Here is a 44873-nt window from a genome sequence, read left to right as displayed (position 1 = left end):
AATACCGAAGTCATCTGTTGGCATCATAAGTCCCTTTATTTAACTGTCCATTTTATGGGGTATAGTTCACTGTCCCCTTGTCCATATTAAGAAAATCTTAAGATTTATATGAGGTTTTTATTAAGATTTGCTTGATATGATTCTCTTAGAAGGCATAATAAAGGGATGACTGGGATATGAAATGACCTATTTAGGAGTGAACACGTGTGAACATTTTGGTATGTGATGATGATCAGGCTATTGTTGATGCAATCGGCATCTATTTAGAAAACGAAGGCTATACCATCTACAAAACTTATCATGGAGCAGAGGCTTTGGAAGTTATCAAAATTCAAGAGATTCATCTGATTATCATGGACATCATGATGCCAAAGATGGACGGAATCAGCGCAACAATGAAAATTAGGGAGGTCCATAATATCCCATTAATTATGCTATCAGCCAAATCGGAGGATTCGGATAAAATTTTGGGATTAAATTTAGGCGCAGATGATTACATAACCAAGCCATTTAATCCATTGGAGCTGATTGCCAGGGTAAAATCACAGCTGAGGAGATACACCACATTAGGTGCTCTTGAAGCAAAGACCAACGTCTTTCAGACAGGAGGACTGAAGATCGATGATGAAAGCAAAAACGTGACCGTTGATGGTGAAGAGGTCCATTTGACACCCGTACAATATAAGATCCTTAAGCTGTTGACAGCCAATCCTGGCAGAGTCTTCTCCATTGAGGAAATCTATGAAAAGGTGTGGAATGAAACATCCTTCAGTCCTGAAAACACAGTAACCGTTCATATTCGAAAAATTAGAGAGAAAATCGAAATCAATCCGAAAGAGCCCAAATATTTAAAGGTGGTGTGGGGAGTTGGATATAAAGTTGAAAAAATATAGCCATTCTATCATAACAAAAATCATTGTTTTTGCGGTGGCGGTCTTCTGTATTGCGGGGATCATTCGTTCCCTCTCGGAGGTAGAGGTTCTTAATAACGGCTATTTTACCAGCGTGGCGGAAGATCAATATTTAGAGAGCCGGGCCTATATCTACGAAAGTGATAGAGTGATATGGGACCTTTCCCGATTATTGGGCGAGTATAAAAATGAGGAATATATACTAAATGGCGAAACCATTACCGAGGAGGAATGGAGAAGTACGGAAGACATTTTATTTGACGAATATCAAGCTTATTCGCGAGCATATAATCCTAACTTAAGTGTATCAGAGAATTTGGCAGGATTTCAAAAAGAATATGCCGATAAAATATCACAGGCCAGGGACAAGCTAATTAAAGACGATTTGCGAGAGTTTCATTTGCTTGTGCAAAATCTTGAATCCTATGAAGGGCCATTATTTTATGCGACAGATGGGACCAACGTGTTTACCAACACCCATATGGAGAAAAGAAATCAGTTTGAATCCTACCCTGCTTATATGATTTTCGAGGGATACAAGCAAGAGATTTATCCAAAGGAAACAACAGAAAATGACTCCTTCCATCAAACGACAGATGCATTAAATGAACTAGACCCGGAAAACACGGTTATTTATGTAGCCTTTTCTGAAACATTCTTAGATCAAAAAACAAAAGAGTGGCAAGAAAGCAAAGCGGTCGCAACAAAAAACTTATATCAAATCGCTGGATTTTTCATAGGATTTATTCTTTCCTTGATCTATCTGATAATCGCGGTTGGAAGAAAGTCATTTAAGGATCCTGGGCTGCACTTTTATGCAGGAGATAGAATTTATAATGACCTCAATATCGTCATAACAGGTACCCTCATCGTCCTTTATGCTGCTTTAATTGATAGTTTATTTGAGGATATTATAAAAATAATCGCACCGCTCTCTCTTCCTATCATTATCCTAGCCTTATTACTTATATTGACGCTAGTCAAGCATATTAAAAACAGAACCATATTCAAGCATACCTTAATTTATACATTAATCTATAAATTAGTGCAATTTATTGGGGAAGTGTACCGCAGCGGAAGTGTAGGCATGAAAACCGTATTACTTGTCATTGGATATCCAATATTAATCGCTCTCACCTTTTTTATGTTCCCAGTTACGATAGGGATTGCAGCCTGGTTTGCCCTCAAAAAAGTCAAGTCCTTCCAAGCGATACAGGATGGGGTTGAAACCATAAAGGGTGGGAATCTGCACCATCGAATTGAAGTTAATGGAAAAGGTGAATTTGAAAGGCTGGCTGCCAATATCAACAGGATTACAGATGGATTAAATAAGGCAGTCGACAGCGAATTAAAAAGTGAACGGTTAAAAACAGAGCTTATCACAAATGTATCTCATGATATTAGAACACCTTTAACTTCGATTATCACCTATGTCGACCTATTGAAAAAGGAAAAGGATCCCGCTAAGGCGGAAAGCTACATCGAAGTCCTGGATCAGAAATCTAAAAGGCTAAAAACGTTGACCGATGATTTATTTGAAGCAGCAAAGGCATCCAGCGGCACCATTCCGGTTCAGCTTGAGAAAATAGAAATCGTCTCCTTGATGAATCAAGGGCTGGGAGAAGTGAGTGACAAAATCGAAGAACTAGATTTGGATTTTAAGGTGAACTATCCAAAAGAGAAGATTTATCTAACCGCAGATGGCAAATTATTATGGCGGTCCATCGAAAATCTATTATCGAATATCTTTAAATATGCCCTCAATGGTTCAAGGGTCTATATTTCAATCGAAGATACAGGAAGTGACTGCCTGCTTACCTTTAAAAACATCTCAGCCTATGAATTAAATATCTCATCAGACGAACTCATGGAGCGGTTCAAAAGAGGCGATGAATCCAGATCCAGCCAAGGCAGCGGTCTAGGATTATCCATTGCCAAGAGCCTTATCGAAATACAAAAAGGAAGATTTCAAATCCAAATTGACGGTGATTTATTCAAGGCGATGATTTACTTGCCTAAGCATCCTGTGGGGAATTAGTAAGGACAAGGGGACAGGCACTCTGTCCCGCTCAAGTCCAAGGTGGTACTGCACCCCTAAAGTTAGATTAAAAAAATAGCTTTTGGGGTGTTTTTTATATGAGGAATAAATATGGTGATGCTTTGAAGATGAAGGCGGTTCAAGAGTATCAAGAAGGATAACTAAGAATGAGATTGCTGATACGGTAAGAAGAATAGTGTAAAATCAAAATCAGAGGTCGATCCGAGGGTATCTTGAAAAGCGCAAGCAGCGCTACCACTTGAACCCAAAAGAAAAATGAAAGAAGGCAACCTGGCCGGCAAAAGGACAAGGTGCCTGTCCCCCTGTCCGAAAAAAAAAAGACCCCCCAACTTCTGGAAAGTCCCAAATAATTCGCGAGGAATACATTTTTAATTCCTAATTGCTTCACACCCCCTTCCCTTGCAATTATCCTTACAGCTAAAACATAATCCATTAAAAGACAAAAATAATTGTTCCATATCAATTTTATTAGTCGGGGACCAGCTTTTTAATCAGCTGAACTAGGTTGGAAAATAGTTGTCCTGACGCTACATAACGCGAACACGAATACGCTTTCTTTCTTCATTCGTTTTTTATAAAACCACGAGAACTCCAAGCCTTATTTTGTAACGACAGAAACTCCGCCATCAATAATGATATTTTGCCCCGTTACAAAGGTGGATTCATTGGAGAATAACCAGGTTACAACATCTGCCGCTTCAGAGGAAGTTCCCATTCTTCCTAGTGCATTCAAACTGTTGTACTTTTCTTCAAGCAGGTTTGACTGCTCTGCCGTTAAGTTTTCAAATTTCCGTTCCATCATCGGAGTTCTGATTGCACCAGGTGTGATGGCATTGACTCGGATTCCTTTATTCCCATATTCTTGTGACACACCGCGGGTTAATGCCAGTATTCCACTTTTCCCAGCGGCATAGGCTGTCGTGTAAGCTGAACAAATTAAAGCATCCAAGGATGAGGTATTAACTATTGCACCGCCGCCATGTGCTAACATCGCCTGAAGCTCATACTTCATACACAGCCAAACCCCTTTGATTGTGCTCCCCATCATATGATCGAAGTCTTCTTCACTGAATTCATGTGTGAGTGCAGGCGTACCTTCTGCATTTCCGGCATTATTAAAAGCAAAGTCTAACTTTCCAAACGAGCTGACTGTTTCTTTTACCATCTGCTCTACTTCAATTCTTTTGCTGACATCGACTGATAGAAATTTTACATGTGGACTTATTTGGTTCAGTTTCTCCAATGCAGCGTTTCCCCGCTCCCGATTCCGGCCAGCAATTACAACCTTTGCCCCTTCATGAAGCAGCCGCTCGGCAACCGCTAGACCAATACCAGAAGTCCCGCCGGTAATCAGCGCCACTTGATCTTTGAATTTCAATGGGTCCCCTCCTTTATGTAGAGAATGGATTAACTTCTTTTTCGAAAAATGTTTCTCATTATAGTCTATTATCTATCTTCTGAAACTATTTTTAATAATCTCATATATTAGCGACATCTCATGCATTTTTTACACAACTTCTGTTAGTAATTCTAATCGTTATGCTTTTGTTCCATTAAAAAGAACACTATGAGGTATCCCGCTCAAAAGCACGTTATGCTTTTCGGCAAGGCATGATGAATTAGCTAGTCAAAGATAGGCTGCAAAATTTAAACACAAACCATTCTTCACATACATAAGGATAAATGAGTTAAACTTTTTAACAGGAGGATATCGCCATATGTATGAGGATGGTTTGCAGCCTTTTTGTGCACAAACAACTGATAAAGCACCCCTGTTTGTGGCAGAGGCTTACGACAATATAGAAAAGAAAATAAAGCAAATTGGTTTAGAAAGCTATCGTGGAAAATGGGTAATCTTATTTTTTTATGCAAGTGATTTTACATTTGTTTGACCGACAGAGCTGGCAGCGGTCGCTGCTATACATCATCAGCTAAGGTCCTTAAATACAGAGGTGCTTGCCATAAGTACAGACAGTGTATATGCCCATAAAGTTTTTACCGAGACCTCATCTTCTGCTGCTAAGGTGACGTTTCCTCTAGTGAGTGACCGAACGCACCAAATTAGTAAAGCATACAGAGTGCTAAATGAAAAAACAGGGGCTACATTCAGAGCAACCGTCATAGTCGATCCAGAAGGAACCATTGTTTCAAAACTCATCAATCCTCAAGAGGTTGGCAGAAATGTTTACGAAATTCTAAGGATTATCCAAGGAATACAATACAGCAGAAGGACCGGCGAAGGAGTCCCTGCCAATTGGGTCCCAAGTCAACCCGGAATTACACGGGATCCAAAGTACATTGGCAAAATTTAAGGACACGGGGACAGGCACTCTGTCCGGCTGAAGCCCGTGGTTGTACCGCACCCCAAAAGTTAGAGTAAAAAACTAACACTTGGGGTGTTTTTTATTTGAAGAAAAAACTGAATCCTGCTTTAATATCCATGTGGAAACAGACTTTTCGGATGCTTCCGGGAGTATCTGGAAAAGCCTATGCATCGCTATTACTCGAACCCAAAAGAAAAATTTGAAAGAAGGGAACCCGCCCGGCAAAAGGACAAGGTGCCTGTCCCCCTGTCCGGATTGTAATAACAGCCATTGCCCCTTCATAATATTTAGCAACGGTGATATTTTTTTGAATTTTAAAAGGAATGATTATCTTATGGGTGGTAAAAAGAACATACCAGAGTATGAATCAATAGATAAAGCCCTCAAATGGCCAAAATACATACGGATTTTATTATTATTAAGTTTTGCCATCTTTTTTATCGGCGTGTTTTCCTTTTTAGCTCTAATCATTTTGAATATAACGATCGACCCAATCTGGGGCGGGCCGGCAGCTTATTTGTCTGTTAGTATAATAGGATTTGGCATTGGGCTGCTTACGCTGACTTTTTTTCTCGCGGCTGAGGACAGTTTGAAAAGAACACCACTTATGTTTCGTGCGGCTGCTCTCCTGTTTATTTGCGGTCTTATGCTTCCGGCTTTTTTCACAGTTCCTCCAGCTGCAAAAATTATCCTTGATTATGCACAAGGTGATTATGTTGAAACCACAGGCTTCCCGCAAAACATAAAGACCTATACGAACAAGACAAAGACTAAATGGGTCGATCGCTTTGAAATCGATGGGGTTACGATCATAGCTAAGCCAATGGACATTAAGGAAAAAGATTTATCTCAAAATGATGGCGACCAAACATTACGAGTCCGCTATTTTCCTAGGAGTAAATTTGCGATCTTTATAGAAACATCTGGCGGGACTGTTTTTAAAAAGTAATGAATGGAAAAAGCCGACAAATGTCGGCTATCCACTCCCCCTATTCTGTATCATCCGCGGCAATTATTGCACGCCGTAACAGATTTACTGATACTACCCCTCTTTAGAAATCGAAGTATCTGTAATCCTTGTTCTCTCAAGCCAATTAATAAACTTACATCCAGTATGATAGGAGAATTGGAAAATAGGGCTTTGTATAAACGTAAAAATAAATGTAAAAAAGTACACAGGCCCGCCTAATATCCATCCCAGTAAAAGAACTATGCTTTCTGTAATGATTCTAACTGTTGCAATTGATTTTCCTGTTTTATCTGAAATAGACAGCATAAAACCATCTCGTGGTCCGGAACCAATCCTGGCTGAATTAATCAGCCCGCCGCCAATCCCCATAATAGCTATCCCAATCATGATCTTAATGATGTCTAGCCACGAATTTGTCGCATTAAAGGAAAAATCCAGCCATAAAAAGAAGTCTATACAGAATCCCACAATGAAGATGCTCAGAAATGTGCCAAACTTTATATATTGTTTATCAAGTTTCCAAGATACACCAACCAATACGACACCAATAACGATATTCCAGGTCCCTATCGAGAACCCCAATTTATTATGGAGTCCTACGCTTAGAACATCCCAAGGGTGAAGCCCAAGATACTGTAAACTCATCGTTAGCGTAAGCCCATAACTGAATAAAATAAGACTGACAATATAATAAAACCAACGAAAGATATACACTGCGGAATTCCTTCTCTCATGACGTTTATATATTTTTTATTATAACCGCATTTTATAACATTTGTAATATTCAATCAATTTATAGCAAACCAAGGAAAGAACTTGCGACTTTAGACGCAAGTTCTGTTATTTTCGGCTTCATTTTTGAAATAAGCAGTATTAATAAATAAATATGATTAGTGACTACTTTATATACATTGTTAGCTCATCCATGTTTTTCAGGCTGATTTCACGGGTACCGTTTTCGACTTCCTTAATCATGGAGATGATTTTCTTAAGTAATGACATATCAAATCCATTCTTTTCACCTAATATAATTACTGGATTAAATAGTTCAGGTACTTCTGTTTTTCTTTTGCGAACGGCCAAGTCCCTCCAAATTCCTGACCGTGTTTTTGTATAACTTCTTAGCCGCTTAGCCATATCAAAATAGCTTTTCTCAAGAGCTAAATCCTTTTTTTCTGGAAACAATAGTCCTGGAATCCAGTTATCAAATGGTTCTGGTGTAATCCCTTGGTTAGCAGCTACTTGCAAAACCTCTGTTCCAATAGAATTTATAAGTGGATGAAACTTGCGATCCTCGTAAAAATCAGCTATTTCATTGTTCGTTAAAGCGGTTGCTGTCAGGATAGCACCATAAGCAAGTTTACTCCATAAATATCCATATATATTTTGGGTGGCTTTCGCGTCACCCCAGCATTGTAACCTATCTCTTAAATCATTGACTCTTGAACTTACTTTCCCATTGATTTCTCCTAAATATAAACTTCCTGCCCCACCGTACTCAATATTTCCTGGACCAATGTAGTCTGCAAATAAATTAATAAAACAACCGACAGTTCTGGAATTACCTACAACCGATGCAATGATTTCTTCACATAATCCATTTTGAAATGAGACAACAAACGATTTTTCATGCATCAGTTTTTGGAAAGGCTGAATTGCCTCTTTGGTATGTTGAGCTTTTACTGCCAAAAAGACGATATCCACAGATTCTTTTGTATCTAAAAACTCTTCAACAGTATATGCAGGGGCTTTAACTGTGAACTTATTGTCCTTCTTATGGATAGTTAATCCATTCGTATTGATTTCCTTAACATGTTCGATATCCCGATCAACAAAGGTTACATGTTCATCATTCTTTGTTAAATAGGCGCCAATTACACCACCAATTGCGCCTGCACCAATTATTGTAATTGACATTTTACCTCTCTCCTTCAGTATCACGTCCATAAACACCTTGAATTTCTAATTGCAAATTAAATTTTCTTCTCAATTCCTAAATTCCAATTCACTTAAATTGGGGTCTTTTAATCCCTCTCATTTGCAAAATGTAATAGTAACCCTGCCAGTAAAGCTGTACGCTTTGGCATTTGACTAATTACTAAATACTCATGATTTGCATGGGCACCATCCCCGACTGCTCCTAATCCATCTAAGGTAGGTGCAAATGGCGCAGTTAAATTACCATCGCTTACCCCACCGGTCTCTTTTTCGACCAGTTCAAAACCAATTTCATTTTTTGCTATATTCTTAGCCACTTCAAACATGTCAATTACACTGTCAGTTCTCTCAAATGGCATTCGATTTATTTCACCGCTTGTTGATAATTCTATTTTCTCATTCACTGGTTGCAGATCTAAAACTAGCTGATGAATCCTTTTTAATTCCTCTGCTGTTTTTGCACGAACATCTATCTCTGCATCAGCATGTTCGGCAATAACATTAGCTAATGTGCCACCAGTTATTTTACCAACATTGATCGTTGTTCCACTTGAAAAGTCTGTTTGACCATGAAGATTCACAATCTGCTTTGCTAATTCATCAATGGCACTTACACCTTTTTCAGGATCTGCTCCAGCGTGGGATGGTATCCCTTTAACTGACAGATGATAGATACCAACCCCTTTTCTTGCTGTTTTTAAACCTCCATCAATAGCCGGTTCAAGAACAAATACATAATCACTTTTCTTTGCTTCGTTCTCAATAAACTTTTTAGAGCTCGGGTTGCCGATTTCCTCATCCGAATCAAAAAAGAATACTATTTTTTTATTCAACCTAACTCCAGCTTGGTTAAGAGCCTTTAACGCAAATAATCCTTGGATTAATCCTCCTTTCATATCAAAGACACCAGGTCCATATGCACGATCGCCGTCGATACGAAACGGTTTCTTTTCAAGTGTTCCTACAGGCCAAACCGTATCAAAGTGAGCTAAGATAAGAATTTGTCTATCTCCTTCTCCCCATTCACATCGCACATGATTTCCGAATTTTTCTACCTCAATTATTTCGGATTTCCCACCTGTTAATTCCTTAAATGAATTTGATATCCAATCAGCTAATTTATCTAGTTTTTCCTTATCATGAGAAGGAGACTCAAATTCAACAATACTTCTAAGGTACTCCAACATTTCATCGGAATTGCTTTCTATCATTCCCTTAATAGTTTCCATGATTTCCTCCTTGAAAAAAATTAGTTTTTTAGACTTTTAAATACCCTGCCTGCAGAATATCCCCCATCTACTAATAAATTTTGCCCCGTAATATAGGCAGCCTTAGGACTAGAGACAAAATAAACGGCCTCTGCAATTTCTTCGATTTTAGCCGTCCTATTTAATGGACAATAGGAAATTTTCTCTTGATGTTCATTAATCGCCTTTTCATTTGTTAAAGTATTTAAGATGGCCTCGGTTTCTACTAATCCTGGTCCTACAGCATTTACCCGAATGCCACTCGGTGCTAATTCCAGCGCTAAAACTTGTGTAAGCATTTTTACTGCGGCTTTTGAGGCACAATAATGAGCAACCTCCGGCCTAGCAACTTCACTAGCCGTTGATGAAATATTCACTATGCTTGCACCCTTGGCGTTGGATTCAATCATCAACTGACAAACTTTTTGGGTAAGAAAGAAAACTGAAGATACATTAATATCAAAAACTTTATTCCACTCCTGTCTTGAAATTTGCAGAAATGGGGTACTTGGGAAAATTCCTGCGCAATTGACTAATGTAGTTATATAACCAAACTGTTCATTACTCTTATCTACCACTTCCTGAATAAACGATTCAGAAGTCAGATCGCCTGCTGCTAATAAAACAGATATATTGGGATGCATTTCACGTAATTCGTTATAAAAATCTTTCAACTTTTCTTTTTGCAGGTCTATCAGAATGAGTTCACTTCCTTCAGAAGCAAACTTTAAAGCTATCCCTTTTCCAATTCCCGAAGCAGCCCCTGTAACCATTGTTACAGTTTTACTCATATAGACACTCCTTTAATAAAAAATTTCCCCTTACATAAAAAGAGTACATATAAACCTATGTACTCTTTTATTTGCTGCAAGTGTAACCCTATTGGTTTATTATTTCTCTCGCCTGTTGCATTGCCCAAATTATCCTATTTTGCCCTCGTGTCAAGTGGGTTTTCAACACTTTATATTTGTGTGATCCTTCTTCCAATTGGTCAAAACCTGTTGCTGCAGCTATATCTGGCAGTGGCGGAACATTTAAAGCAGGGTCATGTCTAAATTTACCCTTTGTAGTAAAATTAATAGGAATAAGTATTCTAGCAAGCTTTTCAATTTTAGTATTAAAGGATTTAACTTTAGGGTCAGTTATTGACAATTCTTTCAGCTGCTCAGCTTGGTTATAGAATGTTACTAGATCCCTTTCAAGCAATATTGCTTCTTGCAGTGAAAGGCTAAAATCAAAATGCTTCTGAGCTTTTTCTTGATAGGATTGAATCGTTTGCTGAAACTCTTTAGCGGTTTCAACAAAATTAAATGGGTGGATAATCGCATTTGCTGCCCTAAGTACACCGAGTAAATATATTTTAATATCCTTAACTAAAATCTCTAAATCTGCAACATGCATTAAATCTTCTTCTGTATGCCATTCGATATTAGCTCCACAGCCGCCAACGGAATAATACCCTTTTTCTTTTAGCACTTCTTCCGGAATACTGGAAGAAAGCATGAAATATGAGGTGATTCCAATATTATTAAATGAATAATCACCAGCTCTTAAAGGTCTTGATCCTTTACTTTTTTGACCGATTGCATCCTTAATAACGTTTTGGCAAAATTCGTCCGCTTCGCTTGTCCACATCATATAATCGTAAGACGTTGCCCAGCGGCAGCCTGGAGAGTCACAGTTTATTTGGGCAATACAGTTTTTATCAAGGTCTAAGCCAAATCGATCTGCGAACCAAGTTGAACCGCCATATCGTCCAGTTGAGTGACCCGTCCAAATAGCAATTCGTACGCTTCTTTTTAATTCGCCTTGATGTTTCTTTAAGATACGAATCATTTCAAGCAATGCAGCATTACCCGTAGCGTTATCCCCGATTCCTGCATGCCAGGAATCAAGATGTCCATGCAGCAAGACATATTTCTCAGGTTCCTCTGTACCTTCAATAAATACATCCATAACTGGGCAGGTCATCCACCCTTTTTCAAGGTGTGTTTCAAACTCTGCAGTTACAGGCCCTTTCTCTATAATCTGAATTAATTCATTTCCATCATTTTTATTAATGGCTAAGACAGAGATTGAAGGCTCTTTATTCATATTATCTAGGTCAGGTGCACCCCAAATTGGTGTACAGATTCCCTCATGAATATTTTTCCCTGGACTAATAAATACGATGGCCTTTACACCTAATTCAGCAAATTCCTGAACTTTTCCAGGCATCGGAAATCCTTCAGTAAGGATAATTTTCCCATCTAAATCATGTAAATCCCCTTGAAGCTGGGTTCCAAAGATATCATTTATACCCTTTGCATATCCGGTAGAAATATAGATTAACTCCCCTGATACAGAATCATCACCTGTGATGACAGAAAAAGCTGGTGTTTTAACGCGAAACTCTTTTTCTATTGGATTTATTATCTTTAATTTGGCACTTTTGGGCACACTTAAATACAGTTCTGGTTCATGTACGGTATAGCTTACGCCCCATTCTTTTAAATAACTTTCAAGGAACCTGGCAGCTGTTTTCTCATCTTCACTTCCAGACTCCCGAACCAAAGTTAGGAATTTATTTAGTATAGCTTCCGGCACGTTAGTATTAACTTCATCTAACAAAGTTTTTTCCATTTCTTTTACTTCTGTAGACAAATAAATTACCTCCTTATTATTAATCATAAATAATGGATGCAATTTTCATGCCATTTTATAAAAGGAGATAATCTTAATTTTTCTGCTCTTTTTTTATATCTTTTTAGGTTATTAGGTTAGATTAGGTTCCTAAAAAAGGGGATTTTAATTAACTTATGTATGATTTAAGCGTCTCTAGAATAGATACCCCAGAATCTGTAATTCGACTTCCCTGTCCTTTTGTTCCCGCAAAAATTAAACCAAGATCTCTTAAGATTGCCATCCTTTTTCGGATCTGCTGTTCAGATAACGGATATCCATACAATTGAACGTATTCTAATACCCTTCCCCTCCCAATACTTTTCATTTCATCTTTGGCCTTGTTCAGACTTTCGAGGATTATATAATATTCAATAAGCTCCCCTTCCCTTTTTAGCTGATCTAAAAGGTCTTCTTTCATTTCCTTTCTCTCATTTATGTTATTAAATTGTTCTGGTAAATCAGTAATCTTTATTTCTTCGCCTTCCATAACCACTGTCATATATTGAACTACGCTCACAAGTTCACGGATATTACCTGGCCAGCTATAATTCAATAATTTTTTCATTACCATTTCCGATATTTCGGGCTTAATACTTGAATATTGACTGATAAAATGGTCTAAAAGTATGGGGATATCTTCCTTACGTTCTCTAAGTGGAGGAATTCTAAGAGGTAATACAAAAAGTCTATAATATAAGTCTTCGCGAAACTCGCCTTTTTCTACCATTTCTTTAAGGTTTTTGTTTGTAGCTGCAATGACTCTTACGTTGATGGGAATAATATTTCTTCCCCCAACCCGTATAACCTGTTTTTCTTGTAATACCCTCAATAAAAGGGTTTGCAGGCTTATTGGTGCATCTGCAATTTCATCAAGAAATATCGTTCCATTATGCGCCATCTCAAATAGTCCTTGCTTACCTCCCTTGGCTGCTCCTGTAAAGGCACCATCTTCATATCCAAATAATTCACTTTCCGCCAATGATTGAGGTAATCCAGCAAAATTTACCGGAATGAATGGTCCATCACATCGATCTGACATGTCATGAATGGCATGTGCAATTAATTCCTTCCCCGTCCCATTTTCCCCTAGAATTAATACGGTTCGATCTCCCGTAGCCATTTTTTTCATGTTACGGAGTATCCCCTGTATTTTAGAACTAGCACCTAAGATATCTTTGCTTGTATATCTAGAGGAAAATCCAATTTTTTGAAATTCCTTTCGGATATTTTTCTCTAATTTTTGTATACGTGTAATATCTTGAATAGCTGTAACATTACCAATCTTTTTATCTTCTATTACTATTTCACTTTTATTAACAATAAGCTTTTGCTCATTAAAACTTACTATATTTTCTTTTTTACCTGAGTTATTTTCAGCTGTATCAATATAAAGCTTTGGAAATTTTCGGTATAAGTTTTCACCGATAACCGTATCGGCTTTAGGCAAACCAAGTATTTTTTTCGAGGCTTTGTTCATTTTCACTATTTCATCGTCTTTATTTGTTGCAATTAATCCATCAGTAACTGTATCAAAAATAGCCTCAAGCTGATGATTTAATTCGCTGATTTTTAGAAATGAAGAGGACAGTCTGCGGCTTAAAGCAATAATTTCCTGAACGTACCTTGCTGATTGTATATTTGCTTTTTCTATATTCAATTCAAGTCGTATTGAAATTTCAAGAATGGTAGAGTAGTCCAAGGGGCGAATACCTATATCAATAATTCTTTTTATATGTGCGGGTACTATTTCAACTGGCCCAGGGGTTATGGCCGTTTCGATTTCACGATATTCATCTTTAAATCCAGGATAATAGGGAAACATCGAGAATTTAAATCCTAAATTCTTTAATAGCTCTATTGTTTCGTATGTCGTCTCACGAATATTATTGACTACTAAACATTTAGTTGTTGAAGGAAGATTAATCAGCTCTTCCAATTTGCCAATATTGATTGCTCTTCTTGAAATAATTATTTTTTCTGATGGAAAACTGTATTCTTCTAACAGTCCATCAGAGGAAAGAAGGACCAAGTCGACATCGTTTGTTTTTTTACATTCTTGAATGGGAACGATTGTAATTAACTCTTGGAAGAACTTGCGAAGTTGGTCCGTAAAAAGATTACGTGTTCTTTCATCAACTGTTACTAATAATAGTTTAGGCTTTTTCAAACCCTATTCCTCCTAAGTTAACACTTTTAGAATATTATAAATATTATAACAAGTAGGGTCAAGTTCGCCATAATGAAATACACCTAAACTAGACTCTAGATTTTAAAAAAGGCTGGAAGGAACAAAGTCCTTCCAGCCTTTTTCTAGTCATTTACTCTAATAACGATTTTGCCAAAATGGTTTCGTTTCTCTAACTCAACATGGGCATTAGCAATTTCCTCTAACGGAAAAACAGCATGAATGCTTGGTTTAAGTTTTTCCTGCCATACTAAGCTTGTAACCTGTAAGAAATCTTCCCAATTTCCCATTGGGGCTCCCATGATTTTTCGGTGCCACTGATAAATTTCTCTTATACTTATATCAGGGTTGTCACCTGCTGTCGCACCGGAAAGGATCAGCTTGCCATTCATTTCTAGCGACCTTAAGCTATGTCTGATGGTAGGAGCACCCACCGAATCAAAGGCAGCACTTACTCCTCGGCCATTTGTCCACTCTAGTACGGAGGATTCCCAATCACTATTAGAGTCAAGCATCAAATCCGCACCTTTTTCAAGGGCCTTTTTTCTTTTCTCTGCTGTGCTTGCCGTACCGATTACCGTTGCACCGGCAGCCTTAGCAATTTCAACTTGAGCAGACCCGAGACCACCTGAAGCACCTACAACCAGTACGATATCTGAAGACTTTACTTCAGCAACGGTCATTACCCCTCTCCAAGCGGTTGTATAAACAACAGGCACCGATGCGGCAACTATAGATGAGATATGATCAGGAACCTTAATAATGTTTCGCGCAGGAACCACAACATAATCAGCGAGCCCGCCCCAACAATGTTCTCCGATAATTTTATAATCTGGGCACATACTTGGTTCCCCAAGACGACAGTATCTGCATTCATTACACCCAATGGCAGGATCAAGTATAACTCTATCACCTATTGATGGCACACTAGGTATGGCCTCTGAACCTGGACCATACTTGGCTATACGCCCTACAATATCTACTCCTGAAACATGTGGTAACGTGACTAATGGAACTCCTGGTCCGGATAGTCCCTTTCTAGCAAAAATATCCAGACGATTCAATGCTGTTGCCTCTACATTTAATAATACTTCTCCAAATCCTGGCTGGGGTACTGGAATCTCCTCAATTTGAAGAACCTCTGGACCCCCATGTTTTCTTATAACCACTGCCCGCATCTTGTCAGGGATATTCTCCACCCCACTTTTTATGCTTGTCATTTTAAGAGTTCACCCTCTAGTTTACTTTTAAGAAGCTAATAGAAATATAGAAATTTATACTTAACAAGATAACAGATTTAATTATCCCTTTTCACTGCCTGTTTACCTATATAATTTCTTACTAAAACAGCTAAAACCTTGGTAGTTTGAATGAGGTTTTCTATGTCCATAAATTCATCATAGCCATGCAAATTATTATCGTTAGTCCCTGGTCCAAAATTAATCCCTGGAATGCCATTTTTGTTAAACCATCGAGTATCAGCTTGCCCTAACATACCAACAACTGGCAGCCTCTTCCCATTTACTTCTAGATTTGCCTTCTGGATTTCCTCGATCAATGGTGAATCTTCTTCAGTAATCGTTGGGACGGTTTCAAAATCCAGGATTCGTTCAACAAGGATCTTCATGTCAGGATCTTCATTTTCTAATTTTTCGATTTTTGATTTAACTCGATTATAAATTTCATCTAATGAATGTTCAGGGATGACGCGAAAATCAACTTCAATTTCACTTGTGCCTGGTACTACATTAATTTTCGTGCCGCCATTAATTTTCCCTACATTCACGGTTGTGTATTTCATACCATTAATTGCAGAAGACTCTTGTTCCAATTCACTTTGCAGTTCTGCTAAACTTTGAATGACCTTTGCCATTTTTTCTACTGCATTAGTCCCCTTCCATTTAAATGCAGCATGTGCTGGCTTGCCAATAGAGGTAATTTTCAATTGTAAAACACCGGCCATCGCTCTTACGATTTGATTACTATAACCCTCTACAATGACCATATCCCCACTAACAAAATGATTATCTGTTATATAACCTGCTCCAAATTCACCACCCGTTTCTTCATCACATGTCGCAACAATCGAGACCTTCCCAGAAAAGGGAATTCCAGATTTCTTTAAGGCTAAAGCTGCCATAATATAGGCAGCTAAACGACCTTTTGAATCTGTAGCTCCCCTGCCATATATTCTGCCGTCAGCAATTTGTCCTGAAAAAGGTGGATATGTCCATTTTTCGTGATTATCCGCAGGGACTGTATCAATGTGAGCATTTAATAGTAAATGGCGTCCCTCTTCAGTTCCTTCAATTGTAGCAACAACATTCTTACGCTGAGTTGAATATCCTAACTCCTTTGTCTTATCCTCAGGTACATCAATGACTTGAACGTCAAATCCCCAACCTGTTAATTTTTTATCCAAATACGCACAAATTTCATCATAGTTTCCAGGAGGATTTTCTGAAGGAATTTGAACCAATTCCTGCAATAATAAAATTTCCTCATCTTTCAATTGATCTACCACGCTGCAAATATCAATACTCATTATAGAAACCTCCGTCTGGTATACTGATAATTTATTAAAAGAAATCAATGATAATTAAGACTATTTTATCAAAAATTAACCAACATCTTTAAAAAATGGTTTAAGCGAATCTTCGGGAACAGGTTTGGTAAAAAGACTCACAGCAATGAACAATATAATACTTACGATTACACCAGGTATTACTTCATTTAATCCAAATGGTTTTCCGCTTAGATACCAACTCAGTGCCGTAAAAAATCCGCCTAACATCGAAACGATTGCCCCTGCTGCTGTTCCACGTTTCCAGTTCAAACCAAATAATACTGTTGAAAAGAAGAAACTTGCAGTCAATGAAGCTTGGAGCAACACAACAAATTGAACCAGTTCAATTTGTTTCATCGCTAGAAATATAGGAATAATTCCAAGACCCAAAACTGCAATACGGTTTACTCTCATACGCTCCTTATCTGTAGCATTCGGTCTAATCATTGTGGCATAAAAGTCATGGGAGAAGGCTGATGCTGAAACCAGCATTACTCCGGAAACGGTACTCATAACTGCTGCTAAAATAGCGACAATAATTAATGAACCAACTATTGGCGGAAGGATGTTAATTGCCATAATTGTTGATGCAATATCAGGAGTGGACATATAAGGGTACAATGATCTAATAGCCATTCCAGCTGCAGCAACGGAAATTGCTATGATTGCTTGGAAAACAAACGAAAACCCGATTGCCAGTTTAACTGTTTTTTTACTGCGTAAAGTATACATACGAGCTAGTTCATATGGTGCTACACAAATAGAAAGTCCGAAGGCTGCACCCGCCCCTAAAAGATCTTTGAACCCGTGATGCCAAGTAAGCATATTTGGGCTAAAAGACTGTAAAAAATCTCCTACGAACGCTGCCCCTCCTGCTTGACTATATAAAATAGGTATCGCCGCGAAGAAACAGCCAGCCATAATGACAGCCTGAAAAAAGTCACTGTAAGCAGTTGCTCTCATACCACCAAACATTGTATATAATAAGGTGATTCCTATCGTGATTAGGACTCCCCACATAAATGGGATACCAAATAAGGTTTGGAAGACGTTTCCTCCGGCCTGATATTGTGCTGTTAGGTATACGGTGTAAGCAATAAGGATAAGTAAAGCTGAAATTCCACGTGCTGATTTGCTGTTGAATCTTTTTCCAACATAATCGGGAACTGTCAGTCCGTTAAATGACTGAAACTTCGGACCCACAAGTGTCGCCGCAACGATCCATCCAAGCCACATGCCAACCCAAATGAATAACCAGCTTGCACCTGTCAAATAGTGAACTCCTAAAGTACCCACAAAGGTTCCAGCACTCATTTGAGTAGCCGCAAACGCAGCTCCGCCAACTACAGGCCCAATTGAGCGTCCGGCTACTAAGAAGTCTTCACTAGTTTTATTTTTTGTCCAGGACCAAATGGCAATGCCGACAATTACTAAGAAATATAAAACAAGTACCACATAAAATGTAGTGCTAACATCAAACATATTTATCCCTCCACTTCGTCTCTATTCTTTACTCTTAAGAGCCCAAATAAAGTAACCTAAAACCCAGCATATAGAAAAAGCTACAAATATGGTAAACGGTGTCCCTAAATTAAACATTTATATCTCTCCCCACTTTCTGCTTGGATTTACTTTCATTAACGAGCCAGAGAGCAATAGTGCCCAAAATTATAAATAAACCTAATGCTGTGTACATATTGGATTTAGTAAATAAACCAGAGGGAGAATTACTGATTTCAAGATTCACAAAATTCGGTATATTCATCATATACTCTTCTATGGAACCTGATTTCCCGCTATCTATAATTGGGAAGGAGTCATGCAGATATTTTCCATTAGGAATGGTAACCTTAAGGAGCACATCATTACCGTTACCATCACTGCTAACAGATGGAATGATCATCGGTATTTTTAATTTTTCACCTGATTGATTAAATGAAATTTCATAACTAAACTCATTACTAATACCTTCTGGAATTTGAATGAGTAACCTATTTACTGTTTTATCCTCTTTTATTTCAAAATCCAAATTATTTCCATTTGAGATAAATGATAAATCACTTATATCACCCAAGTTTGTAAATATATGTTCAATTGTTCTATTCTCAAAACCTTCGATATTACTTAAAGTAACTGTTTCCGTTACTTGATTTCCTGATTCAGATACTGTAATATCCAAAGTTGCACTTTTTAGAAACGGTTTGGCATCTTCCGCAAATGCAGATGTTGAGCTCATTAATAAAATGAAGATTGTTAATAAAAATAGCCTCTTCTTCATTGCTTTCCTCCCCTTTATTAAAAGTAATAGTGTCACCAACATAATTATTTAAATATTATGTTTAATTCCCTCCTTTCAAACTTCTTTATGATCATTTGTTGAAAGGCTATAGAGTCCTAGAGCTGCTTTCATGGTTTATTTGATTATCAGGAGTATCTTCAAGTTTTCCTAAGGAAATGAAGATCCTAATAATAAATGCAATTAAACATGATAACCAAATCCATTGGAAATGACCGGATAATTCAAACAACAATCCATAAATATATCCCGAAATGGCTGATGCAATCTGTCCAATGGTATTTATGAGGCTTATCACAGATCCTTCATTATCTCTAACAATCTCTGAAGCTAGTGTTAGCACGGGGGCCATTGACCAAGAAATCCCTGTACCAACTAAGAAGGCTACAATATAAATACCAAAGTCCCTAAATACTAATAACCACAGGGAGCTTACAACCATAATGAAAGAACCAATGATTAATGTTGTTTTCCTTTCTCCCATCCAATCAGATACTTTTCCGGATACAGGGCCCATAACAATTTGACTTATCATTGAAATAGCCATAATCATACCAGCTTGTTGTTTTGAAAAACCTAATATTGTTTCTAAATAGGTCGGGAGCCAAACAAGAAAGCCATATAAACCAAACATCCCAAAAAACGAAATTCCTATAAGTTTTATGATGACCATTTTTTTTATTAGCTGAAAAATTGTTTGCCGATTTGAGGACTGTCTATTATTATCCTCGGAAACAATATTATTCTGTTTATTATCTTTAGGTAAAAACCAAAACATGATTAATATAATAACAAGGGTACTTGACGCGATAAAGAAAAGAGTTTGGAAGCTAATATAAGTAGAAAGTATCGGAAAAATTGTTAACGTCAAAAGCATTCCAGCCCCTGCTCCACCTTGCATTATTCCGATACTTAAACCTCTTTTCTTCCTTGGTGTATATGCTGAAAGCAACTTAATGGCTGGTGAAAATAATAGGGCCGACGATGCACCCATAACAAACCTTAGTACAATAGCAAATACTAGTGAATGGGTTAGTGCAAAAAGACACGAAGTAATCAGCATAATAAAAATGCCTATAAAAATGATCCTTTTAGGCGAATAACGATCTGCTAATGTTCCTGCAGGAATTTGAAAAAATGCATATCCCAACAGGAAGGCAGAAACTAAACCGCCTACTTCTGCATAACCGACATGATAAACGTCGCGTAATTCAATTAAAAATGGAACAACATCCATTCTTTGAGTAAAAGCCATGAAATGTATCAATGCTACAAAATAAACAACCATCCATTGATGAAATTTCATGTGAATCTACTCTTCTTGGATTTGATCGAAACAATCTGGCAGACCAAACCCCGGCTGCTGAGCAGGCTGATAGCCATTTGCATTTAATGACGATTTAAATGGATCACCCGAAATATAAAATGGACCAACAAGCTCATGAGCATATCTCCCTGAAGATAACATTGAAAGATGTCCCCCAGCGTGAGTACCTAACATTGTGTCCCATGGACTTATTAATACAAAATCAATACCAGCAGCCTCCGCCAAATTTATTATCTTCATTGCATGGGTTATCCCCGCGCATTTAATAAGTTTAATGCCAAATATATCAACTGCACCTTGTTTTATAAGCTGGAGTGCATTATGAATGGAATGAACACTTTCATCAGCCATGATGGGGACCTTTGTTTGTCTGCGGACTTCAGCAAGCCCATCAACATTCCAGCCGGGGACAGGCTGTTCAACGTATTCAATGGAGTACTCTGACATTCTTTCAATGGTTTGAATCGCTGTCTTAACCGTGTAACCCTGATTGGCATCTATTCGAATGTTAATGTTTTCTCCTATTGCTTTTCTTATTAATTTAATAGATTCAATGTCCTTATCAGGATTTAGGCCAACTTTTACTTTTAATGTTTTAAAGCCTTCTTCAACTTTTTGTACGGCAAGTTCGGCCATCTCTTCTGGAATACCTTCTCCTAGTACATAAGCAAGTGAAATATTTTTTTCCTTTCCACCCACTAATTGATATACTGGGACACTGAGCCTTTTCCCCTTAATATCCCACAATGCCATATCAATAGCAGATTTAGCGCTGGTTGCTGGATCTAAAGCCATGTTCATTTCATTGTGGATCTCTTCCAAAGAGAAAATATTTTTACCAATTATTTTTGGCCCTAAAACATTTTCAATGGCACTTTTCATCATTGTTGTTGTTTCGCCGGTAAAAAAGGGTAATTGAGATGCTTCTCCGATTCCTGTATATCCATCCTCATCTGTAATTCTTACGAATATGTGAGACTGGTAATTAGGAAATTCTCCATATGAGGTTTTAAATTTTTCATGTATAGGAGTGTTAATAATTTTTGCCTCTACTTTACGTATGTTCAATAAAACCCCTCCGTTCTGAACTGCTAAATTTTTTTAGAAATCAACAGTTCCTTAGTAGAATTAACTTTCCCTGATAATAACTTCGGTGGCGTTATATAAGCTTTCTTTGAATGTAATAAATTTGCACCTGCCATAGCTTCGGCAAATTTCAAAGATGCTTTCCCTGGATTTATTACTGGTACTCCTAAATGTGCGGACATCTCTTCAGCGACGTGTAAAAAGCCCATCGACATACAGCCTAAAATAAGAGTATCTGCCCTATCATCCTTAATGGCCTTTTCTCCTTCCTGAATTAATTTATCTAAGGTCTCCTGATAGCTTTCAGCTAAATCTAATACGGGCGTTTCGATTGCACGGACAGAAGCTAATTTTTTTCCAACTCCCGCTCTTTCAACAAGATGAATTAATGGATTTACCATACTATTTGTAACCGTAATGATTGAGAATCTATTTCCACATAATGCTGCAGCCAAGGCAGTTGTTTCTCCAGGCCCAACAATAGCCATTTTTTCTGTGACTTCCCTAACAGCATCTAAGCCGGGATCCCCATAGCATCCTAGTATAGCTGCATCATATCCCTCACGCTCCTTTTGAATCATCAATTCTACCGTTGATGGTATGGAGAGATATTCCTCATATACAGACTCTATCGAGGCTGGTCCTGATTCTGTGTCAACAATATCAACAATAGTATCTGATGATGCATAAGAACGAAGGAGGGAAAGGCGACGGTTCATTTCCGCTTTTCCAGCCTCAGTGCGGCTCATTGGCGAGGGAACAACATAAACAATTTTCAATGTGTTTACCTCCTCTTCTTTTAATAGCTAACCGGAAAAAGCCATACAGGGGATACCACAGCAAAAAAATCTATAAAAATAAGTAATCCCCTATTTGCTTTAAATTTTTAACTCATTAGGCCGGTTAATATAAGGAATTTTTAATTTTCATCTATTGCTTGCTCTATTATTTTTGCAGCCGTTTTTAAAGCATAGTTAACCTCATTACTTTTACGGACAAGTGAGTTATATATAAAATGGTATTGATTTGAATCCTTTTCTGCCTTAATTAATTCTTCGATAGCTGATAATTTAGGAATGACTGGTTGTTTTAACGCTAAATCGTGGTCAAATATATCGCCTTTCACATAATTTAAAGGTACTAAAACACGTGAAATTTCCATTAGGGTTTCATTAATAAATGCAACCTTTTCCTTATCAGAATAATCAATGGTTTTAATTAAATCTTGAAGTTTTATAGCACTCTCTTTTAATTTTGCAACTCTATCAATTGATAAACTTAAATCAAAATGACCATCTGCTTTGGTTTGCCAATCTCTAAGACCAACTTCAATCTCCTCAACACTGGCTAATTGGTTAACTGGAATGATCGGATCGGTTAGTGCTCTATATACAATGGCCAAATATATTTCACAATCCCGTTTTAAATTATCTGGATCAATTTTATCCAAAGTGTCTTCAGTCGTGTGCCACCACCAGCCAAATCCACCAGACCTGCCACCGCCAAAAAGCTGTCCAAATGCCGCTGCAGCCGGTTCGTTTGAAGGTTCCTGTTCTGATAATCCCATAAATAGCGAAGGCGTCCCTGTCCCCCAGAAAGACTGATCTCCCGCACGTCCAAATCGGCCACCTTCAAACTTTTCCCCAGTTAAGGCTCCGATGACATCTTTTGCAAGATCCTTTGTCTCGTTCATACAATTTGCTTCTGTTAGTACGTTTGCATCTTTTGCTCCGACCGAATCAACGTTAACATGAAGTACACAATTTTCAGTTAGGTCTTCCCAATGGGTATCACAATACCATGCTGAACCTGCATATCGTCCATGTGAATGACCGGACCAAAATGCAAAGCGAAGGGAGCGTTTTAACTTCCCCTGATAGTTTGATAGGATTCTGGCAAGTTCCAGCATAACTGCATTGGCCGTTCCATTATCCATTACACCGTAGTACCAAGAATCGATATGTCCACTGAATAGGACAAATTTATCAGGATCTTCACTGCCTTTTATTTCTGCTGTCAGAGTAGGGATCAAGCGGAATCTTGTGTCAACTTCGTTTGATATTTTACAGCCATTTTCTCCGTAAGCAAGTTGATTACGAATAGACTGACCAATTTCATTATTCACTGAAAGTACCGGTATTCCTGGCAGCAGTGATGCCGTTTCTGGAACAGGCGTGCCCCAAACTGGTGATACAATCATTTGATGGGTATGTTTTGCATTAACAAAAATTGCTCCTGCTGCCCCATACGTTTCAGCCTTTTTCACGGTTCCTGGTGTGGCTAATCCATCAATAACGACCACTTTGCCTTTAACATTACTTTCTTGGAATTCCTTGTCTGAACCACTGCCAACATCTATTACTTCTGCCTCCAAATTGTTGACTGGCTTAGACATCGCATGGGTAATACACTCATAGTTTTTACCTGAAATTTGAAGACTAGCATCACCAGGCAGACTGATATAACCATTACTGAACACTAATTCTGTTTGAATGCCAAAGCTTTCTAATTGATCTTTTGCATACTTAAAAGCCCTAAGCTCCTCCTCAGTACCTGAAAGTCTAACTTCCTTAGCAATTTCCTTGGTAAAAGTCATTAATTGTTCCTTTGAAACATTCCCAAGTAGTTCATTTTCAAAGTCTGTAAGGTTTCGAGTAACTTGCATAAATAAAACCCCTTCCTTTTTTTAAGGTTGTTTATTTCCTAGATCAAGTATTACCTGGCTACTGGTCTTAATTCCATTGGTAAAACAACTGATATCTAAATTTTCGTTAGGTGAATGATTATCCTCATCCGCATTGGCATATGGTACTAAAATGGATGGAAGTCCTAAGATTTGTGTAAAAACATAATCTGGATAGGTTGCCCCTATTGCCGGAATGATTAATGGCTTTTTTTGATGTATTTTTTCTACTGAGCCAATTACCTTTTGGACTAAATGATTATCTGGTGAGGTTCGTGATGGTTTAACTTTGCCGTGGCATACCATCTCTACCTGAAGTTGATTTTTTTTAATATGGTTTTCAATTTTATGGTAAATGTCATCGGGGTCCTGGTCTGCTGCAAGACGTAAATCCAATTTTACTTTTGCCACGCTGGGAATTATTGTTTTTGATCCTTCTCCCCCATAACCACTGGTTAGACCGCTAATATTAAAAGTCGGTTGAAAGGTCAAGCGGTTATAATAAGAATAGCCATCTAAATCTAATGTCTTTATTCCTAGAAGACTTGCAATCTCTTGAGCGTTAAATGGTAAGGATTGTAATAATTCTTGTTCATATTTTGTGGGAGATTTTACATCATCGTAAAATCCTTCTATTAATACTTCTCCATTAGAGGAGTACATGGTTGTTAATGCATGAATAAGCTGCCACGCTGGGTTAGGGACTATCCCCCCTTTGTTTCCGGAGTGATGGTCCTTATTAGCTCCTTTCGCTGACAACTCTATATAGAGCATCCCTCTACAGCCTAGTGTTATAATCGGGAGTCCGGAATTATGTAATGGACCATCCGCAGTGTACACAAGGTCTGCTTGAAGAAGATCCCTGTGTTCTTCAACAAAAGGAGCAAAATTTTCACTTAAATTTTCCTCTTCCCCATCAAAAATAAGTTTTACGTTAATTGGAAGCTTACCGTATATTTCTAGGATTGATTTAATTGCGAGAATATGGGCTAAAAGTTGCCCTTTATTATCTCCTGCTCCCCTTGCATAAATTTTCCCATTTCGAATCTCTGGTTCAAACGGATTACTAATCCATTTTTCGTAAGGATCAGGCGGCTGAACATCGTAGTGTCCATAGAAAAGGATTGTAAATTCATTTTCGGGATTAATTATTTCCCCATAAACAATAGGGTGTCCTTTTGTTTCAATCATATTGGATTTAATTCCAGCATCCTCCATGATAGTAACCAGTAACTTTGCACATTCTTCCATCCCAATATTTTGCGAACTTATGCTTGGTTGTTTCAGTAATTTAAATAAGACATCAATATATTTCTCTTGATTATTTTCAATATGGCCTTTTATCAGCTCCATTTTTTCACCACCTTTTTAAAAAGTTCTTTTATTATAAATGCAAGCTTCATGCCAAAATTAATTCCACTTAAATTGGGACTAAAAGAGCCGTTTTTTTAAAAAAATAGGTTGTTTAGGTTGGATTAGGTTCAAAAGTAGTTTTCCTAACGAGCTTAAAGAGAGGTAAACATTCCGCGGATCCCTTATGCACACCCTAAAGCTTATAAAACCTAGCCTGGGTGGCAATTTTAATGGCAAACCCAAAAGGCAAGGAATGAATTATCAGTATTATGGGAAATTAATAAGATGATATGATTCATCCAAATAGTGTGATACGATGTATGGTATCTAAAAGAGGACGTGATAATATGATAAAAATTGAACTGCCAGCAGCAGATATTACAATTACGGAGAGACAGCAGGATCGAAAAGAAGATGAACCAGTAATCAAACCAATCTATGGATTCATCGATTTTCACCTTATTCCACGTGACAAAGGCGGCATCTTCTTATTCTATAACATTAATGATGAGCTTCTCTTTGTTGGGAAAGCACGGAAACTGCGCCAGAGAATTAAAAAGCATTTCGAGGACAATGTGTCACCAATAAAAAATCACCGTGATGAAGTCTATAAAATTGAGGTTTGTATCGTAGACGACGCAATGGATAGGGAAATATACGAAACATATGCCATCAATACACTGCATGCAAAATATAACATAGACAAAGTGTTCTATAAATAAGGTAAAAGGACAAGGGGACAGGCACTCTGTCCGGCCGGCCGGCGGACAAGGTGCCTGTCCCCTATTTATTTAATACCGAATCAATTAATTGATTAAGTTTGTTGATATTTACCTCGTCATTAAAGGAGTCTTTTAAATGATACTTCTGCTTTAGCTTTAGTACCCTTGCAACACTTTGATTAATTCTATCCTCTGATATTTCACCGCGTTCAACTGCCGTCTTTAACTCTGAAATCACCTTAATAACCTTTTCATAATCATGGGCAACCATGATGATATCGCTGCCTGCTTTTACCGACATCACGGCAGCACCGCCTATATCATAGTTTCCTGTAATAGCCTCCATTGTCATATCATCCGTTATGACAACTCCCTCAAAACCCAGTTGGTTTCTTAAGAGCTTTGTAATGATTACTTCAGACATGGAGGATGGGTGTTCGGGATCGATTTTTGGCAGTAATATATGAGCAATCATCACCATTTCTGCCCCTTCATCAATGGCCCGTTTAAACGGAATCAACTCGAGCTTTTCCAGTTCCGCTTGTGTTTTATTCACCACCGGCAACTCCAAATGTGAATCAACAGAGGTATCTCCATGACCAGGGAAGTGTTTAATAGTAGGTATGATATTCTCCGATTGCATCCCTTTCATCGTTTGAATGCCCAGCTTGCTGACAAGATCCGGTTGACTCCCGAATGAGCGATCCCCAATCACAGGATTTTCCGGATTGCTATTTATGTCAAGAACGGGTGCAAAATTAACATTAAAACCATAGGACCGTACTAATTTTCCAAGAACACTGCCTATTTCATAAGAGAAGGAAGGGTTGCTGCTGCTTTTCTCTCCTATTTCTAGGTTAGAAGGAATGTCCATTAAATTTCCTGGCAGCTTAGATATTCTTCCTCCTTCCTGATCAATACCAAAAAACAAAGGAATCTTGCTTATACTTTCTGCTTTGAGGTGATTTATAAAAGCTACCGTTTGGGAAGGACTGGTTAAGTTTTCTTTATTAAAAATCACTCCTCCAACTTTGTATTTATTGATTAAATGCTCATCCTCTAGTTTAGGTTCAGTACCTGAGATGCCGGCAAAAATCATCTGACCCAACTTCTCATCTAGACTCATATTTTCGATTACTTCAGGAATTTTTAAAGAAGAAAGGTCTCGCTGATTTTTTTCGGCTGGTTCCATAGCTACCACTGAAATATGATGTACAGATGGGTTTTGATCATTATCATTAGGTTTATCCAGGATCCATTTTAGCTGGAATTTGGAGTTGACCTGGTAAATTAAAATGATTTGATCGTATTCAGCATCTTGATAATATTTGGTTTCATTCGGATCGCCTAATTCATCGAGAATTTCCTGATAATGAATATCCTGCATGGCATTATCAGACGAACGTAAATCAAATGCAATAGAATCATGAAATCCAACGGTTACACCTTGAGTTGGATAAGCAGCAAAATCACCAACAGATGTCTTGTCAACTTGTTCAGGTTCACCGTACTGTTTTGTGACTTCATCGTATTCAGTTAGACCTGCTACAAAAGGAGAACCGATAACCATACCTTTTTTAGCCAGAGAAAAAATCTTATCAATCGTAGGAACCCCGTCGATGTCTTCATTTTCACCTGATTCAGGAGGATCCTCATTACTGGTCGGTGGCTGATTCATTTGATCCGAATCTCTATCAATAAAAAACAAGAAAAATAAAGCCCCCAAAAACACAATCAATAAACTCATTAAAATCATTTTTTTATACATATTAACCTCCAATATACATCCTACCAAAAAATGCAAAAAGGACAAAGGGACAGGCACTCTGTCCTTCATAGAAGGACAAGGAAAGGACACGGGGACAGGCACCGTGTCCGTAAAATAAAATGTAACATATATTGTTGCGTGTAATACTATAATGTATTATATACAGTATAAGAAAATGAGGTGATAGACAATGGGTTCTTTGTTGGATTCCTACACGACCGAACTTAGAAGAGGAACATTAGCCCTAGCTGTTTTGAGTCAGTTACGAACCCCTCAATATGGATATTCGTTAGTTCAGGTACTTGAAAAAGCTGGTGTGACCATTGATCAAAGTACTTTATATCCCTTGTTACGCCGCTTGGAAAAACAAGAACTCGTGACGAGCAGCTGGGACACTACAGAAAGCAGGCCAAGAAAATATTATGTATTAAGTGATTATGGATTGGAAGTATTCGAACAGCTGAAAAATGAATGGAAGAAGATGACACTTGAATTAAAGTCCTTGCTGGAGGGAGATGTCAATATTGAATCTGATTGACACTTATATTTATGAAGTAACAAGAAGGCTTCCAGAAAAAAGTCGTAAGGATATCGCAATGGAGCTTAAATCAACCATTGAAGATATGCTTCCGGAAAATTATACAGAAGAAGATGTGATGGAGCAGCTAGAGAAATTAGGGAACCCTGCAGTACTTGCCGCAAGTTATCGAGACACCCCTAACTATGTCATTGGTCCAAAAGTATATGATGCGTATATCCACACCATAAAACTAATCATTCCATGGGCCATTTTGATCACGGCTCTGGTGCATGTTGTTGAAAGCATTATCTTGTTTACTGGTGAACAGTCCATACTCAATGTGATTATCGAAAGCTCTGCTACGATTATAGGCAGCATAATAATGACTCTAATCCAGGTTTTCTTTTGGGTTACTATGGTCTTTATTGTTATTGAACGGGTTGGATTGTCAAATACAGATTTACCATTAACCAAAAATGGAGTGTCTTGGTCACCTGAAGACTTAAAGAGCATCGTTATCATCCCTAGGAAAAAAATCATTTCCAAAGGAGAAATTATTTTCGGCTTTATTTGGATTGGTATATGGGGGCTCGTTTATTTTAATGCTGATCATCTTGTGGGAATATATCATTCTATCAATGACGGCGGGTTACAATTTGTCATGCCGATCTTTAACCAGCATGTCCTCCTCACCTATTGGCCAATTATTGTTGCCTTTATTATTTTAGAAATTGGGTTACTCCTGTATAAATTTAAAGCTGGTCAATGGACTTACCCGCTTGCATGGACCAATACCATTATTCACAGTGCTAGTATTATCGCATTTTTTGTCATTGTAAAAAATCCAAATTTATATAATCCAGACGTGATTCCTTATTTTGCGGATATCATTGAAACAAATGCCCTATCAGTAGAAAATACGATGAACTGGATTTGGCGGGGTCTGATCATCACGCTTGTTATTACTCTTGTTATGGAAATTTATGACTCTTTTCGTAAAGCACGAATATAGGTATCCATTTAATATAAATATGGGAAGCAGGGATCAAACATAATGATCGCTGCTTCCCATTATTTTAGTGCCCCTGCCAAGGAATTTTATTTTATCATATTTACGGACAGGGGGACAGGCACTCTGTCCTGCTTGGCAGGACAAGGTGCCTGTCCCCCTGTCCGTATGTTACACTAGATTTGCTTAACTAATAAATGGGAAGAAGGCTGTAATATGAAAATTGATCTTCCAAAAATTTCACCTGAGTTATCTTCGAGAAATTTTCACGATATTTTTTATGATGATGATCACATTCTTGAAATGTGTGAAATCATTGACTCTTCTTTTGAAAATGAATCAGCAGATAAAGTCAGACTATATAATGTCGTAATCAAGAATTGTAAGTTCACAAATACAGACTTTAGTAATATGGATATGACAGATGTTTGTTTTGAAAACTGCGATTTGTCTAATGTTAATCTAAGCCATTCTTCTGTTCATAGGGTTGAATTTAAAAATAGTAAACTAATGGGTGTTAATTTTGAAGAATCTAGCTTGGGGAATGTTAAGTTTGAGGGTTCCGTACTAAACTTGGCGGGGTTTGGAAATTCTAAGCTGGAAAAAGTGATATTCGAAGAAGCTTCATTAAATAGCACCGATTTTTTTGACTGTAAACTTAAAAAAGTTGAATTTCAAAAATGTAACATTGATGGAGCAAACTTTGATCAAACTTCTTTAAAAGGGATTGACATTAGTTCATCTGATTTTGATTCCCTTACTGTTTCCTTTGAAAGCTTAAAAGGATGCAAAGTTTCTTCCTATCAGGCCATTCAGTTTGCAGCGCTAATGGGATTAATTATAAAAGATTAGTATTTTAGCATTCCAAAACGAGAAGGGAGGCGTTCTAAATAAACTTTTTTGAATGCCTTCTTTTTCCGATGCCTGCATGTGGTTCACCCTCAATAATATATTTTCCCCAGATATTCCCTTGTTCGCAAAAATTCCATTCTGCCTTTCCACTATAAAGAGCCTTCCTAATTACGCAGAAAGGCTCTAATCTAAGCTTGTCCAAAATGATTTTCCCAACACCTTATTAACCGTTACATCTGTATTTGAATTCAGGTCCTGTCTGTATAAAGTACCCGCTTCTTACTTGTCCAGCCCAGTTCTTCAAGGCAGAAGTCCATTTTGGACTCGTAAAAAAGTCATCCAGTGTCTCAGTGCTTGGGAACCAAACAATCGGAGTAAACGGAGCGAACGGACCTGCCCCTCCCCAAATACCGCCTGCTTGAACACCGTCTTCAATAACAAGAAGCAACGGCAGACCACGTTCAAAGCCCATGGATGGTTCAATTTGCAATAAAGGAGTGTAAGGTTCACCTTGACGTGTTGGGCCAGTTGGCCTTAAAAGAACCGAGGCTAATCCATAACTAGAATTGATCATTGTACGAATATTTTCTAATAACGTATTAGGGTATTCTTCTGTATTAGGGAGCGTTCTTGGGAAGAGCAGTTCCTTTTTAATTTCTTTAAACATGCGAATCACAAATTGCTGGCGAAGTGAAAACGGCGGATTGGAAGGTCCAAGTGTAAAAAGATTTTGATGGCTGAAAAAAACAGGGATTCTAAAAAAGGCTGACGCAGCATCATTTAAATCTTGCAGATCTTTGTAGCATTGTGCCATTTCTTCCCTGCTCAATTCTGTATTCGAAATTTCATTAGCATTTGAACGGCGACGCTTTTGGTTCTTGTTTGTCGTTTTTGCCATATTTTTACCACCTCCTTTATAACATGTTATTTGGGAGGTGGAAGTACGGATTGGACATAAGAACAAACAATAAAAAATAATGCACCTTATCTGAAGAAAAATGGCTTTTCGAAGTCTGAGTTACTTTACGGAAGCCAGGGAAATTAGGAGTGGGTCCTGCATATGAATGTCTTCGGTCTGGGGAAAATCATACAAAGGAACGCTGATAACCCAGGTATCAGCCTGCTACCCGATAGATCAAAAACCTCTCATAAGGATTCCGCTCATATAGTTCCGGTATTTTCACTTCCTTTAGCACTTCAAAAGGCGTTTCATTTTCCAAAAATTGAACATAGTCATCATGTCCGTAGTATAAGATGATATCTGCTTCCCGCCAGTTTTGCTCTAGTGATCCAAGGATCTTATGGACAATTTTTCTAAAAATATGTATAGAAAAGGGATTGAAAAAATAAAACCGGTTATCTGATTCCTTAATGTCATATTCCTCTGCCAAGCAATGATAGAATTGTATCTGATCCGGATGACCCTTCATTTTTTTCTGATAGTTCTCCAGATTTTCCATGGCCATCTCATGAAAGTCTTTATTCATTTCGATTCCGGTGACAGAGGCATGATAGAAGTGATGTATGTAGAAATTTAATCTGCCTAGTCCGCAGCCGAAGTCTACGATATGATCTGACCGGCTCACTTCATAATGTTCAAACAACACTTCCAATGCGCTGTATGGTGTCGGTTCATAACGGTGATATTGAAATAACCGAACGGAAGGCTGATTTTTCAAGTCACCTGTTTTGATATGCATTAATTTATCGTAATCAAGTTCTTTCATTATACTTTCACCAATTTTCATTGTTTTTTTCTTATGATGTTATTGGCTTTGCCTGTGACCTTAGGTCCTAAGAGCTTTCTTCTATTTTAACACAATAATAAACCCCCTCTTTCTTTAAAAAATAAGATCTTATGCTGCCAGCGGGGTGATTTGGACAAGCGAGGTATCCATGCGGCAAATATGTAGACCCTCTATATTTTCAGTCATTCTCCAGGGATCTTGATGATGTTGATCCATGCTATGATCATGATAAATATGAAAAATAACGTAAAAGTATACCGAGAGAAAGCCACTTATTTTATAGGCGGCTATTGATATAGGGTTTTATCAAAACCGCCTCGTTTCCTCCTCAATTAAGGCTAGAACCGTTCCTGTATTTCATTCAAAATTTCATTTTACGTTTTGATTGGAACCTTCTACAATAAGTATAAAAAAACAATTTAATCATGTGAGGAAGAAAAAAATGATAAGGGAAGCCACTGAAAAAGACTTAATAGAGATTTTAGACATCTATAATGATGCGATTCTCAACACAACTGCTGTATACACCTATAAGCCCTACACGCTTGAAAACCGGCAAATTTGGTATGAACAAAAGATGGCTGAAGGCTATCCAATATTAGTTTTCGAACAAGATCATAAAGTGGCTGGCTTTGCGACCTTTGGTCCTTTTAGACCATCGGCCGCTTATAAATATTCCATTGAGCATTCAGTTTATGTAAATAAAGAATATAGACAAATGGGAATTGGGACTTCCTTATTAAAAGAATTAATCGCTATAGCCAAGGATAGGGAGTATATGACCTTAGTTGCGGGAATTGATGCAGATAATGTAAAAAGCATAGCCATGCATGAAAAGTTTGGCTTTGTTCATTCCGGAACAATAAAAAAGGCAGGTTATAAATTTAATAGATGGCTTGATTTAGCGTTTTATCACCTAGAGCTCGGCGGGCCTAAAAATCCTTCAGAAGGATAAGAGGTCACAGGGACTGGTTTGTACTGTGTCCTCGGGACACGGCACAATCTCCTTGTCATCGCAATGTCTGCCGGGACACGGTGCCTGTCCCCCTGTCCACGCAAAACCCCCGGACATGGTGCCTGTCCCCCTGTCCACGCAAAACCCCTGGACACGGTGCTTGTCCGCTAGATTTCTACCAGTTGTTTGGTTTCGGTGTTTATGGATAGTCCATGAATTTTTATGTCTGCTGGCATTAGTGGGTGGTTGCGGATGGTGTTGACATTTTTTTGGACAATCTCGGCGGCTGTTTTGGTTCCTTCTAGCCATTCGCTTGCGCTGAAACCGGGAAACTCTGGCTTGCAGTTGTTGAATAGATAATCTAGTGTTTCTAGTTTCTCTTGCAATTCTTTATTCTTGTCTGCCATGCTCAGGATCTCCCCTGCAGGCAGCTGATTATTCTTTGCGGCCACGACAACGATCTCTTCAATATTTTCCTGATAAACGGCAATAATCATATCCCTCATGACATCGCCATATGGCTGAAAAATTCCCTGTCCATAAGTATTTAAGATCAACAGATCCTCGGTATTAAGTTCATTTATGATGTGATTGATACTTTTTTTTAAATCCTCCGGCTCGAACTCCCTATCCGTTACAAACAACACCTTCTTTTTTCTCTCTAAATCCATTTCATTCGCTTCCTTCATTTTTAGTTTTGCGACAGCTGGCTTTCCAGATCAGCTGCCAGCCTAAAGACGATGACCCGTTCTCCAGTTTTTGTACTAAGATCCGTATAGAAACTGATCACTTCCTGGCCTGTGATGTTAAAAATAATTTCTTTTAATTCCTCTATCCCCGACTCTACCAGGCTATTTCGATTTTGTTTAACAGATAATAGTCCCCGTTCGTCTTTACATAGCGAATACTCAGCAGGCGTTAATATACCTCGCAAAACAACGATAATCATATCCCTGAGAATATCAGATTTAACTGACACGGAGCCGCGCCCGAGATATGTTTTTTCCCAATGCGTTAATTCTCTGCTAATTTCAGCTTCAATTGCTCCTTTTGACTTTTCCATGGTGCTTCCTTCTTTCATATATATAAAAATTTTAACGAATCTGCCGGGGAGGTGGTTAAGACCAGCTCTCCCAGCGTCCTTGTGAATCAACAGATGCAAGACGAATCCAGCCGTTTTGAACCTTTTGGCGAAATAGCGGATCACTTCCAAGAAGTCTCTCCACATATTCCCTTGGTGCTTGAATGACAACTAATAATCTTAGAGGTTTATGATAGATCTCTTTATCTGACTTCATCACTGACTGCCAAGGAAGTCCAGTTAATAAATCGCTGGCATTGCCCTGCATGACTCCAATTCCGGATGTGACGGTTTGGGTGGCCTTATTCCCGCTGCCATAATAATGCGGGGCAACTGTGGATGCATAGTATTGCAGGTTAATCCACTGGGAGACCGTTGCTGGACCCTTGATAATATTAGCAAGCAATTCACCATCTTTATCTTTTTCCCAGGTATAGTTATGAAGAAAAACTTCACCATGCAAATTACAGCTTTTTGTCAGTTCGCGCTCCCCGATAATGAAGGCTGCATTGCGTGCAAGCCCCCACTCCGGGCGTACCTCACTCCAGTCATTTGCGATCCGCTTGGCCTCTGCACTTGGATTTTTACATGCGGCTGTGATATTAGGCAATTGTTGTAATCGCTCAGCATTTGCCTCCTGTCTCACCCTTGGAAGTGCCAGGTTTACCTCCTCAAATGCTTTTTTCGCAGCGGTTGAGAGTTCTGGTACATAGACCCAGCGAAGTTCATCAAGTGAGGTGATATGCTCACAAGCTGCAAATGCGGTATCATCCGGAATCACTATTCCCATTTTTGCAAGATTTTTTCTTACCGACGGAAGATTACATAAAGCCGCAAGTACTCGCGCATTAAATTCACCTGATGCACCTCCACATGCCCCGCAGTCTAGTGCTGCAGCATATGGGTTGTTCAAGCTTTGGCTTCCGTGGCCGCAAATGACCACTAAAGGAGCGAAGTTCTCAGTTAGCCCGATCATCTTTAACGCTTGCTGAACATAAATGACTTTCTCTTCTTCAGTAAATCCAACGGGCAGCTCTGATTCAGGGTGATCCATGTGGTCTAGTGAAAGGGCAGCCGCAGGGTTTCGCAGCCATTTTTTATAAACTTTGCTAAAAGCCGAATGGGTACTCCTTGGAACAAAGCTACGAGCCAATGTTTGCAGCCCAAGCCAAGGGCCGCTTATTTCCGGCAATACAAGGCTTGAAAGCAGATTATGTTTCATTGACTTAAAGGTTTTCCCAAGTGAATGGGCTGCGTGAACACGCTGTTCATATTGTTTTAAATCGAGCTCAGGCAATGATTCCATTACCTTGAATTGTGGATTTGACATGACCGGCAAGGATTTATGGCTGTGGCTGCTGCAAAGCTTGTTCGTTTCAATCGGCAGTCCGAAAAATCCAGCAGTACCAAATGTTTCAAAAGGACCTTGTTCCTCAAGTTTACGGCGAAAAGGCTCAGAGCGGACGTCAATACAAAAAACGAACTGAGCTGCTGCTGCCTTTTTTGCTGATTCGACCGGTTTGGCTGTGATCATCTCCATTAATTGATGCTCATAGGTCTTTTCCCATGCTTCCAGCCAAAGCCTCTGACGGATGGTTTTATCAAAGAGATAACTAAGCATTAAACGGGCTTTAAGTTCCGGTAAAGGCATTTGAACCCATGCATGTATTGGCAGATGACTATAAGAAACACATTCAGTAATCAATGAATCTAAGCGGACATGATCTTCTATCGTTTGCTGCTGCAAAGGCAGATATGGACTGATTAAAGCCCACTCTATCGAAACTCGAACAGCTAAATAGTCTATTAGCAATGTTTTTTCCTCAGCAGATTGCTGGGAGCGCCAAAGCATCATACCTGCCCAGCCTGGCATAGCGAGTAAATGGGCTTCAAGATACTCTTTTATATCATAATAAGGGACTTCCAGTCTAAGCAATCCTTCTTTTAACGCCGTGCCTGCATCATCAGGCAAAACTTTTAGCTTCTTGCGAATACCAGCATTTAGCGCCGGGTCAAGCTTAATAAGTTTTCGCCACGCATGATAAAAGCCTTCCTCGCGATTTGGCATAGACCAGGCATCCTGGGATTCGTTTAAGTACAATTTGCTCCACTTGATGGTATGATAGTTAAGCTCCTCAGCTGCCCGTCCGTCGCCAAACTGCTCCAAGCGCTGGCTATATGTGCGAACTGAACGTTCTTGCCCGAACTGGAATTTGAAGGGGCCTAATTTTTTTACAAGTCTCTTTAAATCAGGCGAAGTCAATTGTTCAGAGGATGCTTCATTTAATAAAATAGCTCTGCAGTATTGCTCAGCGTCTTCCCGTGGCAGTTTTAAGAACTGTGCATCAAGCCACTTGTTAAGTCCCATTTTTAAAATATCAAGGTCAATCTCCCCTTGTTTCCATGCCGTCTGTAATATGGCATCACTCGGAAAGATATCTACGTCACAAACTTTTTTTAGCCGGCGTGCAGCTTCTTCAAATGATTCATGTTCAAAGCCCGACCAAGGACTGCGTGCCGCAAACGTATGAATCGGACCAAGCGGTGCAATGACTTTGCTTGCTGATTCTACTAAACCATTCAAATCAAGTTGATTGATATCAAATTCCTTTTCCAAATAAAGATTTTTAGCTAATGTGGTAGTCATCATTTATTCCCCCCCTAACATCATTTTGTTAGATACTTTGGATGGCTTTCAATTGAATCATGCCGAGGTTCACTCCATTTTACCAGCCAAAGGTACATGAACGTATAGATGTTTGATGAACGATGGCGAACCGCCCATGCACCTGCCAAACTGCCCGCTGACAAGATAACAAGAAGTAAAACGGCTGCAACTATTGGCGGCTGTGCGTCCATTTGTATAGCTTCATTCAAAAGGCGAGCAAAGGAAGAATGGATGAGGCCAAATACAATCCCTGCCCCTAAAAACAGTGAAAATCCAGCCATGCGCCCGATATAGCCATATCCGGAGGCTACGAGCTGTGTCCAGGCGTAAAACACGGACCATCCTATAATGAAGGCACTTATTAACTCATACGTCTCTCCATGTGCTGTCAGCCAATAACAAGCGCCAACGAATAAGCCTAAAGCTCCTCCAGATAGGGTCCATAAAATTGACGGAGCTTGAGACGAACGGGATACTGGGCGATTTTGATGCACGGCGCTCCCTGCCTGCAAGAAAAGGGTGGCTTTAAAGAGACCGTGTAATATAGCGTGTACTACAGCTGCCCAATAAGCGCCAAGTGCACATTGAATGAGCATGAATGCCATCTGTGCGATGGTAGAACCAACAAGTTTCCGTTTATAATCAGCTTGAACCAGCATCATGCCGGTTCCTATCAAAACCGAAATACTAGAAAATATAAGTAATATAATCTGTGCCGCATCACCGCTAAAAAGAGGAGAAAAACGGGATAGCATTATGCCCCCAGCATTAACAATACCTGCATGCATAACAGCAGAAATTGGCGTTGGGGCAACAACCGAATCTAGAATCCATCGCTGAAATGGCCACTGTGCTGCAGGTATAACTACGGCGGCTATAAGAAGCAGGTTGATAGTGGTTTTCTCCCATGAACCAAGCTGTGCCAGGCTATCATTCGTAAGTGCAAGTGATAGCTGCCAGTGCCCAGTTGCTTGAGTGACCCAGATAACTGCCAATAGCAGGAGAATCCAGCTGCCTATAAAGTACTGGCCAGAAACACTAGCTGCTTTTCTAGCTACTTGCCATTCTTTTTTTAATCCGATCAGCAGAGTCAATCCGAGAAGTGTCATCCCCCAGAATATAACCAGCAAACGAAGATCATCACTCAACCAAGCTAGTGAGTCGGCCACGGTTGTGAGTGTCAGTAATAGAAAATATTTTCGGTAAGCACGATCCCCTAGTAAGTACCGGACAGAATAGCGTTGGACAATTAATCCGATGGTGAGAACAAATACCGCCAACAGCCACGATAAGGACTCAAAGCGCCATGGCCCAACAATTGTCCTGCCGCTGTTAAAAATCAGGGCGAACAGTGCCATGATTGGAGGCAATGAGATGATGCCAATGTGAATTTTAACAAAGCTCAGAGGAACTCTTGAATGTAAAAATATAAATGCACTAAGCATCGAGAGTGCAAGCAAAATGAAAAATCCAGCTTGCAGCGTATCAAAATTAAGTGTACTTTCCATTTAGCTTCTCCCTTTTGCGTAAAAATAAAAAAACCGACAATTTTCAAATTTAATGGAAAAGTACCATTAAACTGTTGAAAAATTGTCGGTTTACTTTAAACGACCTTTTTAGGTTTTTTATAGTCTACCAGTTATATAGATTTATTTACATTCAAACTTATCCCAAAAAACTATAATTATAGAATCACTTTTTCATCTAACCAATTCTAGATAATTAGCTGAATGCTAAAGAGATCTATTGTTTTATAGAAATTGGACAATATTATTAGCGAGTTTTATTTTACTGCTAATTAAATATTCTGTCAAGCAGGCCTTTATGAATTTGCCTGCACGGCAGCATCCCTCATTTAGAAAATAGCCAATGCAATGAATCAATGGACTTTCTGTATCCTCATCTATCAAGATAAAACCACCAATATTTAATTAAGCTTATACCTATAACTCTATCCCCTAATTAACCTGCTTGGCAGTTTACAAAAGCTTTACGCTATGTTCAATTAATTGTCAATGTCCTCATAGCTGTATACCTCGTTTATCAGTATATATTTATGTTCATAGGAGGATTTACCTGCAATCTTTGATCATCGAAAAATAATGAGGCTGTAATGCAGCCAAACTAAGAAAACGAGGGATGAAAATGGCAATTACTTGGAGGAAAAGAAAGGACTCTATTTATCTGGCAGGGTTTGGGGAGGATATCAACAAAATTAAGGTTTCAGAAAAACGAATTACTTCTAAGCTAAGCATGATTGGATTAACGAATGAGGATTTACAGATTATTACTAACATGCAGCCAATAATAGAAGGACATATTGATCAGTTGGTAAATGATTTTTACGAGACAATTCTTGAAATTGAAGAATTAAAACAAATTATTGATACATATAGCAGTGTGGAGAAGCTTAGAAGCACGTTAAAAATGCATTTAGTTGAAATGTTTTCAGCCAATATCGATGAAGAATTTATTGAAAAAAGGTCTAGGGTTGCAAAGATACACTATCATATCGGTTTGAAGCCGGAATGGTATATGGGGGCGTTTCAAAACTTGCAGCAGTCAATTATTGAACTGATATTCGATAAGGTAATTCTCAAACATGAGTTGAGAAAGATCATTATAGCTATCACCAAGATACTAAGCTTTGAGCAGCAGCTAGTATTAGAAGCATATGAACTTGAAAATGCAAACCAGCGGGAACAAGATTACCAGGAAGTACGAAATGGCGTAAAACAAAAAATATTAGAAGTTAGCTCAGAGTTAGTTGCTACTGTCGAAGAAACCACTACAACAGTTGAGAGTGTCATAGAAAACACCAATGAAGCAAATAATTTTGTCCTGCAAACCAATGAACAAAGTAAAATGACACAAAAATATGTTAGTGAAGGGCAAAAAGAGCTGCAAGAATTAGCAAACCAAATTCAATCGATTAAGTCTCATTTACATAAAATGAATTCGATGGCAGTCAATCTGGTTCATTCTACGAAACAAATCAAAGGTGTTATTGGGATTGTGCAATCGATAGCAGATCAAACAAATTTACTTGCGTTAAACTCAGCGATAGAAGAAGCTAGAGCAGGAGAATACGGAAAAGGTTTTGCTGTTGTTGCAGATGAGGTAAGAAAATTAGCCATACAAACTAAAAATTCCATTAGCCAAATAGAAGAACTTATAAAATCCTCGGATGAGTATACCCAGAACGTTAATGATTCTCTCTTAAATGTAAACCTTGCTGTAGAAGAGGGTATTGCTAAATCAAATAAAACATATGATGTTTTTCATAAAATTACAGAACTTATTCATCAATCAGTTGAGTCGATTTCAACCGTAAGTAAAGAAATCAGTCAAATTACCGAAACCATCAATGAATTTGGTCAAGCTATGTCTAATGTAACCTTATCTGCTGAGAATCTCGAGCATACGGCAACTATAGCATAGCGGTTAAATGTTTAATTTTTTATTGAATCGCCATTTTACTCAAAGTTTTATTGGCACTCATAAATCCAATTTTTAATATGTATCTTTAGCTTCTGCAATCTGATCCAAATAAAAATAGGCGCTATCCTTTTTTTAAGTATAGCGCCCTTTTATTTTGAACAAGCAAGGTTTTTTTAAAAAAACCTTCCACGTTTGATGAGGTAGATAGAGTATAATATTTATATTTATCCAGATTGACGGACAATATGATCCGCCAGTCTTATGGCTAAAGCAGTATTTGAAACTCATTATCGAAATCCTGATTATACAAAGCCAGGTTTCCAATCTCAACAATTTCAGCTTCATATCCTTCTGGAAATAATCAAGTTGTTATTCATTAAACTGGATATATTGTTTTATGGTCTGCAATAATAGTCATTTGGTACTTTTCCTTGCTAAACTCAACATGTGCATCTGATGAATAATACCAAGTCTTTTGGTTTTCCTCCACATCAAATAGATTTAATTCCTCTTTAAATTTGATGATCTCTTTGGCATCTTCTTCGGGAATTTTGATAGAAATAACCCACTTATCTTTTTTTGGATGAATATCATATTCATCTGTTTGATAAAATAGCCGGCTTCCAATTGAATGACGAATCAATAACATATTAGGCACCACCCAAATCTATCAATAAAAAGAAGGTTTCATTAGTTGATTTTAGAGTAAGTTCATTTAGCTCAGTTATACGTGCACTGTCTCTTTTCCCAATAAAAACATCATCATTTAAAATAAGCTCGCCATCAATCACAAAGACATACATCTTTCTTCCTTGTTCTTGTTGATAGAAGATCTGTTTTCCCGCATCTAATGTGGATAAGTATAATGTAACATCACTATGAATCTTCGAAGCTCCCTTGGTCGGGGTTGAAGAAACAATTGGTAACAACTTATTCCTCATTGAATCAGTATTATAAGAAATATCCTCATAGGAAGGGGGTAATTGCTTTTTTGTTGGTTTAAACCATAACTGTAAAAAGCTTGCTTCCTCTTCTAAAGAAGGATTCATTTCAGAATGGAGTAAACCAGTTCCTGCAGTCATACGCTGAACATTTCCAAATTGTAATATCCCGCTATTTCCCAGACTATCTTCATGCTTAAGCTGACCATGCAATACAATCGAAACAATTTCAGCTTCCCTATGCGGATGTATGCCAAATCCTTTTCCTGCTTGTACTGTATCATCATTAAAAACACGAAGTGGGCCAAATTGGATATTTTCCTCATCATAGTACTCACCAAATGAAAAACTAAGATTGCTCTTTAACCAATCATTTTTAACTGAGTAACGAGATGACGCCGGAAATCTTTGAATCATTTATCTCACCCCTAGATATCTCGGATTAAAGATAAATTTATATCATAAAACCCTAAATGTCAATGTTCACCACCATTAATTGTTGATTACAAACTATAAAAATGGAATTTATGCCATTAATTTTCGGAGGAATTCCCCAATATGCATATGATTGAACTATTCCTGGAGAAAATAGAAAAGAAATTGGAGAATTTAATATCAAAAAAATTATCTTGTGGGTGATTGTAAAGCATTCACCCTCTTTGTTTATGTAGAATACTGATAATGAGGTGTGTCTATTGCTGCAAAATGATTGCAACATTTCCCCACTTAAACAACAGTTAGTTGAAAGGTTTCGAAATGTAACAAAAGAAATTGAACAGGTAACCGTAGCCTTGGGTAATGAAAATAATTGTCTTTTGAGCAAAATAGAAGGGCTTAAAGAAGAATTTGAAGGAATAGAAACCATAGCCTCTTCTTTTTACTTGAATTGTTATTTATCCCCATTTACAAATAAATTCATAGAAGTATCGTCATCTATCCAGCACCTTTCTGCCCTTAGACATGGTGCATTAATTGTCATTGAACGGAAGGATTTAACTGACTCTTATATACGGCCGGGTACTTTTATTGGCGCAAATCTAACTTCTGCGTTGTTGGAATCCATCTTTTTTCCTGGAAACCCACTCCATGACGGGGCAGTCCTGGTACGTTCAGATCAAATCTATTCAGCTGCAAATGTTTTACCTTTATCTAAAGTGAATGCAGGTAAAAAAAAGCTAGGTACTCGGCATCGTTCAGCTATAGGACTAACGGAGCAATGTGACGCACTCGTATTAATTGTTTCAGAAGAGACAGGAAAAGTTTCTTTCGCAGTTGACGGTAAAATATATCCTATTATAACTTCTAGTTCTTTAATTTGAACTCTTATGCAAGGTCTTCATAAAATGGCCAGCAAATTGTATCCAAATTTGCTGGCCATTTTTGATTCAGATCGTATTATTAAGACATCCTATTTTATCAATTCTAAGAAATTTTTCCCCAGTATATATTCCTTTTCGGTATCAGGAATTTTTAGTGAATCAATCCAGCTTTTCTTTATCGAATAGTCATACATATTAAACTCCTTCATTCCATATGGGCCATCACAACCGTAAAGAACTTTACGATATCCTAAGCAGTCCACTGCCATCTTTACAATTGATGGATTTAGATAATCACTTGATGTGTCGACAAATACATTGGATTGATTCTTTATATAGTTCCACCCTTTTTTCCAAAATGGAAGCCCCGCATGGGCATATATTAATTTAAGTTTAGGGTATTTTTCGGGTAAGTAAGAATATGAGTCATGTTCTGAAGAAAGATGAATCAACAATGGGATCCCCTTTGATTCACACATATCTGCAACCGGATCAAGTGTTTTAATACTATATTCATGCATGAATGGATGAGCTTTCACGCCAATAAAACCAGGTTTTTGAAGATAAAACTCAACTTCTTCCATTGATTCTGGAATCAGTGGGTTCACTGCTGCCCAGCCTAGAAACCGGTCTGGAAATCTATCAATTACAGCAGCCACGATATCATTCCTTGGCTTGGTAAAAATCCTGTATGATTGACCATAAAGTTTTAAATAACCATCTCCAACTAAACTATCATAAATTTTAATTCCAATTTGAGGTACATTTAGTATTAAAAAGCGGAAAAAGCGTTGTAAATGATATTGATACATGCTATCCACTTCAAACATGGTTTCATTCATGGGAGGGATTAGCACGGTTTTACATATTGCATTTTCATCCATACCCTCTATCATTTTTTCTAAAGTTAACATGGTTTCATCCACATGAAAATGGCAATCAATAACCATCTCGTCCCTCCCCTGCCAATCCTTATTTTATTTTTATTACCCGTCTACTTAGGATATTTCATTTTGTGTAAAAAAATGAATTATTAAATTGAACGCTTTTCTTACTAAAACCGAAGACCGACCGGACAAAACCCGCTGTGGACGGAGACCACTATGTCCCTGGGGTTTCCTGGAAGGACAAGGTGCCTGTCCCCTCGTCCACATTGCATGCATAATTTGGAAATGCAGACAAAACCTAATAACAGCGGGAATATATTTGGTGGTGTTGGCATGCTTTTTTCTCGGACTCAATTAATTTTTGTCCTTATTCTTTTTATTGGAATTTCCAATCATGTGCTCATTTTGCCTCATTTGCTTACAATCGGAAAACGGGATGCGTGGGTATGCGTATTTGCTGCATATGTCATCTTGCTGCTTTGGGGATTGATTCTTTATTACATTATGAAAAAAATGACCAGCATTGAGGAATGATTAAAATTTACATCAACCATAAAGGAGTTTTTAGTTATGCCAGTTGCTGAACTCATTCTTAGACTAGCTATTGCCTTTTTTACATTATTAGTATTAACAAGGCTTATGGGAAGAAAAGAAATATCGCAGATGACCTTTTTCAATTTTATCTCTGCAATTTCCATCGGTACATTAGGTGCCTCTCTTGCTATTGATTCATCTATAAGTATCAGGAATGGAGTCATCGCTTTAGTTGCCTGGAGTGCTTTTACCATTATTATTGGCTTTTTAGATATAAAATCTCCAAAATTTCGTCTTGCCATTGAAGGGCAGCCAAGAATTCTGATAAAAAAAGGAAAAATTATGGAACATGAACTTCGCAAAGTGCGTTTAGACATTGACGCCTTAAATGTTTTATTGCGAAAGAAAAATGTCTTTTCCGTCGCAGATGTCGATTATGCCATTTTCGAAACAGATGGGTCTCTGTCTGTTATGAAAAAAGAGCCTAAGCAGCCTTTAACAAAGAGTGATTTGAATATATATCAGACAAAGCCTAATGATTTCCCGATTTCCACATCGGTCATTTCCGATGGAGAAATTAAGCACGAGAACTTAAATAAACTAAACCTCGATCAGCAATGGCTGGAAGAGCAATTAAAACGTTCAGGCGTCGATTCCATATCCGATGTCTTCTACGCCGAAGTCCAAAAAGACGGCACACTCTACATTGATTATAAAAATGACATGCTGCATTAGAGGACAAGGGGACAGTGAACTATAACCCGAATAATGGACACCCTTAAAAAAGGGACGTTATTCGGGTTTTGTTATGTCTTTAAT

Annotated in this window: 39 protein-coding genes; 13 read left to right on the top strand and 26 right to left on the bottom strand. The window is 38.2% G+C overall.

Translation table 11 applies throughout. The features are described 5' to 3' along the window. The first annotated feature begins 206 nt into the window (after positions 1–206). The gene (locus AC1Q59_RS23645) at positions 207–893 is read left to right on the top strand and encodes a response regulator transcription factor (protein ID WP_492368333.1); all 687 of its coding nucleotides are present in this window, start codon (positions 207–209) and stop codon (positions 891–893) included. Beyond that, positions 868–2949, top strand: a complete 2082-nt coding sequence (locus tag AC1Q59_RS23640; RefSeq protein ID WP_492368332.1) for a HAMP domain-containing sensor histidine kinase — start codon at positions 868–870, stop codon at positions 2947–2949. The genes AC1Q59_RS23645 and AC1Q59_RS23640 overlap by 26 nt, the downstream gene beginning before the upstream one ends. A 619-nt stretch (positions 2950–3568) precedes the next feature. Here AC1Q59_RS23640 and AC1Q59_RS23635 read toward each other — a convergent pair. Further along, positions 3569–4348 (bottom strand): SDR family NAD(P)-dependent oxidoreductase, encoded by a 780-nt coding sequence (locus AC1Q59_RS23635; protein WP_492368331.1) that lies wholly within the window; start codon positions 4346–4348, stop codon positions 3569–3571. 340 nt (positions 4349–4688) lie between these two features. Between AC1Q59_RS23635 and AC1Q59_RS23630 the strand changes: the two genes are divergently transcribed. Together AC1Q59_RS23630 and AC1Q59_RS23625 are read left to right on the top strand one after the other, a co-directional pair. Next, positions 4689–5282 carry a peroxiredoxin gene (locus tag AC1Q59_RS23630; RefSeq protein ID WP_492368330.1) on the top strand — a complete coding sequence of 198 codons (594 nt, stop codon included), beginning with the start codon at positions 4689–4691 and terminating at the stop codon, positions 5280–5282. Positions 5283–5628: 346 nt separating this feature from the next. After that, the gene (locus tag AC1Q59_RS23625) at positions 5629–6243 is read left to right on the top strand and encodes a hypothetical protein (RefSeq protein WP_492368329.1); all 615 of its coding nucleotides are present in this window, start codon (positions 5629–5631) and stop codon (positions 6241–6243) included. 93 nt (positions 6244–6336) lie between these two features. On the opposite strand, the gene AC1Q59_RS23620 is transcribed toward AC1Q59_RS23625, so the two are convergent. The 15 genes from AC1Q59_RS23620 to AC1Q59_RS23550 all read right to left on the bottom strand — a co-directional run bounded on the left by AC1Q59_RS23620 (position 6337) and on the right by AC1Q59_RS23550 (position 25609). Next, a complete protein-coding gene (locus tag AC1Q59_RS23620; RefSeq protein ID WP_492368328.1) occupies positions 6337–6978 on the bottom strand; it encodes a YczE/YyaS/YitT family protein in 642 nt (213 codons plus the stop codon). Between the two features lie 183 nt (positions 6979–7161). Next, a complete protein-coding gene (locus tag AC1Q59_RS23615) occupies positions 7162–8181 on the bottom strand; it encodes a ketopantoate reductase family protein (RefSeq protein ID WP_492368327.1) in 1020 nt (339 codons plus the stop codon). Between the two features lie 107 nt (positions 8182–8288). Beyond that, positions 8289–9431, bottom strand: a complete 1143-nt coding sequence (locus AC1Q59_RS23610; protein ID WP_492368326.1) for a M20 family metallopeptidase — start codon at positions 9429–9431, stop codon at positions 8289–8291. 20 nt (positions 9432–9451) lie between these two features. Beyond that, positions 9452–10240 (bottom strand): SDR family NAD(P)-dependent oxidoreductase, encoded by a 789-nt coding sequence (locus AC1Q59_RS23605; protein WP_492368325.1) that lies wholly within the window; start codon positions 10238–10240, stop codon positions 9452–9454. An 88-nt stretch (positions 10241–10328) separates the two neighbouring features. Further along, on the bottom strand, positions 10329–12092 hold the full coding sequence (locus AC1Q59_RS23600; RefSeq protein ID WP_492368324.1) for a M28 family peptidase: 1764 nt from the start codon (positions 12090–12092) through the stop codon (positions 10329–10331). Between the two features lie 148 nt (positions 12093–12240). Further along, positions 12241–14280: a sigma-54 interaction domain-containing protein gene (locus tag AC1Q59_RS23595; protein ID WP_492368323.1), complete on the bottom strand. Its 2040-nt coding sequence runs from the start codon at positions 14278–14280 to the stop codon at positions 12241–12243. Positions 14281–14423: 143 nt separating this feature from the next. Then, the gene (locus tag AC1Q59_RS23590) at positions 14424–15518 is read right to left on the bottom strand and encodes a zinc-binding dehydrogenase (protein WP_492368322.1); all 1095 of its coding nucleotides are present in this window, start codon (positions 15516–15518) and stop codon (positions 14424–14426) included. Positions 15519–15595: 77 nt separating this feature from the next. Continuing rightward, on the bottom strand, positions 15596–16843 hold the full coding sequence (locus AC1Q59_RS23585) for a M20 family metallopeptidase (RefSeq protein ID WP_492368321.1): 1248 nt from the start codon (positions 16841–16843) through the stop codon (positions 15596–15598). A gap of 75 nt (positions 16844–16918) precedes the next feature. Next, complete coding sequence (locus AC1Q59_RS23580) at positions 16919–18346, bottom strand: sodium/proline symporter (protein WP_492368320.1); 1428 nt, start codon at positions 18344–18346, stop codon at positions 16919–16921. A 109-nt stretch (positions 18347–18455) separates the two neighbouring features. Next, the gene (locus tag AC1Q59_RS23575) at positions 18456–19142 is read right to left on the bottom strand and encodes a hypothetical protein (RefSeq protein WP_492368319.1); all 687 of its coding nucleotides are present in this window, start codon (positions 19140–19142) and stop codon (positions 18456–18458) included. Positions 19143–19248: 106 nt separating this feature from the next. Further along, a complete protein-coding gene (locus tag AC1Q59_RS23570; RefSeq protein WP_492368318.1) occupies positions 19249–20466 on the bottom strand; it encodes an MFS transporter in 1218 nt (405 codons plus the stop codon). Positions 20467–20472: 6 nt separating this feature from the next. Further along, the gene (locus AC1Q59_RS23565) at positions 20473–21555 is read right to left on the bottom strand and encodes a mandelate racemase/muconate lactonizing enzyme family protein (protein WP_492368317.1); all 1083 of its coding nucleotides are present in this window, start codon (positions 21553–21555) and stop codon (positions 20473–20475) included. 23 nt (positions 21556–21578) lie between these two features. Continuing rightward, positions 21579–22352 carry an aspartate/glutamate racemase family protein gene (locus AC1Q59_RS23560; RefSeq protein ID WP_492368316.1) on the bottom strand — a complete coding sequence of 258 codons (774 nt, stop codon included), beginning with the start codon at positions 22350–22352 and terminating at the stop codon, positions 21579–21581. Between the two features lie 140 nt (positions 22353–22492). Beyond that, positions 22493–24238, bottom strand: a complete 1746-nt coding sequence (locus tag AC1Q59_RS23555) for a M28 family peptidase (RefSeq protein ID WP_492368315.1) — start codon at positions 24236–24238, stop codon at positions 22493–22495. A 21-nt stretch (positions 24239–24259) separates the two neighbouring features. Further along, positions 24260–25609: a M20/M25/M40 family metallo-hydrolase gene (locus tag AC1Q59_RS23550; RefSeq protein ID WP_492368314.1), complete on the bottom strand. Its 1350-nt coding sequence runs from the start codon at positions 25607–25609 to the stop codon at positions 24260–24262. A 347-nt stretch (positions 25610–25956) separates the two neighbouring features. Here AC1Q59_RS23550 and AC1Q59_RS23545 point away from each other — a divergent pair, with 347 nt between their 5' ends. Then, positions 25957–26331, top strand: a complete 375-nt coding sequence (locus AC1Q59_RS23545) for a nucleotide excision repair endonuclease (RefSeq protein WP_492368313.1) — start codon at positions 25957–25959, stop codon at positions 26329–26331. A 61-nt stretch (positions 26332–26392) separates the two neighbouring features. Here the strand turns inward: AC1Q59_RS23545 and nagZ are convergent, their stop codons facing one another. Further along, positions 26393–28099: a beta-N-acetylhexosaminidase gene (nagZ, locus tag AC1Q59_RS23540; protein WP_492368312.1), complete on the bottom strand. Its 1707-nt coding sequence runs from the start codon at positions 28097–28099 to the stop codon at positions 26393–26395. Positions 28100–28289: 190 nt separating this feature from the next. Here nagZ and AC1Q59_RS23535 point away from each other — a divergent pair, with 190 nt between their 5' ends. The 3 genes from AC1Q59_RS23535 to AC1Q59_RS23525 all read left to right on the top strand — a co-directional run bounded on the left by AC1Q59_RS23535 (position 28290) and on the right by AC1Q59_RS23525 (position 30480). Then, on the top strand, positions 28290–28637 hold the full coding sequence (locus tag AC1Q59_RS23535; protein WP_492368311.1) for a PadR family transcriptional regulator: 348 nt from the start codon (positions 28290–28292) through the stop codon (positions 28635–28637). After that, positions 28615–29631: an HAAS signaling domain-containing protein gene (locus AC1Q59_RS23530; RefSeq protein WP_492368310.1), complete on the top strand. Its 1017-nt coding sequence runs from the start codon at positions 28615–28617 to the stop codon at positions 29629–29631. Before AC1Q59_RS23535 ends, AC1Q59_RS23530 begins: the two co-directional genes overlap by 23 nt. Before the next feature lie 213 nt (positions 29632–29844). Beyond that, positions 29845–30480, top strand: coding sequence for a pentapeptide repeat-containing protein (locus AC1Q59_RS23525; RefSeq protein ID WP_492368309.1), 636 nt, complete (start codon positions 29845–29847; stop codon positions 30478–30480). Positions 30481–30703: 223 nt separating this feature from the next. Here the strand turns inward: AC1Q59_RS23525 and AC1Q59_RS23520 are convergent, their stop codons facing one another. Then, positions 30704–31378, bottom strand: a complete 675-nt coding sequence (locus tag AC1Q59_RS23520) for a hypothetical protein (protein WP_492368308.1) — start codon at positions 31376–31378, stop codon at positions 30704–30706. A 217-nt stretch (positions 31379–31595) separates the two neighbouring features. Continuing rightward, the gene (locus tag AC1Q59_RS23515) at positions 31596–32207 is read right to left on the bottom strand and encodes an SAM-dependent methyltransferase (protein ID WP_492368307.1); all 612 of its coding nucleotides are present in this window, start codon (positions 32205–32207) and stop codon (positions 31596–31598) included. A 463-nt stretch (positions 32208–32670) separates the two neighbouring features. Between AC1Q59_RS23515 and AC1Q59_RS23510 the strand changes: the two genes are divergently transcribed. After that, the gene (locus AC1Q59_RS23510) at positions 32671–33183 is read left to right on the top strand and encodes a GNAT family N-acetyltransferase (RefSeq protein WP_492368306.1); all 513 of its coding nucleotides are present in this window, start codon (positions 32671–32673) and stop codon (positions 33181–33183) included. A gap of 167 nt (positions 33184–33350) precedes the next feature. Here AC1Q59_RS23510 and AC1Q59_RS23505 read toward each other — a convergent pair whose 3' ends face one another. The 4 genes from AC1Q59_RS23505 to AC1Q59_RS23490 are packed head-to-tail and all read right to left on the bottom strand — an operon-like array spanning position 33351 to position 38440. Next, the gene (locus AC1Q59_RS23505; RefSeq protein WP_492368305.1) at positions 33351–33854 is read right to left on the bottom strand and encodes a carbonic anhydrase; all 504 of its coding nucleotides are present in this window, start codon (positions 33852–33854) and stop codon (positions 33351–33353) included. A gap of 20 nt (positions 33855–33874) precedes the next feature. Then, positions 33875–34246 (bottom strand): Na-translocating system protein MpsC family protein, encoded by a 372-nt coding sequence (locus tag AC1Q59_RS23500; protein WP_492368304.1) that lies wholly within the window; start codon positions 34244–34246, stop codon positions 33875–33877. A 55-nt stretch (positions 34247–34301) separates the two neighbouring features. Next, a complete protein-coding gene (locus AC1Q59_RS23495) occupies positions 34302–36911 on the bottom strand; it encodes a DUF2309 domain-containing protein (protein WP_492368334.1) in 2610 nt (869 codons plus the stop codon). A 20-nt stretch (positions 36912–36931) separates the two neighbouring features. After that, positions 36932–38440 (bottom strand): NADH dehydrogenase subunit 5, encoded by a 1509-nt coding sequence (locus AC1Q59_RS23490; protein ID WP_492368303.1) that lies wholly within the window; start codon positions 38438–38440, stop codon positions 36932–36934. A gap of 637 nt (positions 38441–39077) precedes the next feature. Here AC1Q59_RS23490 and AC1Q59_RS23485 point away from each other — a divergent pair. Beyond that, complete coding sequence (locus tag AC1Q59_RS23485) at positions 39078–40373, top strand: protoglobin domain-containing protein (RefSeq protein WP_492368302.1); 1296 nt, start codon at positions 39078–39080, stop codon at positions 40371–40373. Between the two features lie 376 nt (positions 40374–40749). Here the strand turns inward: AC1Q59_RS23485 and AC1Q59_RS23480 are convergent, their stop codons facing one another. Next, positions 40750–41022, bottom strand: a complete 273-nt coding sequence (locus AC1Q59_RS23480) for a hypothetical protein (protein ID WP_492368301.1) — start codon at positions 41020–41022, stop codon at positions 40750–40752. Position 41023: 1 nt separating this feature from the next. Beyond that, positions 41024–41731 carry a pirin family protein gene (locus AC1Q59_RS23475; RefSeq protein WP_492368300.1) on the bottom strand — a complete coding sequence of 236 codons (708 nt, stop codon included), beginning with the start codon at positions 41729–41731 and terminating at the stop codon, positions 41024–41026. A gap of 278 nt (positions 41732–42009) precedes the next feature. On the opposite strand from AC1Q59_RS23475, the gene cdaS reads away from it, so the two are divergent. Then, positions 42010–42633, top strand: a complete 624-nt coding sequence (gene cdaS, locus AC1Q59_RS23470) for a sporulation-specific diadenylate cyclase CdaS (protein WP_492368299.1) — start codon at positions 42010–42012, stop codon at positions 42631–42633. An 89-nt stretch (positions 42634–42722) separates the two neighbouring features. Here cdaS and AC1Q59_RS23465 read toward each other — a convergent pair whose 3' ends face one another. Continuing rightward, entirely contained in the window at positions 42723–43583 is an 861-nt protein-coding gene (locus AC1Q59_RS23465; RefSeq protein ID WP_492368298.1) for an amidohydrolase family protein, read from the bottom strand. Positions 43584–43853: 270 nt separating this feature from the next. Here AC1Q59_RS23465 and AC1Q59_RS23460 point away from each other — a divergent pair, with 270 nt between their 5' ends. Both AC1Q59_RS23460 and AC1Q59_RS23455 read left to right on the top strand, forming a co-directional pair. Beyond that, the gene (locus AC1Q59_RS23460) at positions 43854–44054 is read left to right on the top strand and encodes a hypothetical protein (RefSeq protein ID WP_492368297.1); all 201 of its coding nucleotides are present in this window, start codon (positions 43854–43856) and stop codon (positions 44052–44054) included. A 36-nt stretch (positions 44055–44090) separates the two neighbouring features. Further along, entirely contained in the window at positions 44091–44789 is a 699-nt protein-coding gene (locus tag AC1Q59_RS23455) for a YetF domain-containing protein (RefSeq protein ID WP_492368296.1), read from the top strand. Positions 44790–44873 lie beyond the last annotated feature (84 nt).

This window comes from Cytobacillus sp. MT66, from assembly GCF_058792595.1.
The sequence above is the reverse complement of the archived record's forward strand: the minus strand, read 5'-3'. Positions and strand labels throughout refer to the sequence as shown.

Bases quoted from the DNA above. Each gene is read 5' to 3' on its own strand.
- AC1Q59_RS23475 (WP_492368300.1), bottom strand. From the start codon at position 41,731: ATGATTCAAAGATTTCCGGCGTCATCTCGTTACTCAGTTAAAAATGAT.
- AC1Q59_RS23590 (WP_492368322.1), bottom strand. From the start codon at position 15,518: ATGACAAGCATAAAAAGTGGGGTGGAGAATATCCCTGACAAGATGCGG.
- AC1Q59_RS23490 (WP_492368303.1), bottom strand. From the start codon at position 38,440: ATGGAAAGTACACTTAATTTTGATACGCTGCAAGCTGGATTTTTCATT.
- AC1Q59_RS23555 (WP_492368315.1), bottom strand. From the start codon at position 24,238: ATGCAAGTTACTCGAAACCTTACAGACTTTGAAAATGAACTACTTGGG.
- AC1Q59_RS23575 (WP_492368319.1), bottom strand. From the start codon at position 19,142: ATGAAGAAGAGGCTATTTTTATTAACAATCTTCATTTTATTAATGAGC.
- AC1Q59_RS23520 (WP_492368308.1), bottom strand. From the start codon at position 31,378: ATGGCAAAAACGACAAACAAGAACCAAAAGCGTCGCCGTTCAAATGCT.
- AC1Q59_RS23510 (WP_492368306.1), top strand. From the start codon at position 32,671: ATGATAAGGGAAGCCACTGAAAAAGACTTAATAGAGATTTTAGACATC.
- AC1Q59_RS23500 (WP_492368304.1), bottom strand. From the start codon at position 34,246: ATGGAAAAGTCAAAAGGAGCAATTGAAGCTGAAATTAGCAGAGAATTA.
- AC1Q59_RS23525 (WP_492368309.1), top strand. From the start codon at position 29,845: ATGAAAATTGATCTTCCAAAAATTTCACCTGAGTTATCTTCGAGAAAT.
- AC1Q59_RS23545 (WP_492368313.1), top strand. From the start codon at position 25,957: ATGATAAAAATTGAACTGCCAGCAGCAGATATTACAATTACGGAGAGA.
- AC1Q59_RS23605 (WP_492368325.1), bottom strand. From the start codon at position 10,240: ATGAGTAAAACTGTAACAATGGTTACAGGGGCTGCTTCGGGAATTGGA.
- AC1Q59_RS23530 (WP_492368310.1), top strand. From the start codon at position 28,615: ATGTCAATATTGAATCTGATTGACACTTATATTTATGAAGTAACAAGA.
- AC1Q59_RS23480 (WP_492368301.1), bottom strand. From the start codon at position 41,022: ATGTTATTGATTCGTCATTCAATTGGAAGCCGGCTATTTTATCAAACA.
- AC1Q59_RS23460 (WP_492368297.1), top strand. From the start codon at position 43,854: ATGCTTTTTTCTCGGACTCAATTAATTTTTGTCCTTATTCTTTTTATT.
- AC1Q59_RS23585 (WP_492368321.1), bottom strand. From the start codon at position 16,843: ATGAGTATTGATATTTGCAGCGTGGTAGATCAATTGAAAGATGAGGAA.
- AC1Q59_RS23485 (WP_492368302.1), top strand. From the start codon at position 39,078: ATGGCAATTACTTGGAGGAAAAGAAAGGACTCTATTTATCTGGCAGGG.
- AC1Q59_RS23570 (WP_492368318.1), bottom strand. From the start codon at position 20,466: ATGAAATTTCATCAATGGATGGTTGTTTATTTTGTAGCATTGATACAT.
- AC1Q59_RS23495 (WP_492368334.1), bottom strand. From the start codon at position 36,911: ATGACTACCACATTAGCTAAAAATCTTTATTTGGAAAAGGAATTTGAT.
- AC1Q59_RS23580 (WP_492368320.1), bottom strand. From the start codon at position 18,346: ATGTTTGATGTTAGCACTACATTTTATGTGGTACTTGTTTTATATTTC.
- AC1Q59_RS23505 (WP_492368305.1), bottom strand. From the start codon at position 33,854: ATGGATTTAGAGAGAAAAAAGAAGGTGTTGTTTGTAACGGATAGGGAG.
- AC1Q59_RS23550 (WP_492368314.1), bottom strand. From the start codon at position 25,609: ATGGAGCTGATAAAAGGCCATATTGAAAATAATCAAGAGAAATATATT.
- AC1Q59_RS23625 (WP_492368329.1), top strand. From the start codon at position 5,629: ATGGGTGGTAAAAAGAACATACCAGAGTATGAATCAATAGATAAAGCC.
- AC1Q59_RS23465 (WP_492368298.1), bottom strand. From the start codon at position 43,583: ATGGTTATTGATTGCCATTTTCATGTGGATGAAACCATGTTAACTTTA.
- nagZ (WP_492368312.1), bottom strand. From the start codon at position 28,099: ATGTATAAAAAAATGATTTTAATGAGTTTATTGATTGTGTTTTTGGGG.
- AC1Q59_RS23615 (WP_492368327.1), bottom strand. From the start codon at position 8,181: ATGTCAATTACAATAATTGGTGCAGGCGCAATTGGTGGTGTAATTGGC.
- AC1Q59_RS23515 (WP_492368307.1), bottom strand. From the start codon at position 32,207: ATGAAAGAACTTGATTACGATAAATTAATGCATATCAAAACAGGTGAC.
- AC1Q59_RS23535 (WP_492368311.1), top strand. From the start codon at position 28,290: ATGGGTTCTTTGTTGGATTCCTACACGACCGAACTTAGAAGAGGAACA.
- AC1Q59_RS23455 (WP_492368296.1), top strand. From the start codon at position 44,091: ATGCCAGTTGCTGAACTCATTCTTAGACTAGCTATTGCCTTTTTTACA.
- AC1Q59_RS23610 (WP_492368326.1), bottom strand. From the start codon at position 9,431: ATGGAAACTATTAAGGGAATGATAGAAAGCAATTCCGATGAAATGTTG.